This is a genomic window from Streptomyces sp. PSU-S4-23 (genome assembly GCF_055632315.1).
Map to the genome: position 1 here is coordinate 8379156 of NZ_JBVMUU010000002.1, position 55975 is coordinate 8435130.

At 73.0% G+C, this 55975-nt stretch carries 49 protein-coding genes and 1 pseudogene (2 of these 50 only partly in view); 24 read left to right on the top strand and 26 right to left on the bottom strand.

From position 1 onward, the window contains the following. Both ACZ79I_RS37855 and ACZ79I_RS37860 read left to right on the top strand, forming a co-directional pair. Positions 1-1461, top strand: partial view of an IS1182 family transposase gene (locus ACZ79I_RS37855; protein ID WP_471504790.1) — the 3' portion only. Its footprint begins 120 nt before the window's first position; 1461 of the gene's 1581 nt are visible here — the last part of the coding sequence; the start codon falls outside the window, past its left edge; it ends in the stop codon at positions 1459-1461. A 74-nt stretch (positions 1462-1535) separates the two neighbouring features. Then, the gene (locus ACZ79I_RS37860; protein ID WP_471504042.1) at positions 1536-2288 is read left to right on the top strand and encodes a class I SAM-dependent methyltransferase; all 753 of its coding nucleotides are present in this window, start codon (positions 1536-1538) and stop codon (positions 2286-2288) included. A gap of 213 nt (positions 2289-2501) precedes the next feature. On the opposite strand, the gene ACZ79I_RS37865 is transcribed toward ACZ79I_RS37860, so the two are convergent. From ACZ79I_RS37865 to ACZ79I_RS37885, 5 genes are all read right to left on the bottom strand, one after another. Continuing rightward, entirely contained in the window at positions 2502-3236 is a 735-nt protein-coding gene (locus ACZ79I_RS37865) for a GntR family transcriptional regulator (protein ID WP_471504044.1), read from the bottom strand. 144 nt (positions 3237-3380) lie between these two features. Next, positions 3381-4550, bottom strand: coding sequence for a serine hydrolase domain-containing protein (locus ACZ79I_RS37870; RefSeq protein WP_471504046.1), 1170 nt, complete (start codon positions 4548-4550; stop codon positions 3381-3383). A gap of 112 nt (positions 4551-4662) precedes the next feature. Next, entirely contained in the window at positions 4663-5067 is a 405-nt protein-coding gene (locus ACZ79I_RS37875; protein WP_471504048.1) for a nuclear transport factor 2 family protein, read from the bottom strand. 17 nt (positions 5068-5084) lie between these two features. Next, a complete protein-coding gene (locus ACZ79I_RS37880) occupies positions 5085-6050 on the bottom strand; it encodes an acetylxylan esterase (RefSeq protein ID WP_471504050.1) in 966 nt (321 codons plus the stop codon). A gap of 89 nt (positions 6051-6139) precedes the next feature. Further along, the gene (locus ACZ79I_RS37885) at positions 6140-6724 is read right to left on the bottom strand and encodes an Rv1733c family protein (RefSeq protein WP_471504052.1); all 585 of its coding nucleotides are present in this window, start codon (positions 6722-6724) and stop codon (positions 6140-6142) included. Between the two features lie 601 nt (positions 6725-7325). Between ACZ79I_RS37885 and ACZ79I_RS37890 the strand changes: the two genes are divergently transcribed. From ACZ79I_RS37890 to ACZ79I_RS37900, 3 genes are all read left to right on the top strand, one after another. Beyond that, entirely contained in the window at positions 7326-8102 is a 777-nt protein-coding gene (locus tag ACZ79I_RS37890; RefSeq protein ID WP_471504054.1) for a putative protein N(5)-glutamine methyltransferase, read from the top strand. 99 nt (positions 8103-8201) lie between these two features. After that, complete coding sequence (locus ACZ79I_RS37895; RefSeq protein WP_471504056.1) at positions 8202-10217, top strand: FAD-dependent oxidoreductase; 2016 nt, start codon at positions 8202-8204, stop codon at positions 10215-10217. A 29-nt stretch (positions 10218-10246) separates the two neighbouring features. Next, positions 10247-10810 carry a PadR family transcriptional regulator gene (locus tag ACZ79I_RS37900; RefSeq protein ID WP_471504058.1) on the top strand — a complete coding sequence of 188 codons (564 nt, stop codon included), beginning with the start codon at positions 10247-10249 and terminating at the stop codon, positions 10808-10810. Positions 10811-10860: 50 nt separating this feature from the next. On the opposite strand, the gene ACZ79I_RS37905 is transcribed toward ACZ79I_RS37900, so the two are convergent. Beyond that, positions 10861-11832: a fibronectin type III domain-containing protein gene (locus tag ACZ79I_RS37905; protein WP_471504060.1), complete on the bottom strand. Its 972-nt coding sequence runs from the start codon at positions 11830-11832 to the stop codon at positions 10861-10863. 363 nt (positions 11833-12195) lie between these two features. On the opposite strand from ACZ79I_RS37905, the gene ACZ79I_RS37910 reads away from it, so the two are divergent. Next, entirely contained in the window at positions 12196-12933 is a 738-nt protein-coding gene (locus ACZ79I_RS37910; protein WP_471504063.1) for a glycoside hydrolase family 75 protein, read from the top strand. 44 nt (positions 12934-12977) lie between these two features. On the opposite strand, the gene ACZ79I_RS37915 is transcribed toward ACZ79I_RS37910, so the two are convergent. The 4 genes from ACZ79I_RS37915 to trxA all read right to left on the bottom strand — a co-directional run bounded on the left by ACZ79I_RS37915 (position 12978) and on the right by trxA (position 15633). Beyond that, positions 12978-13394 carry a PTS-dependent dihydroxyacetone kinase phosphotransferase subunit DhaM gene (locus tag ACZ79I_RS37915; RefSeq protein WP_471504065.1) on the bottom strand — a complete coding sequence of 139 codons (417 nt, stop codon included), beginning with the start codon at positions 13392-13394 and terminating at the stop codon, positions 12978-12980. Further along, positions 13387-13986 carry a dihydroxyacetone kinase subunit DhaL gene (dhaL, locus tag ACZ79I_RS37920; protein WP_471505482.1) on the bottom strand — a complete coding sequence of 200 codons (600 nt, stop codon included), beginning with the start codon at positions 13984-13986 and terminating at the stop codon, positions 13387-13389. Before dhaL ends, ACZ79I_RS37915 begins: the two co-directional genes overlap by 8 nt. A 35-nt stretch (positions 13987-14021) precedes the next feature. Further along, on the bottom strand, positions 14022-15014 hold the full coding sequence (gene dhaK / locus ACZ79I_RS37925; RefSeq protein ID WP_471504068.1) for a dihydroxyacetone kinase subunit DhaK: 993 nt from the start codon (positions 15012-15014) through the stop codon (positions 14022-14024). Positions 15015-15309: 295 nt separating this feature from the next. Further along, positions 15310-15633, bottom strand: coding sequence for a thioredoxin (trxA, locus tag ACZ79I_RS37930; protein WP_471504070.1), 324 nt, complete (start codon positions 15631-15633; stop codon positions 15310-15312). 207 nt (positions 15634-15840) lie between these two features. On the opposite strand from trxA, the gene ACZ79I_RS37935 reads away from it, so the two are divergent. Together ACZ79I_RS37935 and ACZ79I_RS37940 are read left to right on the top strand one after the other, a co-directional pair. Continuing rightward, positions 15841-16215 (top strand): four-helix bundle copper-binding protein, encoded by a 375-nt coding sequence (locus tag ACZ79I_RS37935; RefSeq protein ID WP_471504072.1) that lies wholly within the window; start codon positions 15841-15843, stop codon positions 16213-16215. Positions 16216-16340: 125 nt separating this feature from the next. Next, positions 16341-17519, top strand: a complete 1179-nt coding sequence (locus ACZ79I_RS37940) for an acyl-CoA dehydrogenase family protein (protein ID WP_471504074.1) — start codon at positions 16341-16343, stop codon at positions 17517-17519. A 55-nt stretch (positions 17520-17574) separates the two neighbouring features. Here ACZ79I_RS37940 and ACZ79I_RS37945 read toward each other — a convergent pair whose 3' ends face one another. Then, positions 17575-18573, bottom strand: a complete 999-nt coding sequence (locus ACZ79I_RS37945) for a Gfo/Idh/MocA family protein (protein ID WP_471504076.1) — start codon at positions 18571-18573, stop codon at positions 17575-17577. Further along, positions 18570-18725, bottom strand: a pseudogene (locus tag ACZ79I_RS37950) (dehydrogenase); the annotation flags it as partial. The gene ACZ79I_RS37945 and the pseudogene ACZ79I_RS37950, both read right to left, overlap by 4 nt. Before the next feature lie 73 nt (positions 18726-18798). On the opposite strand from ACZ79I_RS37950, the gene ACZ79I_RS37955 reads away from it, so the two are divergent. From ACZ79I_RS37955 to ACZ79I_RS37965, 3 genes are all read left to right on the top strand, one after another. Continuing rightward, on the top strand, positions 18799-19551 hold the full coding sequence (locus ACZ79I_RS37955; RefSeq protein ID WP_471504078.1) for a YqjF family protein: 753 nt from the start codon (positions 18799-18801) through the stop codon (positions 19549-19551). An 87-nt stretch (positions 19552-19638) separates the two neighbouring features. After that, positions 19639-20484 (top strand): oxygenase MpaB family protein, encoded by an 846-nt coding sequence (locus ACZ79I_RS37960; RefSeq protein WP_471504080.1) that lies wholly within the window; start codon positions 19639-19641, stop codon positions 20482-20484. 96 nt (positions 20485-20580) lie between these two features. Further along, on the top strand, positions 20581-22152 hold the full coding sequence (locus ACZ79I_RS37965) for a phytoene desaturase family protein (RefSeq protein WP_471504082.1): 1572 nt from the start codon (positions 20581-20583) through the stop codon (positions 22150-22152). A gap of 67 nt (positions 22153-22219) precedes the next feature. On the opposite strand, the gene ACZ79I_RS37970 is transcribed toward ACZ79I_RS37965, so the two are convergent. Continuing rightward, complete coding sequence (locus tag ACZ79I_RS37970) at positions 22220-22447, bottom strand: hypothetical protein (protein ID WP_471504084.1); 228 nt, start codon at positions 22445-22447, stop codon at positions 22220-22222. A gap of 365 nt (positions 22448-22812) precedes the next feature. On the opposite strand from ACZ79I_RS37970, the gene ACZ79I_RS37975 reads away from it, so the two are divergent. The 3 genes from ACZ79I_RS37975 to ACZ79I_RS37985 all read left to right on the top strand — a co-directional run bounded on the left by ACZ79I_RS37975 (position 22813) and on the right by ACZ79I_RS37985 (position 27389). Next, the gene (locus ACZ79I_RS37975; protein ID WP_471504087.1) at positions 22813-23916 is read left to right on the top strand and encodes an NAD(P)H-dependent flavin oxidoreductase; all 1104 of its coding nucleotides are present in this window, start codon (positions 22813-22815) and stop codon (positions 23914-23916) included. Between the two features lie 2 nt (positions 23917-23918). Next, entirely contained in the window at positions 23919-25469 is a 1551-nt protein-coding gene (locus ACZ79I_RS37980; RefSeq protein WP_471504089.1) for an acyl-CoA synthetase, read from the top strand. 420 nt (positions 25470-25889) lie between these two features. Beyond that, on the top strand, positions 25890-27389 hold the full coding sequence (locus tag ACZ79I_RS37985; RefSeq protein WP_471504091.1) for an acyl-CoA synthetase: 1500 nt from the start codon (positions 25890-25892) through the stop codon (positions 27387-27389). A 6-nt stretch (positions 27390-27395) separates the two neighbouring features. Here ACZ79I_RS37985 and paaK read toward each other — a convergent pair whose 3' ends face one another. Next, positions 27396-28691, bottom strand: coding sequence for a phenylacetate--CoA ligase PaaK (gene paaK / locus ACZ79I_RS37990; protein WP_471504093.1), 1296 nt, complete (start codon positions 28689-28691; stop codon positions 27396-27398). Between the two features lie 158 nt (positions 28692-28849). On the opposite strand from paaK, the gene ACZ79I_RS37995 reads away from it, so the two are divergent. Next, entirely contained in the window at positions 28850-29686 is an 837-nt protein-coding gene (locus ACZ79I_RS37995; protein WP_471504095.1) for an alpha/beta fold hydrolase, read from the top strand. A gap of 18 nt (positions 29687-29704) precedes the next feature. On the opposite strand, the gene ACZ79I_RS38000 is transcribed toward ACZ79I_RS37995, so the two are convergent. The 7 genes from ACZ79I_RS38000 to ACZ79I_RS38030 all read right to left on the bottom strand — a co-directional run bounded on the left by ACZ79I_RS38000 (position 29705) and on the right by ACZ79I_RS38030 (position 38720). Beyond that, positions 29705-30301, bottom strand: coding sequence for a GTP-binding protein (locus ACZ79I_RS38000; protein WP_471504097.1), 597 nt, complete (start codon positions 30299-30301; stop codon positions 29705-29707). Then, the gene (locus tag ACZ79I_RS38005) at positions 30282-30656 is read right to left on the bottom strand and encodes a DUF742 domain-containing protein (protein WP_471504099.1); all 375 of its coding nucleotides are present in this window, start codon (positions 30654-30656) and stop codon (positions 30282-30284) included. The genes ACZ79I_RS38000 and ACZ79I_RS38005 overlap by 20 nt, the downstream gene beginning before the upstream one ends. Then, the gene (locus ACZ79I_RS38010) at positions 30649-31083 is read right to left on the bottom strand and encodes a roadblock/LC7 domain-containing protein (RefSeq protein ID WP_471504102.1); all 435 of its coding nucleotides are present in this window, start codon (positions 31081-31083) and stop codon (positions 30649-30651) included. The genes ACZ79I_RS38005 and ACZ79I_RS38010 overlap by 8 nt, the downstream gene beginning before the upstream one ends. A 14-nt stretch (positions 31084-31097) precedes the next feature. Then, positions 31098-33755: a sensor histidine kinase gene (locus ACZ79I_RS38015; RefSeq protein ID WP_471504104.1), complete on the bottom strand. Its 2658-nt coding sequence runs from the start codon at positions 33753-33755 to the stop codon at positions 31098-31100. A gap of 237 nt (positions 33756-33992) precedes the next feature. After that, positions 33993-35177 carry an FAD-dependent oxidoreductase gene (locus ACZ79I_RS38020; RefSeq protein ID WP_471504106.1) on the bottom strand — a complete coding sequence of 395 codons (1185 nt, stop codon included), beginning with the start codon at positions 35175-35177 and terminating at the stop codon, positions 33993-33995. A gap of 67 nt (positions 35178-35244) precedes the next feature. Continuing rightward, entirely contained in the window at positions 35245-36783 is a 1539-nt protein-coding gene (locus ACZ79I_RS38025; protein WP_471504108.1) for an amino acid adenylation domain-containing protein, read from the bottom strand. Then, complete coding sequence (locus tag ACZ79I_RS38030; protein ID WP_471504110.1) at positions 36780-38720, bottom strand: beta-ketoacyl synthase N-terminal-like domain-containing protein; 1941 nt, start codon at positions 38718-38720, stop codon at positions 36780-36782. Before ACZ79I_RS38030 ends, ACZ79I_RS38025 begins: the two co-directional genes overlap by 4 nt. 821 nt (positions 38721-39541) lie before the next feature. Here ACZ79I_RS38030 and ACZ79I_RS38035 point away from each other — a divergent pair. Continuing rightward, entirely contained in the window at positions 39542-40591 is a 1050-nt protein-coding gene (locus ACZ79I_RS38035) for a GAF domain-containing protein (RefSeq protein WP_471504112.1), read from the top strand. A 52-nt stretch (positions 40592-40643) separates the two neighbouring features. Here the strand turns inward: ACZ79I_RS38035 and ACZ79I_RS38040 are convergent, their stop codons facing one another. Next, positions 40644-42263 (bottom strand): acyl-CoA synthetase, encoded by a 1620-nt coding sequence (locus ACZ79I_RS38040; protein ID WP_471504114.1) that lies wholly within the window; start codon positions 42261-42263, stop codon positions 40644-40646. Positions 42264-42449: 186 nt separating this feature from the next. On the opposite strand from ACZ79I_RS38040, the gene ACZ79I_RS38045 reads away from it, so the two are divergent. From ACZ79I_RS38045 to ACZ79I_RS38075, 7 genes are all read left to right on the top strand, one after another. Beyond that, complete coding sequence (locus tag ACZ79I_RS38045; protein ID WP_471504117.1) at positions 42450-43250, top strand: crotonase/enoyl-CoA hydratase family protein; 801 nt, start codon at positions 42450-42452, stop codon at positions 43248-43250. Positions 43251-43300: 50 nt separating this feature from the next. Further along, positions 43301-44260, top strand: coding sequence for a Zn-ribbon domain-containing OB-fold protein (locus ACZ79I_RS38050; protein WP_471504119.1), 960 nt, complete (start codon positions 43301-43303; stop codon positions 44258-44260). Then, positions 44257-45327 carry a thiolase domain-containing protein gene (locus ACZ79I_RS38055; RefSeq protein ID WP_471504121.1) on the top strand — a complete coding sequence of 357 codons (1071 nt, stop codon included), beginning with the start codon at positions 44257-44259 and terminating at the stop codon, positions 45325-45327. The genes ACZ79I_RS38050 and ACZ79I_RS38055 overlap by 4 nt, the downstream gene beginning before the upstream one ends. Beyond that, positions 45324-46490 (top strand): thiolase domain-containing protein, encoded by a 1167-nt coding sequence (locus ACZ79I_RS38060; RefSeq protein ID WP_471504124.1) that lies wholly within the window; start codon positions 45324-45326, stop codon positions 46488-46490. Before ACZ79I_RS38055 ends, ACZ79I_RS38060 begins: the two co-directional genes overlap by 4 nt. An 83-nt stretch (positions 46491-46573) precedes the next feature. Beyond that, a complete protein-coding gene (locus ACZ79I_RS38065; protein WP_471504126.1) occupies positions 46574-46816 on the top strand; it encodes a DUF397 domain-containing protein in 243 nt (80 codons plus the stop codon). A gap of 134 nt (positions 46817-46950) precedes the next feature. Further along, positions 46951-47853, top strand: coding sequence for a universal stress protein (locus tag ACZ79I_RS38070; RefSeq protein WP_471504129.1), 903 nt, complete (start codon positions 46951-46953; stop codon positions 47851-47853). A 198-nt stretch (positions 47854-48051) separates the two neighbouring features. Next, positions 48052-48549, top strand: coding sequence for a hypothetical protein (locus ACZ79I_RS38075; protein WP_471504131.1), 498 nt, complete (start codon positions 48052-48054; stop codon positions 48547-48549). Positions 48550-48599: 50 nt separating this feature from the next. On the opposite strand, the gene ACZ79I_RS38080 is transcribed toward ACZ79I_RS38075, so the two are convergent. Both ACZ79I_RS38080 and ACZ79I_RS38085 read right to left on the bottom strand, forming a co-directional pair. Beyond that, on the bottom strand, positions 48600-50573 hold the full coding sequence (locus ACZ79I_RS38080) for an N-acetylmuramoyl-L-alanine amidase (protein ID WP_471504133.1): 1974 nt from the start codon (positions 50571-50573) through the stop codon (positions 48600-48602). Between the two features lie 286 nt (positions 50574-50859). Further along, positions 50860-52002, bottom strand: coding sequence for an aminoglycoside phosphotransferase family protein (locus ACZ79I_RS38085; RefSeq protein ID WP_471504135.1), 1143 nt, complete (start codon positions 52000-52002; stop codon positions 50860-50862). Positions 52003-52236: 234 nt separating this feature from the next. Between ACZ79I_RS38085 and ACZ79I_RS38090 the strand changes: the two genes are divergently transcribed. Next, positions 52237-53739 (top strand): DNA-binding protein NsdB, encoded by a 1503-nt coding sequence (locus ACZ79I_RS38090; protein ID WP_471504137.1) that lies wholly within the window; start codon positions 52237-52239, stop codon positions 53737-53739. Positions 53740-53818: 79 nt separating this feature from the next. On the opposite strand, the gene ACZ79I_RS38095 is transcribed toward ACZ79I_RS38090, so the two are convergent. Together ACZ79I_RS38095 and ACZ79I_RS38100 are read right to left on the bottom strand one after the other, a co-directional pair. Then, positions 53819-55246: a PP2C family protein-serine/threonine phosphatase gene (locus ACZ79I_RS38095; protein ID WP_471504139.1), complete on the bottom strand. Its 1428-nt coding sequence runs from the start codon at positions 55244-55246 to the stop codon at positions 53819-53821. Positions 55247-55430: 184 nt separating this feature from the next. Next, positions 55431-55975 carry the 3' portion of a Gfo/Idh/MocA family protein gene (locus ACZ79I_RS38100; protein WP_471504141.1) on the bottom strand. The gene runs 481 nt beyond the window's last position, so only the last 545 of its 1026 coding nucleotides appear in the window; its start codon lies beyond the right edge, outside the window; it ends in the stop codon at positions 55431-55433.

The following is a 55975-nucleotide window of genomic DNA, read 5'->3' on the forward strand; positions in this document are numbered from 1 at the left end:
GAGATGTTCGCGGACATGTACCCCTCGGCGAACGGGCGGCCGAGCATGCCGCCGCAGATCCTTGCCTCGGCGATCACGCTGCAGGCCCTGCATGGGCTGTCGGACTTCGAGACGGTTCAGGAACTGCGGTGTGACCTGCGGTGGAAGGCCGCGTGCGGGCTGGGCCTGCATGACATGGCGTTCGATGCGTCGCTGCTGGCCTACTTCCGCCGTCGGCTGTCTCGCTCGGTGCGCCCGAACCGCGTGTTCGAGGCCGTGCGGGAGGTGGTGAAGGCCACCGGGGTGCTCAAGGGCAAGCACCGGCGGGCTTTGGACTCGACCGTGCTGGACGACGCGGTCGCCACGCAGGACACCGTCACCCAGATCATCGCTGCCGTCCGCGCGGTGATCCGCGAGGTTCCCGGCGCGGCCGAGGTGACGGCCGTGCAGTGCACCGCCCACGACTACACCGATCCCGGCAAGCCCCGCATCGCCTGGAACGATCAGCAGGCCCGCGCTGATCTCGTCGATGCCCTGGTCGGTGACGCGCTCAGGCTGCTGGGGCATCTGCCCGAGCAGGAGCTGGGCGAGAAGGCGGCGAACGCGGTCGGCCTGCTGGCCCTGGTCGCCGGGCAGGATGTCGAGCCGGCCAAGGACTCCGACGGCCGTGACGGGCGCTGGCGCATCACCCGCGGCACCGCCTACGACCGGACGCTCTCCACCGTCGATCCCGAATCCCGGCACGTCCACAAAACCCGTACCCACCAGCAGGACGGGTACAAAGCCCACCTCGCGATCGAGCCGGAGACCGGGTTATACACCGCCGTCGCCCTCACGCCCGGAGCCGGGCCCGAGCACCACGAGGCGGCCGTCGGCCTGGAACTGCTTGCCGACGAGGACAGCCCACTGGACGTCTTCGGCGACACCGCCTACTCCACCGGCGACGCCCGCCACAGACACGATGGCGCAGGTCACCGACTGTTCCTCAAACCCGCCCCGCTACGGCCCGCCGTCCCCGGCGGCTTCACCCTTGATGACTTCGCCATCGACACCACCGCAGCCCTGGTGACCTGCCCCGCCGGGCACACCGTCCCGCTCTCGGCACCCGGCGGCCGGCACGACCAGCGCACCGCCTCCTTCAAGGACGTGTGCACCGGCTGCCCCCTGCGCGAGCGGTGCACCAAAGCCAAGGCCGGACGCGTGGTGACCATCCGCCCGCACCACGACCTCCAGACCGCCGCCCGCCACCAAGCCGCCACCGACCCCGACTGGCAAGCCGACTACCGCCGCTGGCGACCACCGGTCGAACGCGCCGTCGCCTGGCTCGTCCACCACGGCAACCGCCGCCTGCGCTACCGCGGCACCATCGCCAACAACGCCTGGCTCCACACCCGAGCAGCCGCCCTCAACCTCCGCCGACTGATCAACCTCGGACTCACCCACACCCGCGGCCACTGGCAACTCGCCCCAGCCACCCCATAGCGAACAGGGACTGCCCGCCCACGGCCGGACAGCCCCACACCCAAGATCTTCATGAGCCTTCTAGGCTGGCCGTGATGTTCTCCCCGCACGGTCCCACCGTCCGCGAGCTGGCCGTTCAGGCGCTGTCCTCGGTCGAGCGCGGCTACGACCTGCTCGCGCCCAAGTTCGACCTCACTCCCTTCCGGACGCCGGACGCCGTCCTGGACGCCGTGGCGGAGGCCCTGGCGGCCAGGGGGCCCTTCGACCGCGGGCTCGACCTGTGCTGCGGCACGGGCGCGGGCACGGACGTGCTGCGCACGGTGTGCCGGGAGAGCGTCACCGGGGTGGACTTCAGCGCGGGGATGCTCGCCGTGGGGCGGAAGCAGGTGCCGGCCGACGCGCCGCCGCGCGTCGACTGGGTGCGCGGCGACGCGCGCGCCCTGCCCTTCGGCGCCGCCTTCGACCTCGTGGTGAGCTTCGGGGCGTTCGGGCACTTCGTGCCGGGGGAACTGCCCGGTCTGTTCGCCCAGGTCCACTCCGTGCTGCGGCCCGGCGGACGGTTCGCGTTCCCCATCGGGGCCCCGCCGGGCCCGGCCTCGCCCTGGTACTGGGCGCTGCTCGGCTTCGACACCGCGATGCGGGTGCGCAACGCCCTGTGGCGGCCTCCGTTCGTCATGTACTACCGGACGTTCCGGTTCGCTGACGTACGGCGCGAGCTGACGTGCGCCGGCTTCACGGTGGAGCATCAGGCGCTGGAAGGCCTCGGCCGCCGGCCCGACGGCAGCCCGCGCTGTCGGCTGATCGTGGCCACGCACGAGAGCGGCGCGCCTCGGTCCCGGCCGGCCTGACCGCCTCGGCCCTGCCGCCGGCACCTCGGCACCCCCGGGACACCTCTCCGTCCACGACTCCATTTGTTTTTCCAACTCATCGGCCTCTAGTGAGTCCGCTTTTCAAGCTCTACTGTTCGGCTGCCCCTGCGCGGCCATGTGTGTGAGGAACCGCGATGAGCGCTGCACCCCGGGCCCCCGCGTCGTGCGGGGAGGAGGTCCGCGGCCGGGCGGTCATCCGGCGGCGGGCAGTGTGAACTCGTAGACCAGCGGGCACCGTTGGGCCTCCACCACCAGGTCGGTGATCTCCAGCGGCCGGTTCCACTGGTCGTGCACACGCCGGGTGACCCGCATGGACGGGGACATCGGGGTGATCGCGTCGCGGTGGTGCAGGGTCAGGCCGGCCGTGCGCATCCAGTCGTACGCCCGCCGCAGTTCGGCCGAGGCCCGCCCGTCGGCCCGGTCGCGGTAGCGGGCCAGCTCCGGCACCTCGGCGACGGCGACCGCGGAGAACGAGGTGACGGCCGTCCGCACGCCGCTTCCGTCCGCCGCGGCCGATGTGTAGCGGTGGACGAGGGTCGGCCGCCGCGGGGCGAGACCGAGCGCCCGGGCGTGCTCGGGTGAGGGCGCCTCCCAGGTGACGGTGGCCCGTCCGGCCTCGGTGCCGTGCGCCCCCACGGGAAAGGCCAGCGAGGGGACCTGTTCGGCCGTCGGGCCGGGCAGCATCGCGTGACTGCCGCGGCGGTCGGTGGCGACCAGACCGCCGCGGCGCAGGATCTGCAGGGCCTGGCGCACGGTCTCCCGGCTGACCCGGAAGTGCGCGGCGAGCTGTCTCTCCCCGGGCAGCCGTTCACCCGGCGGGATGGTGCCGTCGCGCAACTCGCCCAGCAGGTCGGTGGCGATCCGCCAGTACAGCGGCTCGTCGCGCGGGCGGGGGAGAGGGTGGCCGGGACGGGTGGTGCGGGCCATGTCCGCGCCTCCTGGTGACAGAACGTAGCCGTGCTGAATCGGTGCGCGACCACATCTAGCATTGGTCTAAACCAGCAGGGAAGGGAGGTCCGGGAGTTCGGCCGGATCCGGTCCGTGCCGTCCGCGTCCACGCCGCCCGGCGCCTTACCGCAGCGCGCCGTACACGGCGTCGACGAGGGTCATCTTCCTCGGGTCGTCCGCGACATGAGGGCCCATGCGGTTCATGACATAGCCGAGGGAGACACCCGCCTCGGGATCCGCGAGCCCGCAGGAGCCGCCGAAGCCGTCGTGTCCGAAAGCCCTCGGGTTCGGCCCGTACGAGCCGTGGGGGCCGCTGAGCCACAGCCCGAGCGCGATCTCCGTGTCCCGCCCGAACCGGTCGCCCAGCACCAGGTCGCGGCAGCCGCCCTGTCCCTCGCGGACCCGCTCGGCGGCCTGGGGGGACAGCACCCGGAGCCCGCCCCACGACCCCCGCAGGGCGAAGATCCCGTACAGCGCCGCCACGGCGCGGGCCGTGCCGTGACCGTTGAGCGCCGGGAGCTCCGCGGCCCGCCAGGCGGGGCTGTTGGCCTGGGCGGCACCGACGACGGGATTGGCCAGCGCGGCCTGGGCCGCGGGCGCCAACCGGGCGAAGGCGGCCACCCGTTCCCCGCGGTCGGCCACCGGCGGCTGCACCAGCTCGGCCGCCCGGTGGGCCTCCTTCTCGGGAAGCCCGACGGTGAAGTCGATGCCGAGCGGCCCGGTCACCTCCTCGCGCAGGAACGCGCCCGGCAGCATCCCCGAGACCCGCCGGACCACCTCGCCCACCAGGAAACCGTAGGTCAGCGCGTGGTACCCGCTCCGCGTCCCCGGCTCCCACCAGGGCTCCTGCGCCGCGAGCCGGGCGGCGGTCAGCTCCCAGTCGTAGAGCTGTTCCACCGTGTGCCGCTCCCGCAGCCCCGACAGGCCCGCGCGGTGCGACAGCAGATGCCGCACCGGTACCGACTCCTTGCCCGCGGCCGCGAACTCGGGCCAGTACGCGGCCACCGGCGCGTCGAGGTCGACCATGCCGCGGTCGGCCAGGATGTGCAGGCACAGGGCCGCCGGGCCCTTGGTCGTGGACCAGACGTTGACCACGGTGTCGCGCTCCCAGGGACGTGTGCGCGCCGCGTCGGCCCAGCCGCCCCACAGGTCCACCACCGTCTCGCCGTTCAGCGTGACGGCGACCGCCGCGCCCAGCTCCTCCCGTTCCCGGATGTTCTCCTCGAACGCCCTGCGCACCGCCGCGAAACGCGGGTCGCACCGGCCGTCGACGTGGGGCACGTGCTGGGGCATGGGTCCTCCGTGGTCCGTCGCGGGTAGACCCGGCCGGGACGGTCGGGTGTGATGAACGTACCGACTGGTCGGACTGGGGGGAAGCCGTGTCAGCCGGAGAACGGCAGCCGTGTCAGGTGAAGAACAGCGGACCGGCCGGCTCCCGGTGGCCGGTGACGGTGTGCCAGTAGTCCCGTGTCTCCACCGCCAGACCCTTCGCGTCGAAGCGGACGAACACGCAGCCCGCGAGGGTCGAGGGGGTGCCGTCCTCCTCGGTCAGCACCCGGAACTCCGCGACCGCCCGCCCCTGCGGGCCGGTGATCGGCTCGGAGAAACGGACGTCCAGCGTCCGCTCGCCGGCGAACGACCACCGCAGGTACGCGGCGAGCTCGTCCCGCCCCCGGTGCGGCGTGCGGAACGGCATCGACCGGTGGACGCAGTCCTCCGCGTACAGGGCGAGGATCGCGTCCACGTCGTGTGCCGCCCAGGCCCGCTGCCACACCGCTGTGAACCTGTGCGCCGCCTCGGACGTGCCCATCGTGTCCATACGGCGGCTCAGAAACGGGCCGGGAGCCAGCGCAGCTTGACCGCCTCCTGGTAGGGGCCGCCGCCCTCGTGGTCGTTGAAGTCGTACACCTCGATGGTCTTGTCCTCGTGCGCCCACGCGTTGAACGCGGCGAAGACCGTGGACGGCGGGCACGTCTGGTCCTCCAGCGCCGCCGAGAACAGGGCGGGCGCCCGGCCGCGCGCGGCGAAGTGCACACCGTCGAAGTACGACAGCGTCCGCATCACCCGCTCGGTGCGGCCGCGGTGCGTCCTGAGGTAGTTGCCGATCTCCCGGTACGGGTCGCGGTCGGTGAGCGTCGTCGCCCGGGGGAAGTCGCACAGGAACGGCACGTCCGGGGCGAGTGCCACCAGGTCCGGGACGAGACCGCCGACCGCGATCGTGAGGCCGCCGCCCTGGCTGGCGCCGACCACCGCGGTGCGGGACGCGTCCGTCAGCGGGTGCGCGCGGGCCGCCTCCACGGCCCGCACCCCGTCTGCGAACAGCCGCCGGTAGTAGTAGGTTTCGGGATCCTCGACCCCTCGTGTCATGAACCCGGGGAAGGCCGGTGCGCTGCCCACCGGGTCCGGCGTCTCGCCCCCGCCCCAGGCGCTGCCCTGTCCCCGCGTGTCCATCACGAAGTGCGCGCAGCCCGCCGAGGCCCACAGCAGGTGCATGTGCGGCAGGGCACGGCCGCCGCCGTAACCGAGGAACTCCACGACCGTGGGCAGCGGCCCGTCCGCGGACGCCGGCACGCTCAGCCAGCCCTTCACCGGATGGCCGCCGAATCCGGCGAACGTCACGTCGTACACCCGGAGCGTCTTCAGCCCCGTCTCCACGGGCTCGAAGCGGGCGCCCAGGTCGTGTTCGCGTGTGTCCTGCAGCGTCGTGGTCCAGAACGCGTCGAAGTCCGCGGGCTCGGTTGAGGCGCTGCGGTACTCGCGGAGTTCGTCGAGCGGCAGGTCGAACAAGGCCATCGAGGACCACCTTTGACGTCGGCAGTGCGATGATCACACCGTACGGTGGCCCCGTGGGAGTCGCCAGACCTCGTTTCCGCTGCTCCCGGTCACGCCGTGCGCCGGCCCCAGTCCGGTCCCGTACGGGCCCACTCGGCCTCCCACTCCGCCATGCGGTGCCGCTCGGCGACGCGGCCGATCACGGTGCGGCCCAGGAGGACGGCCCCGGCCGCACCGCCCGCGGCCCACACACCGGCCGCCAGGGCGTGCTGCCAGACCGCGGCGTCGGTCGGCGGCGGGGCGACGCCGCGCCCCTCGGCGTCCAGCCACACCTCCACCCGGTCGCCCCGCCGTGAGCCCGCCGGAACCTCGGCGAGCGTGGTCCGCGTGCCCTTGCCCGGCTCGGTCCAGCGCACCTTCACCGGGTACAGGGGCCGCCTGCCGCCCTCCGTCGAGGGCGCCGCGGCCGGGGCGTCCTCGGCCGGCACCGCGGGCACCGGATGGCGGCCGGCGCGCTGGGCCGTCTGCGTCGCGCGCGCGGTGTCGTACGCCCACCGGCCCACCGCCGTGCCGACGAGCGGTGCCCCGGCGAACAGCAGAACGACGACGATCAGGGCCGTCCACGCCTCGACGACGTCCGACCGGCGGCGCAGCGGATTGCGCCGCCAGCGCCAGCCGCGCATCCGGGTTCGCATCTCGACCTCCTTGCCACCGCGTCCCATCCCGCGGACGGGCGTCCGCCCCGGAGGGACCGCGCCGCGCCGGGACCGGGCCATGCCCGTCGTGCCGGACCGGACATGCTCTTCGGCCCCCCGGCCGGTGAATCGCTCGCCCCCCGAACCGTGGACGGCCGCTCGCGGACGACTGCGCATACGGTGCGGGCCGCTTCCGTCCTGAAGCAGCCTTTTCTGCTCATTGTCCTCTTCGGCGAAGTTCCCGGCCATTTGCCCGTGAAACCCTTCGGTCCGGTCCGCGCCCACGCGCGACCGCGGCGTCGTCCCGCCCCGTCGCGGCGGTCCCGCCGGACTGCTCGGCCGTCTTCACGGGAGCTCCCCCGGCCCTCTGGTCGCGGAACACGGCCTGGTGCCGGAGCGGCGGCCGCGGCGGCCCGCGTCCGGCCGCTCCTGCTAAGGTGACCGTCCCAGCCGCGGACCGTCCCGGCCTGGTCGTGGCCCAGGAGGTGAGACCCATTTCCACTGTGTCGGCTCGGGTGCTCTCACCTCGCATCAGTGCGGGTCACCGGCGGTAGGTGACCGCGAGGGCGCCCTTCGGTCAACCGAAAGGCATCTCGGCTCCATGCCACCACTGTCGCGCTCCCATGTCGTCCGCGCGCTCCGTTCCGCCGGCTGCGTCTTCGCCGAGGACGAGACGGAACTGATCCTCTCCACCGCCCGCACACCCGACGAGGCGGCCGTCATGGTCGACCGGCGCGCCGCGGGCCTGCCCCTCGAACACGTCCTGGGCTGGGCCGGGTTCCACGGACTGCGGGTCACCGTGGAACCCGGCGTCTTCGTGCCCCGCCGCCGCACCGAGTTCCTCGTCGACCAGGCCATCGCCCTCGGGCGGAACGCCTCGCTCGTCGTCGACCTGTGCTGCGGCTCGGGCGCGGTCGGCGCCGCCCTCGCCGCGGCCCTCGACGGGCCCGAACTGCACGCAGCGGACATCGACCCGGCCGCGGTGCGCTGCGCGCGCCGCAATGTCGCCGCGTACGGCGGCCGGGTGCACGAGGGCGACCTGTTCGCCGCACTCCCGGACGGACTGCGCGGCCGCGTCGACATCCTGGCCGCCAACGTCCCCTACGTCCCCACGGACGAGGTCGCGCTGCTGCCTGCCGAGGCCCGCGACCACGAACCCCTGCGCGCCCTGGACGGAGGTGCGGACGGGCTCGACGTGCTGCGCAGGGTCGCCGCCGGGGCGCCGCGGTGGCTGGCGCCCGGCGGCAGCCTGCTCGTGGAGGCGAGCGAACGCCAGGTTCCCGCGGCCGTGGAGGCGTTCACCCGCGGTGGGCTCGACGTCCGGCTCGTCGTCTCGACGGAGTTGTGGGCCCATGTCCTGATCGGCACCAGGCGGTAGCGGTCCGGCGGGACGACGGCACCCCGGTTATGCAACTAGTTGCATAACCGGGGTGCCGTCGTCTACAACAGAGGGACGACACGCCGTACGGAGGGCCCGATGAGCCACTACCCGCATCTGCTGAGCCCGCTCGACCTGGGCTTCACCACCCTGCCCAACCGCGTGCTCATGGGATCGATGCACGTCGGCCTGGAGGAGGCCGAGCACGGCTTCGAGCGCATGGCCGCGTTCTACGCCGAGCGGGCGCGTGGGGGAGTGGGCCTCATCGTCACCGGGGGCATCGCACCCAACGAGGCGGGTCGCCCGTACGAGGGCGGCGCCAAGCTCACCACCGAGGAGGAGGCCGAGCGGCACCGCGTCGTCACCGAGGCCGTGCACCGCGCGGGCGGCAGGATCGCGATGCAGATCCTCCACTTCGGCCGGTACGCCTACCACCAGGACCTCGTGGCGCCGAGCGCGCTCCAGGCCCCGATCAGCCCGTACGTCCCGCACGCGCTCACCGACGCCGAGGTCGAGCAGACGATCGACGACTACGCGCGCGCCGCCCGCCTGGCCCGGCAGGCGGGCTACGACGGGGTCGAGATCATGGGCTCCGAGGGCTACCTCATCAACGAGTTCATCGCCGCCGGGACCAACCGGCGCGAGGACCGCTGGGGCGGGTCGTACGAGAACCGGACGCGGTTCCCGCTGGAGATCGTCCGCCGGGTCCGCGAGGCCGTCGGCGAGGACTTCATCATCGTCTACCGGCTGTCCATGCTCGACCTGGTTCCCGGCGGGTCCTCCCTCGACGAGGTCGTCACGCTCGCCAAGGCGGTCGAGGCCGCCGGGGCGACCCTCATCAACACCGGTATCGGCTGGCACGAGGCCCGCATCCCGACCATCGCCACCTCCGTACCGCGCGGCGCATACACATGGGTGACCAAGAAGGTGATGGGTGCCGTCTCGATCCCGCTCGTGACCACCAACCGCATCAACACCCCCGAGGTCGCCGAGCGGCTGCTCGCCGAGGGCTGTGCCGACATGGTGTCCCTGGCCCGCCCGATGCTCGCCGACGCCGACTTCGTCGCCAAGGCCGCGGCGGGACGTCCCGAGACCATCAACACCTGCATCGGCTGCAACCAGGCGTGCCTCGACCACACCTTCAGCGGCAGGATCACCTCCTGCCTGGTCAACCCGCGCGCCTGCCACGAGACCGAGCTGGTCCTGTCCCCGGCCCGGCTGCGCAAGCGGGTGGCGGTGGTGGGCGCCGGACCCGCCGGGATGGCCTGCGCCCTCTCGGCCGCCGAGCGCGGCCACGACGTCACGCTCTACGACGCGGCGGGCGAGATCGGCGGCCAGCTCAACATCGCCCGCAGGGTCCCCGGCAAGCAGGAGTTCGACGAGACGCTCCGCTACTTCCGCACCCAGCTCGAACTGCGCGGTGTGGACGTCCGGTTGAACACCCGCGTCAGTGCCGGCGACCTGGCCGGCCACGACGAGGTCGTCGTCGCGACCGGGGTCGCCCCGCGCACCCCGGAGATCCCGGGCATCGACCATCCCAGCGTCGTCGGCTACCTCGACGTGCTGCGCGACGGCGTCCCCGTCGGGGAGCGCGTCGCGATCCTCGGCGCGGGCGGCATCGGCTTCGACGTCGCCGAGTACCTCACGGACGGCGGCGACAAGGCGAGCGAGGACCCGGCGACCTACTTCCGCCACTGGGGCGTCGACATGGACTACCGCGCCCCCGGCGGCCTCACCGCGCCCGAGCGGCCGGCCCCGCCGCGCACCGTCCACCTCCTGCAGCGCAAGACCTCCAAGGTCGGCGCGGGGCTCGGCAAGACCACCGGCTGGATCCACCGCACGGAGCTGAAGCACCGCGGCGTCACCATGGTTCCGGGGGTGGGCTACGACCGGATCGACGACGCCGGGCTCCACATCACCGTCGACGGCGCGAGCCGGGTCCTGGAGGTCGACACGATCGTGCTGTGCACCGGACAGGAGCCGTGCCGCGACCTCTACGAGGAACTGGTGGCCGCGGGCCGGACACCGCACCTCATCGGCGGCGCCGACGTGGCGGCGGAGCTGGACGCCAAGCGCGCGATCAAGCAGGGCACGGAACTGGCCGCGGCGCTGTAGGGCCGTGTGCCGCTCCCTAGGATGAGCTCATGTCACTCCCGCACGCGATCCTGACCGCCCTGCTGGAGAAGCCGTCGTCGGGACTCGAACTGACCCGTCGGTTCGACAGGTCGATCGGCTACTTCTGGTCGGCGACCCACCAGCAGATCTATCGCGAGCTGGGGCGGCTGGAGAGTGACGGCCTGATCCGCGCCCTCCCCACCGCACAGCCGGTCCGCGGGCAGAAGAAGTCGTACGAGGTCCTGCCCGCGGGCCGCGCCGAGCTCGCCCGCTGGACGTCCGCGCCCCAGGACCCCAAGCCGGTGCGCGACGTGCTGCTGCTGCGGCTGCGCGCCGCAGCCGTCGTCGGCACCGAGGGCATCGAGGCGGACCTGCACCGCCATCTCGCCCTCCACCAAGGCCAGTTGGCCGAGTACCTGGAGATCGAGAAACGTGACTTCGGGCCCGGCAGGGACTCCGCGCAGGACCGCATCCGGCATCTCGTGCTGCGGGCCGGCATCGACCTGGAGACCTTCTGGATCCAGTGGCTGACACACGCCCTGGGCGCGTTCGACGACCTGCCCGCCTCCGAAGAGCCTGACGTGCGGCGGTAGTCCGGCAGGCCGTGCGGGACACGCCACCGGCCGTCGTCACCGGCCCGCCGTCACCGGCCCGTCGTCACCGTCCGCTCGGGCGAGAAGCCGCCCCAGGTGCCGTCCGGCAGTTTCGCCCGGATCCGCACCCGGTGCGTGACCCCGGCCTCCCGGCCCACGTAGAAGCTGTAGGAGGCCGTGGTGCGCGGCGCCGTGCCGCCCCAGACGAGTGAGGTGGCCGGCTTCCCGTCGAGGTGGATCCCGTACTCCGTGATGACTCCGTCGGCGTCCGGGGGGACCCAGGACAGATCGAGGTAGTACGCCCCGTCGGCGCGGTGTGCCGTGGCACGGAAGCGGGTCGGGGCGGTGCCCCTGCCGTCGTCGGATCCGGGCGGCGTGGTCAGCCGCACGGTCCCGCTCGCCGGTGAGAGGTTGCCGGCCGCGTCGCGGGCCCGGACGGTGAACGCATAGCGGGTCCCCGCCCGCAGCCCGGTGATCACGGCCGTCGTCTGCCCGCCGCCCACGCTGTGGATCTTCGAGCCGCCCTGGTGGATGTCGTAGGAGACCACGCCCCGGTCGTCCGCCGACCGCCGCCAGGCCAGCCGGACCGCCCCGCTCCCGACGGCCCTGCCGCTCGCGCGTCCCGGCCGGGACGGGGGCCGTGTGTCGGCGGCGACGGCCGCCGGCGTGGTGGCACGGACCTCACGGCTCGCCGGGCCGAGGGCGCCGCCCGCGCCGCGGGCCCGCACGGTGAAGGTGTACGTCGTCGACGGCTCCAGCCGGGTGACGTCCACCATGTGCTCGTCGCCCGGCACCTCCTTCACCTTCGTGGTGCCGCGATAGACCTCGTACCGGGCGATCCCGGGATCGCCCGACAGCCGGGTCCACATCACGTGCACGCTTGTCGCGCTGCCGGCCACCGCCGTGACCCCCAGGGGCGCCTGGGGCGGCCGTCCGCCTCCCGCGTCGCCCTCGCCGCCCCAGGCGCAGGACGCCAGGAGCAGCAGCGAACCGCAGAGCACCGGCACCGGAACGCGTCGCACGGCCCGTCTCCCTCCACCGGATTGGTCTGTACCTTTATGGCATGACTGCTCCGATCGCGGCAAGAGTGCGGGCGATGAAAGGCGGTGTTCCCCCGGCGCACGCCGGGGCTACGTATGCTGGTGCCTGACACGGCGTGAACTTGCCTGCCACCCGCGGCAGTTCGTGCCCGACGGCGCGGTCCCGCTGTCGTCGCTGTTCCCGCGCCGGCGAGCGCGGTCGAGTGGCCGGGCAGGTCTCCCGGCCACTCGACCGCACCAAGGGGCTGTGCTCCGTCCGGTTCCCTCTTGGTGGACGAACCCCCGAACGTGGCACGTCTACGGGGTGGATGACCACCCGTCACCTCCGGAAGAGGGGCTCTCGTCGTGTTCGTTCCGCTGCTGCTGCCGGCCGCGGCCGGCGCCGCCCTGCTCGCCCCCGCCCTGCTCGCCCCCGCCCTGCTGCTGGCCGGCGCCCGGCCGCAGCAGCCCCCGGCCGCACACGAGGGCGCCGTGCGCGCCGCCGACCTGCTGGACGCGGTGCGCGACTGCGTCCAGGTGTCGCGCGGGCGCTACCGCAGCGACCAGGGCACCCCGGCGGACATCCCGGTCTGCGGGGCCCGCGGCGCCGTGTTCTGGAAGGCGGACATGGACACCGACTGCGACGGGCGGCCCGGCCCGGTGTGCAACCGGCGGACCGATCCGTCCTTCACCCCGGCCACCACGTACCAGCAGTCCGACGGACGGCATGTGAGCGCCGAGACCCTGCCGTACATCGTGGTGCCCGGTCCCAGCGCCATCTGGGACCACCGCAGATACGGCATCGGGGGCGGTTCCGTCGCCGCTGTGATCCTGCGGGGCCGCGTCCAGTACGCGGTCGTCGGCGACACGGGTCCCCGGGAGATCATCGGTGAGGCGTCGTACGCCACCGCCAGGGCCCTGGGCATCCGTCACGACCCGCGCACCGGCGGAGCCGACTCCGGGGTGACGTACATCGTCTTCAGGGACGCGCGCGTGTCCCGGCTCGAGGACCGCCGCGCGGCCAGGGAACGGGGGGAGGAGCTGGCGCGCAGGTTCCTGCGGGAGAACGGAGCCCGCGAGAGGAGCGGGCACGACGGGACATGACGCAGCCGCCGCCGGCCCGGGCCGGCGGCGGCTGCGTTCCGGGACTACTCCTTCCGGTACCCGTACGCCTCCTTGGCCGCCGCCTCCACCGCCGCCAGGTCCGCGCCCGCGGAGGCCGTGACCACCGCGGCGACCGCGCCCTCGACGAAGGGCGCGTCGACCAGCCGGGTGTTCTCCGGCAGTTCGTCCCCCTCCGCCAGCAGCGCCTTCACGGTGAGGACCGCACTGCCCAGGTCCATCAGCACGGCGACCCCGGCGCCCCGGTCCACGGAGGCGGCCGCGGCCGAGATCCGTTCGGCGCTCGTGCCGAACCCGCCGTCCTCCGTGCCGCCCGCCGCGGCGACGGGCGCGGTCGCCCCGCCGCCCGCCAGTGCCGTCGCCATGTCGGCGACCGACGCGGCGACCGCGGCGCTGTGCGAGACGAGCACGATGCCCACCGGCTTCTCGTCGGCGTCACTCACCGGCGGCCTCCACCAGTGCGGCGATCAGCAGGGCCGACGAGGTGGCGCCGGGATCCTGGTGCCCGATGCTGCGCTCACCGAGATAGCTCGCGCGGCCCTTGCGGGCCTGCAACGGCGTCGTCGCGACGGCGCCCTCCTCGGCGGCGGCCTTCGCGGCCTCGAACGAGGTGCCGAGCGCGTCCACCGCGGGCACCAGGGCGTCGATCATCGTCTTGTCGCCGGGCGAGGCCCCGCCCAGCGTCATGACCGCGTCCACGCCCGCCCCCAGCGCCTTCGCCAGCTGTTCCCCGGACACCTCGGCGGCGTCCCCGAGGGCCTTGCCGGTGCGGCGCAGCAGCGTGCCGTACAGCGGACCGGACGCTCCGCCGACCGTCGAGATCAGCTGCCGGGCCGCGAGCTGGAGAACCGCGCCGGGAGTGTCCGGCGCCTCCTTCTCCAGCGCGGTCACCACCGCGCGGAACCCGCGTTGCAGGTTGGTCCCGTGGTCGGCGTCGCCGATCGGCGAGTCGAGCGCGGTCAGCCGCTCGGCCTCGCGGTCGACGGACGCGGCGGCCGTCGCCATCCAGCGGCGGAAGAAGTCGGCGTCGAGCACTGAACCTCCTTGCATGGTATGGACGTTGACCTCACTCACCTGCCCCAGCGCAGCCCCGGCGTGCTGACCGGCGCGTCCCACAGGCGCAGTAGTTCCTCGTCGACCTGGCACAGGGTGACCGAGGCGCCCGCCATGTCGAGAGAGGTGACATAGTTGCCGACCAGGGTGCGGGCCACGGCGACGCCACGCTCGGTCAGCACCCGCTGCACCTCCGCGTTGTAGCCGTACAGCTCCAGCAGCGGGGTCGCGCCCATCCCGTTGACCAGGACCAGCACGGGGTTGCGCGGCTGCAGGTCGTCCAGCACGGCGTGCACCGAGAAGTCGGCGATCTCGCGGGAGGTCATCATCGGGCGGCGCTCGCGCCCCGGCTCGCCGTGGATGCCGATGCCCAACTCCAGTTCGCCGGGCGGCAGATCGAACGTCGGGGAGCCTTTCGCCGGAGTGGTGCAGGCGCTGAGGGCGACACCGAAGCTGCGGGAGTTGTCGTTGACCTGCCGGGCGATGGACTCCACGCGCTCCAGCGGCTGCCCCTCGTCCGCGGCCGCCCCCGCGATCTTCTCCACGAACAGGGTGGCGCCGGTGCCGCGCCGGCCCGCGGTGTAGAGGCTGTCGGTGACCGCCACGTCGTCGTTGACGAGGACCTTCGCGACCTGGATGCCCTCGTCCTCGGCGAGCTCGGCCGCCATGTCGAAGTTCAGCACGTCGCCGGTGTAGTTCTTCACGATGAACAGCACGCCCGCACCGCTGTCCACGGCCGCCGCCGCGCGCACCATCTGGTCGGGCACCGGGGAGGTGAACACCTCGCCGGGACAGGCGGCCGACAGCATGCCGGGGCCGACGAATCCTCCGTGCAGCGGCTCGTGCCCCGAGCCGCCGCCGGAGACCAGGGCGACCTTTCCGGCGACCGGGGCGTCACGCCGTACGATCACCCGGTTCTCCACGTCGACCGCAAGCTCGGGGTGGGCTGCCGCCATGCCCCGCAGCGCGTCCGCGACCACCGTTTCCGGGACGTTGATCAACATCCTCATGGGCTACCTCCTGGGAGCTTGACTGGCGAGCCTCTGGACCCGGCGTGGGTGGTGCCGGCCTCGCTGACGTGCCGTCAGGTGCGGGGGGACGGTGTCGTCGGTTCATTGTCGGAAAGTATCGGCGCTGAGGAGGCGATGGTCACGTGTGTCGACGTCCTCCGGTGCATACGGGTCACACGTCCGCCCGGTGGGACGCGGGAGTGCCGTCACCGACGGCGAAGGAGGGTGAGGGCAGAAGAAGGGTGAGGGCACACGGACGCCGACAGGGGCGTGGTGCGCCCCTGCCGGCGTCGGGTCAGGCGAGGTGGTCGGCGAGCTTGCGCTCGAGTGCGGCCTTGGACTTGGCGCCCACGACGGTCTTCACGACCTTGCCGCCCTTGAAGAGCTTCATCGTCGGGATGGACATGACCCGGTAGCGGGAGGCGGTTGCCCGGTTCTCGTCGATGTCGAGCTTGACGATGTCGATCTTGTCGCCGTGTTCCGCGGCGATCGCCTCCAGTACGGGGGCGACCTGGCGGCACGGGCCGCACCAGGCGGCCCAGAAGTCGACCAGGACAGGCTTGTCGCTGGCGAGGACATCGCGTTCGAAGGAATGGTCGGTGACGTTCTTGAGAGCCATACGGTGATTGTCTCCTGCGGCCGGGTGCCGTCGGACGGGGGCCGGAGGTGCCGCCCGGCCGGCGCGGGGCCTTGCCGGGGCCGGCGGCGGACGCTTGGTGTCAACTGGCGGTTGACGGCAGCAGTGGGTGTACCGGCCCCGCGGGGGGAACGGGCCGCGGGCCGGGACGCCGGGTTTGACGGGGTCGGCTCCGGCTACCCGGGCGAGGTGGCATCGACGACATCGCAACAGGAACTCATCCGCTTCCTGGAGGACCGCTTCGCCTGCGCACAGGCGTGTGTGCGGTGCGCGCGGGCGTGCGCGCTGCGGGCGAGTCTGGTGGATCCGGGCGGGAGCGAGGAACAGGAACACCTGCGCCGCAGGGGCATCATGATCGCGGAGGTCTGCGACGCGACCTGCCGCGTGCTGTCCGAACAGACCCGGCAGGACGAGGCCGGCATCCGCGGCCAGGTGGAGTGGTGCCGGGCCGTCTGTCTGGAGTGCGCTCACGTCTTCGACGCGGACCCCGGCGGCCGGGAAGCCGCGCAGGCCTGCCGGACGTGCGCCCGGGCCTGCACCGACCTGATCGACACCCTGGGCTGAGGGGACGGGCCGGCCGCCGGCCCGCGGGCGCGGCGGGCATTCCCCCCGCACCGGCATTCCCAATTTCTGAAACACGTTCTACGGTGTGCGCCGTCAGGACCTGCCCTGGGGAGCCTGGAGGCGCCGTGCATCTCGACTACACGCCCGAGCAGCAGCGGTTGCGCACCGAACTGCGTGGCTACTTCGCCGGCCTGGTGCCGGACAACGCCTACGCCCGCTACGCCGACCCGGCGGCGCAGAAGCGCTTCTACCGCGACACCATCCGCCGCCTCGGGGGTGACGGCTGGCTCGGCGTGGGCTGGCCGAAGGAGTACGGCGGTCGCGGCCTGACCCCCATGGAGCAGTTCATCTTCTTCGACGAGGCAGCCCAGGCAGGGGTGCCGCTGCCACTGATGGCCCTCAACACGGTCGGACCCACGCTCATGCAGTACGGCACGGACGAGCAGAAGGCGTACTTCCTGCCCAGGATCCTCTCCGGGGAGATCGACTTCGCGATCGGCTACAGCGAGCCGGACGCGGGCACGGACCTCGCGGCGCTCAGGACCCGGGCCGTCCGCGAGGGCGACGAGTACGTCGTCAACGGGCAGAAGATCTGGACCACCAACGGCGACACCGCCGACTGGGTGTGGCTCGCCGTGCGCACCGACCCGGAGGCACCGCCGCACAAGGGTATCACCATGCTGCTCGTGCCGACCTCCGACCCCGGCTACTCCTGCACCCTCATCAACACCCTCGCCTCCCACGACACCACCGCCAGCTACTACGAGAACATCCGCGTCCCCGTCTCCCGCCGCGTCGGCGAGGAGAACAAGGGCTGGCGGCTGATCACCAACCAGCTCAACCACGAACGCGTCACGCTCGCCGCGCACGGCACCATGGCCATCCGTGCCCTGCACGACGTGCAGCGCTGGGCCATGGAGACCAAGCTCGCCGACGGCCGCCGCGTGGTCGACCTGCCCTGGGTCCGGCGCGGCCTCGCCCGCACGCACACGCAGCTGGAGGCGATGAAGCTCCTCAACTGGCGGATGGTGAACGCGGTACAGGAGGGCACGCTCACCCCGCAGGATGCCTCCGCCGTCAAGGTCTACGGCTCCGAGGCCCGCCGCGACGCCTACGCCCGGCTCATGGAGATCGTCGCGGCCGCGGGGGCGCTGAAGGAGGGATCGGCGGGCGCCGTGCTCCACGGCGAGCTGGAACGCGGCTACCGCTCGGCCGTGATCTTCACCTTCGGCGGCGGGAACAACGAGATCCAGCGCGAGATCATCTCCTGGATCGGCCTGGGCATGCCCCGGGTGCGCAGGTGACCGTGCCGGCGTCGCCCGGGACCGGTGGGCGGGCGGCGCCGCCCACCGCCGTGGCTCAGCCGCGCGGCCGGGGAGCGAACCCGGCCTTCTCGTAGCACGCGTCGATGAGCCGCATCGTCGCCAGCGCGTCCTCCGCGTCCAGCGGCAGCGGCTCACCGCCGCGGACACGGGCCGCGAACGCGTCGAGCTGGAAGGCGTACGACGACCTGCGGCCCAGCTCCTCCGTCCGCTCGCCCGCCGGGGTGCGCACCACGACCCGGTCGTCCCGGTGCGGCAGGACGAAGTCCAAGGCCGTTGCCTCGCCCCGGGTACCGACGATCCGGCAGGTCGCCCGCCAGGCGTCGTGCACCATCGAGCAGCGCGCGACACCGGTGGCGCCGCCGGGGAAGACGAGCTCCGCGTCCAGCCACGCGTCGACGCCCGGCGCCCCGCCGCGTTCCCCGCCGCTCGCCGAGACCAGCCCGGGGGCGCCGCCCGCCCACGGGGCGAGCATCCGCTGGGCGTGCAGCCCGTAGCAGCCCAGGTCCATCAGGGCGCCGCCCGCCAGCTGCAGCGACCAGCGCGCGTCGCCGTCCGGCGGGGCGGGCATCGCCACCACCGTCTCCACGTGCCGCAGCTCGCCGAGTTCACCGGAGGCCAGCAGCTCGTGCAGGCGCCGGGTGACCGGGTGGAAGAGGTAGTGGAAGCCCTCCATGAAGACCGTGCCCGCCGCGACGGCCGCGTCGCGCACCTCGGCGGCCTCCTCGGCGTTGCTCGCGGACGGCTTCTCGCTCAGGACGTGCTTGCCCGCGGTCAGCGCCGCCAGGTTCCACGGGCCGTGCAGCCCGTTGGCGAGCGGGTTGTAGACGACCTCGACCTCGGGGTCGGCCACGAGATCGGCGTACGAGCCGACGACCCGCTCCACCCCGTGGGCGTCGGCGAAGGCCCGCGTGCGGCCCCGGTCGCGGGCGGCCACCGCCACCAGACGGTGGCCGCCCGCGCGGGCCGGGGAGACGAGCGCCCGGTCGCTGATGCGGGCCGCGCCCAGGATCCCGATCCGCAGGGGTCCGCTCATCCCTCGTCCACCTCGTCCATGCCGTGACGCACCTCGTCCATCCGCACCGGGCGGTGCTCCGCCGGCGACGGCGTGCAGGCTCCGGCGCCCCTGCCCGCTTCGACGGCGTCGGCCACCGTACACGGCGAGGGCCTGCGCCCCGCCACGGCGTCCGCCGGGACGCGCGCCGTGCCCGCGCTGCCGTCCGGCAGGCACGGGCACCGCAGGCTTTGCCATCCTGGCCTTGTGCAGACACCGGCCCCCATCACTCCGGACGCCCCGACGGCGCTACCCGCCCCGCTCCTCACCCAGCAGTGGCGCGACCTCTGCTTCCTCCACTGGGCCGTCGAACCGGACGCCGTGGCGGGGCTGTTGCCCGACGGGACCGTCCCCGACGTGTACGACGGGCTGACGTATGTCGGGCTCGTGGCCTTCCGCATGCATCGCGTGGGGTGGCTGCGGCTTCCCGGGGTGCCGTACCTCGGGTCCTTTCCGGAAACCAACGTGCGCCTCTACTCGGTCGACGGGCACGGCCGACGGGGTGTCGTGTTCCGGTCGATGGACGCCTCACGGCTGATACCGGTCGTCATGGGCCGTGTCGGCTTCCGGCTGCCCTACCTGTGGTCCCGGATGACGGTCCGCGCAGTCGGCGACACCGTCACCTACACCAGCTCCCGCCGGTGGCCCGGTCCGCGCGGCGCGCACTGCCGCATCGCCGTGCGCACGGGAGACCGCATCGAGGAGCCCACGGAGCTGGAGCATTTCCTCACCGCCCGCTGGGGCATGCACAACGCGTTCCTCGGCGGAGCGTCCTATCTGCCCAACCACCATCCCCGCTGGCCCCTGCACCGTGCCGAGCTGCTCTCCTGCGAGGAGGAGCTGATCGCGGCCGCCGGGCTGCCCACGCCGCGTGACGCCCCGGTCAGCGTGCTGTACTCCCCCGGAGTACCGGTCCGTCTCGGGGGCCCGTACCGCCCCGCGGGCATCCCCACTCCGTGAGTCCCGGGATGCCGCCGGGCCCGGCCCGCCGCCCGCGATGCCCACGAAGGGTTGATCGCGCGGAACGGGCGCGGCCACACTGACGGGATGCAGGCGGATCCGGGGCTCTTCGGGCCCTCCTCGGTGACCTGGCAGGCGCACGGCGACCCGATGATGTGGGTCGCCGGCATCCGTGCGCTCTATCTGCAGGCCCTGCACCCCCGCGCCGTCCGCGGCGTGGTGCAGAACTCCGACTTCCGCACGGACGCCTGGGGCCGGCTGATGCGCACGGCGAACTTCGTCGGCACCCTCACCTACGGCACCACGGAGGCGGCCGAGAAGGCGGGCGCCCGGGTCCGCAGGATCCACAGCATGCTGCGGGCGGCGGACCCGGACACCGGGGAGCGGTATCCGGTCGACGAGCCGGAGCTGCTGCTGTGGGTGCACTGCGCCGAGATCGACTCCTACCTTCACGTCCTGCGCCGCTCGGGATTCCCCCTCACCGACGCACAGGCCGACCGTTACATCCGAGAGAACCGGGCCGGCGCGGTCCTGGTCGGCCTGGATCCGGAGCGGGTGCCCGCGGACCGGGCCGCGCTGGCCGCCTACTTCGAGAAGGTCCGCCCCGAACTCGCCGCCGGACCCGAGGCGCTGGAGGTGGACGATTTCCTGCGCCGCCCGCCGGTGCACCCGCTGCTGCTGCCGGTGCGCGCCCTGCTGTGGCGGCACGTGGCGCGGCTGGCGTACGCGGCCCTGCCCCCGTACGCCCACGAGTTGTACGGCAGGCCCGCCCCGGGGCCCGCGACGGTGACCCGCCGGCTGCGCCTCGCCGGCTTCCTCCTGCGCCGCGTTCCCGCGCGTCTGCGGTGGAGTCTGCCGCCCCGGCACATCCTGCGCGCGATGGCCCGGCTCGGCCCCGGCGCGCGGCCGGCGCCGTACAAGGCCGGGGGATGAGCGGCGGCACGCGGGCAGCGGCTGCGGGCGGGTCCTGAATCGCCGCCGTACGGCCCGTCTCTGGCCGATCCGGATCATGGCGTGCTACGAAGAGGCATGCCTGCACTCGAGGGATACGACGCCGTGATCGTCGGCGGGGGTCACAACGGACTGGTGGCCGCCGCCTATCTGGCCAGGGCCGGGCGGTCCGTGCTGGTCCTGGAGCGGCTGGAGCACACGGGCGGCGCCGCCGTGTCCACGCGGCCGTTCGCCGGGGTCGACGCCCGCCTGTCGCGCTACGCGTACCTGGTGAGCCTGCTGCCCCGCAAGATCGTGCGGGACCTGGAACTGGACTTCCGGGTGCGGGCGCGCACCGTGTCCTCGTACACGCCCGTCGAGCGCGAGGGGCGTCCCGGCGGCCTCCTCGTGGGCGGCGGGGAGCGGCGCACCCGGGAGGCGTTCGCCCGTCTCACCGGATCCGACCGCGAGTACGAGTCCTGGCGGCGCTTCTACAGGATGACCGGGCGCCTCGCCCAGCGGGTGTTCCCCACCCTCACCGAGCCGCTGCCCACCCGCGACGAACTGCGCCGCCGCATCGACGACGAGGAGGCGTGGCGGGCACTGTTCGAGGAGCCGATCGGCGCCGCCGTCGAGACCCGCTTCGCGGACGACCTGGTGCGCGGGGTCGTCCTCACCGACGCGCTCATCGGCACGTTCGCGGACGCCCACGACACCTCGCTGCGGCAGAACCGCTGCTTCCTCTACCACGTGATCGGCGGCGGCACGGGCGCCTGGGACGTCCCCGTCGGCGGCATGGGCGCGCTCACCGACGCGCTGGCGGCGGCCGCCCGCACCGCGGGGGCGGTGATCACCACCGGGCGTGAGGTCGTACGGATCGAGACCGACGGGCGCTCTGCCGAGGTCACCTATCGCGGCCCGGACGGGGAGGGCACCGTCTCCGCACGGCACGTCCTGGTGAACGCCTCGCCGCAGGACCTGGCCCGGCTCACCGGCGACACCCCGCCTGCCCCGGCCGAGGGCGCCCAGCTCAAGGTGAACATGCTGCTCACCCGGCTGCCCGCGCTGCGCGACACCGCGGTCGATCCGCGCGAGGCGTTCTCCGGGACCTTCCACATCGCCGAGGGGTACGAGCAACTGGCCGCCGCCCACGCCCAGGCGGCCGCCGGAGTGCTGCCGTCCGCGCCCCCCTCCGAGATCTACTGCCACTCGCTCACCGACCCGACGATCCTCGGCCCCGATCTCGTCGAGCGGGGCTGCCAGACCCTCACCCTCTTCGGCCTCCACACCCCCGCGCGGCTCTTCGCGCACGACAACGACGGTGTGCGGGAGGAGTTGCTGAAGTCCACGCTGGCGCAGCTGAACGCCCACCTCGCCGAGCCGGTCGAGGACTGCCTGGCCACGGACGCGGACGGACGCCCCTGCATCGAGGCGAAGACGCCGCTGGACCTGGAGCGCGACCTGCGGCTGCCCGGCGGCAACATCTTCCACCGCGAGCTGGCCTGGCCCTACGCCCAGCAGGACACGGGCCGCTGGGGCGTGGAGACGCGCCACGCGAACGTGCTGCTGTGCGGGGCGGGCGCGGTGCGCGGCGGCGGGGTGAGCGGGGTGCCGGGGCACAACGCGGCGATGGCGGTCCTCGAAGACGGCGGTGCCGGTCAGCGCCGCTGACCGCGCCCGCCGCACCGCCGACGTCGGCGGCGACGGCGGTGCGGCGGCGGTCAGCTGTCCACGGCGGTCAGCGGCGGGCGAACGCGGGCGCGCGTTCCGGGCGGATGCCGACGCCGCCGATGGAGCCCGTCACCGAGCGCAGCGCCGGGATCCGCCGTACCAGCCGCAGCGGCAGCGGCAGCGGCAGCCGGTCCGCGCGCAGGGTGCCCGCCAGAGCGGGGCGCAGCAGCACGTCGTGTTCGGCACGCTGGGACCTCTGGGTCAGCGCGGTGGGCAGCCGGCGGCGTCGCTGCATCCGCGGCGCCGCAGGTGCGCGGGGAGCAGGCCCGCCCGCTCGGCCGGGCCGTACCGCAGCGTGGGGTGACCGGACCGTCCGGTGGCCCGCACCGATGCCCCCGTGAGCGGGGCGAGCGTGAGGGCGCCGTCCAGAACCGTGACCGCTCTGCACAGTTGACGGTGGGTCAGGCCGCCGTCCGGTCCGTGTGCCAGCGATGAGCCTCCTGCCGCGCCGCCTGAAAGTATCTTTCGGGAACGTCGTGCGGGGTGAAAGGTTCATGTCGGCGGGAGGGGGTGTCAAGCCGCCCGACCGGGGCCAAAAGAAATCTGACGGAGTATCAGAAACCTCTTCCCTCCTCCCGGCCGCTGCGGCATCCTGCGCCCATGCAGACGGAGCTGAGCAAGAAACTGGGAGTCGAGCACGCCCTCTTCGGCTTCACGCCGTTCCCCGCGGTCGCTGCGGCCATCAGCCGGGCCGGCGGGTTCGGCGTGCTCGGCGCGGTCCGCTATACGGCCCCCGACGACCTGAAGCGCGACCTCGACTGGGTCGAGGAGCACGTCGACGGCAGGCCCTACGGTCTGGACGTGGTCATGCCCGCCAAGAAGGTCGAAGGCGTCACCGAGGCCGACGTCGAGGCGATGATCCCGGAAAAGCACCGGCAGTTCGTCGCGGACACCCTCGCCAAGCACGGGGTGCCCGGACTCGCCGAGGGCGAGGCGTCCGGATGGCGGATCACCGGCTGGATGGAGCAGGTCGCCCGCAGCCAGCTGGACGTCGCCTTCGACTACCCGATCAAGATCCTCGCCAACGCGCTCGGCTCCCCGCCCGCCGATGTCGTCCAACGCGCGCACGACCAGGGCATCCTGGTCGCCGCGCTCGCCGGCAGCGCCCGGCACGCGCGCAAGCATCAGGAGGCGGGCATCGACATCGTCGTCGCCCAGGGATACGAGGCCGGCGGTCACACCGGGGAGATCGCCTCCATGGTGCTCACCCCCGACATCGTGGACGCCGTCGACCCGTTGCCCGTACTGGCCGCCGGCGGCATCGGCAGCGGGCAGCAGGTGGCGGCCGCGCTCGCGCTCGGCGCCCAGGGAGCCTGGCTCGGCTCGATCTGGCTGACCACCACGGAGGCCGAGCTCCCCTCGCCCCTGCTCGTCCGGAAGCTGCTCGCCGCCGAATCCGGCGACACGGTCCGCTCCCGCGCGCTGACCGGCAAACCGGCCCGGCAGCTGCGCACCGAGTGGACCGACGCCTGGGACGACCCGGACGGCCCCGGCGCGCTCCCCATGCCCCTGCAGGGCCTGCTCGTCGCCGACGCCGTCACACGCATCCAGAAGTACGAGGTCGAGCCGCTCCTCGGCACACCCGTCGGCCAGATCGTCGGCCGCATGACCAGTGAACGCAGCGTCCAGGCGGTCGTCGACGACCTCACCCGCGGCTTCGAGAGGGCCGTCGACCGCATCAACCGGATCGCCGGAAGGAGCTGACAGTGAGTCAGGCCGCCAACGGTTTCTGGTCCCAGGCCGCGGCAGATCCCGGGCGCACGGTCCTCGTCGCGCCCGACGGAGAGGAACTGACCGCCGGGCGGCTGCTCGCCGCGGCCAACCAGCTGGTCCACGGACTGCGCGCCGCGGGTCTCGAACGCGGCGACTCCTTCGCGGTGGTCCTTCCCAACGGCGTCGAGTTCCTCACCGCGTACCTGGCCGCCACCCAGGCCGGCCTCTACCTCGTCCCCGTCAACCACCACCTCGTCGGACCGGAGATCGCCTGGATCGTCTCCGACTCCGGCGCCAAGGTGCTCATCGCGCACGAGCGTTTCGCGGACGCCGCGCGCAACGCCGCCGACGAGGCGAAACTGCCGGCCGCGGCGCGGTACGCGGTGGGTACGGTCGAGGGGTTCCGGCCGTACGCCGAACTCCTCGACGGCCGGCCCGAGTCGGCGCCCGACGGGCGCACCCTCGGCTGGGTCATGAACTACACCTCGGGCACCACGGGCCGCCCGCGCGGCATCCGCCGCCCGCTGCCCGGCAAACCGCCGGAGGAGACGTACCTGGGCGGGTTCCTCGGCATCTTCGGCATCAGGCCGTACGACGACAACGTCCACCTCGTGTGCTCCCCGCTGTACCACACGGCCGTGCTGCAGTTCGCGGGCGCCTCGCTGCACATCGGGCACCGGCTGGTCCTGATGGACAAGTGGATGCCCGAGGAGATGCTCCGCCTGATCGACACCCACCGCTGCACGCACACGCACATGGTCCCGACCCAGTTCCACCGCCTGCTCGCCCTTCCCGAGGAGATCAGGGCGCGCTACGACGTCTCCTCCATGCGGCACGCCATCCACGGCGCGGCCCCCTGCCCCGACCATGTGAAGCGGGCGATGATCGAGTGGTGGGGGCAGAGCGTCGAGGAGTACTACGCCGCCAGCGAGGGCGGCGGTGCCTTCGCCACCGCCGAGGACTGGCTGAAGAAGCCCGGCACGGTCGGCAGGGCCTGGCCCATCAGCGAGCTCGCGATCTTCGACGACGAGGGCAACCGGCTGCCCCCCGGCGACCTCGGCACGGTCTACATGAAGATGAGCACGGGCGGCTTCTCGTACCACAAGGACGAGACCAAGACGCGCAAGAACCGCATCGGCGACTTCTTCACCGTCGGCGACCTCGGCTACCTCGACGAGGACGGCTACCTCTTCCTGCGCGACCGCAAGATCGACATGATCATCTCGGGCGGGGTCAACATCTACCCGGCCGAGATCGAGGCGGCGCTGCTCACCCACCCCGCCGTGGCCGACGCGGCCGCGTTCGGCATCCCGCACGACGACTGGGGCGAGGAGGTGAAGGCGGTCGTCGAGCCCGCCCCCGGCCACGAACCGGGCCCGGCACTCGCGTCGGACATCCTCGGCCACTGCGCGCGCCGGCTCGCCGGCTACAAGCGGCCCCGCAGCGTGGACTTCATCGAGACGATGCCCCGCGACCCCAACGGCAAGCTGTACAAGCGGCGCCTGCGTGAACCGTACTGGGAGGGACGCACCCGGCCCGTGTGAGGCGGCGCCAGGAGGTGGTGGTCCCGTCCGGGGCGGGGACGGGACCACCGTCGTGCCGTCTGCCGTGGACACGGGTCACCCGGAGCGCCGGCGAGGACGGGATGTCCCGCTCGCGGAAGCGCGCCGTCGGTGACCCCTCTCTCCTCGCAGATCTCCTCGCAGACATGCGGGTCACCGGGCAGCGGCCGTCGTCCCGGCCGACCGCCTGGATGTGCTCGGTCCCGTGGTGACCTCCGCGCACCCGCCGGCTCCCGGGTCCCACACCGGCTCGGCCCGGTTCCCCACGCCGAACGGTTCGGTGCCGCCGGGCACCGGCATGCGCTGCCCGTTGCGCGACGCTCTTGGCGGCGAAGACGTCTTGACCTGCGGGGCAGGGCGCCACGATCATCACGCCAGGAACCTGCGGACCAAGGAGCAGCCATGACGGCGGGACGAAGCGTCACAGTCGACGGCACGCTGCGGCGCAGCGCCCGCCGCACCCCGGAGCGCATCGCGGTCCACTACCGCGACCGGTCCTGGACCTACGCGGACCTCGACGACGCCGTCTCCCGCGCGGCCCGCGCACTGCGCGACGCCGGGCTCGCCCCCGGTGACCGGGTCGGCGCCTACGGCCACAACTCCGACGCGTATCTGATCGGCTTCCTCGCCTGCGCCCGCGCCGGGCTGGTGCACGTGCCCGTCAACCAGAACCTGACCGGCGACGACCTGGCGTACATCGTCGACCAGGCCGGCTGCGGACTGGTCCTGGCGGATCCGGACCTGGCGGGAAACCTCGCCGGGGGTGTGCGGGTGCTGCCGCTGCGCGACGCGGACGACTCGCTGCTCGCACGGCTCGCCACGACCGAGCCGTACGACGGCGAGGAGCCGCGCGGCGAGGACCTGGCGCAACTGCTCTACACCTCCGGCACGACCGCGCTGCCCAAGGGCGCGATGATGACGCACCGCGCGCTGGTGCACGAGTACCTCAGCGCGATCACGGCCCTCGACCTCAGCGCGGGCGACCGGCCCGTGCACTCCCTGCCGCTGTACCACTCGGCGCAGATGCACGTCTTCCTGCTGCCCTACCTCGCGGTCGGCGCGGAGAACATCATCCTGGACGCGCCCGACGGCGACCGGATCTTCGACCTGATCGAGGAGGGCCGCGCGGACAGCCTCTTCGCCCCGCCCACCGTGTGGATCGGCCTCGCCGGCCGCCCCGACTTCGCCACACGGGACCTGAGCGGGCTGCGCAAGGCGTACTACGGCGCCTCGATCATGCCCGTGCCCATCCTGGAGCGCCTCAAGGAGCGGCTGCCGAAGCTCGCCTTCCACAACTGCTTCGGACAGAGCGAGATCGGCCCCCTGGCCATGGTGCTGGGGCCCCACGAGCACAAGGGGCGTATGGACTCCTGCGGGCGTCCGGTGCTCTTCGTCGAGGCGAAACTCGTCGACGAGGAGGGCAAGGACGTGCCCGACGGGGAGCACGGCGAGATCGTCTACCGCTCACCGCAGCTGTGCGAGGGCTACTGGGACAAGCCCGAGGAGACCGCCGACGCCTTCCGCGACGGCTGGTTCCACTCCGGGGACCTGGCCGTGCGGGATGCCGACGGGTACTTCACGATCGTCGACCGGGTCAAGGACGTCATCAACTCCGGTGGCGTGCTGGTCGCCTCGCGACAGGTCGAGGACGCCCTGTACACCCACGAGGGGGTGGCCGAGGCCGCGGTGATCGGGCTGCCCGACGAGCGGTGGATCGAGGCGGTCACCGCGGTCGTCGTGCCGCGCGGCGGGGTGACCGAGGCCGAACTCCTCGCCCACGCACGCGAGAAGCTCGCCCACTTCAAGGCGCCCAAGCGGGTGCTGTTCGTGGACGAGCTGCCGCGCAACGCGAGCGGCAAGATCCTCAAGCGGGAGCTGCGGGACCGGTTCGCCGCGGACTGACGGGGGTCAGCGCGGACGCAGGTCCACGATCCGCCTGATCTTGCCCACCGACCGCTCCAGGGACTCCGGTTCGACGATCTCGACCCCGACCGAGACGCCGATCCCGTCCTTGACGGCCGCGGCGACGGCGAGTGCCGCCGCGGCCCGCTGCTCCGGCGTGGCGCCGGCCCTCGCCTCGGCCCGCACGGTCAGCGCGTCGAGCCGTCCCTCACGGGTGAGCCGGAGCTGGAAGTGCGGTGCCACGCCCGGCGTGCGCAGCACGATCTCCTCGATCTGCGTGGGGAAGAGGTTCACGCCGCGCAGGATGACCATGTCGTCGCTGCGCCCGGTGACCTTCTCCATCCGCCGGAAGACGCGGGCCGTGCCGGGCAGCAGGCGGCTCAGGTCCCGCGTCCGGTACCGGATCACGGGCATGGCCTCCTTGGTGAGGGAGGTGAAGACCAGCTCGCCCTCCTCGCCGTCGGGCAGGACCTCGCCGGTGATCGGGTCGACGACCTCGGGGTAGAAGTGGTCCTCCCACACGTGCAGGCCGTCCTTGGTCTCGACGCACTCCTGTGCCACGCCCGGACCGATGACCTCCGACAGGCCGTAGATGTCCACCGCGTCGATCGCGAACCGCTCCTCGATCTCGCGCCGCATCTCCCCGGTCCACGGCTCCGCGCCGAAGATCCCGACGCGCAGGGAGGTGCCCCGTGGGTCGACGCCCTGGCGCTCGAACTCGTCGAGCAGCGTCAGCATGTACGACGGCGTCACCATGATGATCTCGGGCTTCAGGTCCTGGATCAGCTGCACCTGCCGTGCCGTCATGCCGCCGGAGGCCGGGATCACCGTGCAGCCCAGTCGTTCGGCGCCGTAGTGCGCGCCGAGACCGCCGGTGAACAGGCCGTAGCCGTAGGCCACATGCACCGTGTCACCGGGCCGGCCGCCGGCCGCGCGGATCGAGCGGGCCACCATGTCCGACCACATGGACAGGTCGTTGTCCGTGTAGCCGACGACGGTGGGGCGCCCCGTGGTGCCGCTGGAGGCGTGGAGCCGCCGTATCCGCTCCCTCGGCACGGCGAACATTCCGTACGGGTAGTTCTCCCGCAGGTCCGCCTTCGCCGTGAAGGGGAACCGGGCGAGATCGGCGAGCGTCCGGCAGTCGTCCGGGTGGACCCCGGCCCTGTCGAAGGACGCGCGGTAGAAGGGCACGTTCGCGTACGCGTGCCGCAGCGAGGCCCGCAGCCGTTCCAGCTGCAGGGCCCGCAGGCCCTCCGCGTCCAGTCGTTCCCCCGCGTCCAGCAGATCCCGCGCATCCGCCATCGAGGCGTCTCCCTAGCCGATCACACCATTACGGACGACCGATCATTCGGTCGCTTTGCTGGAGATCAGTAATCCAGCCCGCCCGGCCGTAAGCAAGAGGTCGGCGGCCACTTTCTGATCGTTGCGGCCGGGCGGCCCGAGCCACGAGGATCAGGTGCATGCCGAGCTTCGACGCGCCCGACGGAACCCGACTCGCCTACCACCCGCACGGAACGGGGCAGCCACTGGTCGTGCTGCCGGGAGGCCCCATGCGCGCCTCCGCCTATCTGGGGGACCTGGGCGGGCTCGGCGCCCGGCGGCGGCTCGTCCTCCTCGATCTGCGCGGGACCGGGGAGTCCGCGGCACCGGCCGATCCCGCCACCTACCGGTGCGACCGGCTGGTGGACGACGTGGAGGCGCTCCGCGCGCACCTGGGGCTGGAGCGCATGGACCTGCTCGCCCACTCGGCGGGCGGCAGCCTCGCCCTGCTGTACGCGGCGCGGTACCCGCGGCGCGTCGCGCGGCTGGCCCTGATCACCGCCACGCCGTGGGCCCTGGGGATGCCCGCCACTGCCGAAGACCGGCTCGCGGCGGCCCGGCTGCGGAAGAACGAGCCATGGTTCGAGGCGGCGTTCCCGCCGTTCGAGGCGTGGCTGACGGGGAACGGCGACTTCGACCCCGCCTTCGTCCCCTTCTTCTACGGGCGCTGGGACGCGGCGGCACGGGCCCACGCGGAGGCCGAGGAGGAGCAGACCAACGACGCGGCGGCCGACGTCTACGGCACGGAGGGCGCGTACGATCCGCCCGCGACCCGGGCGGCGCTCGCGGAACTGGCCGCGCCCGTCCTGGTGTACGCGGGCGAACTCGACGGCGGCCCCCGCCCCGAACTCGCCCGCCGTGTCACCGGGATCGCCCCGCACTCCGAGTTCACCGTCCAGCCGGGCGCGGGCCACTACCCCTGGCTGGACGACCCCGCGCGGTTCACCGGCCGGGTGGGTGACTTCCTCGCCGGGTGAGCGGCCGCGCCGGTGCGGTCAGCGTCCGGTCAGGGAGGTCAGGCGCGCGGCCGCCTGCGCCCGGGCCGCCTCCAGCACCGCGAGCAGCACCTCCTTGCTGGAGCCGCGGTCGCGTACGTCGCACAGGATGACCGGCGTCGACGCGTCGAGGTCCAGCGCCGCCCGCACCTGCTCCGCCGTGCACTCCCGCTGCCCGTTGAAGCAGTTGACCCCGACCGCGAACGGGATCTCGCGTGCCTCGAAGAAGTCGATCGAGGCGAACGAGGCGTCCAGCCGGCGCGTGTCCGCGAGGACGATGGCCGCCAGCGCGCCCGTCGCCAGGTCGTCCCACATGAACCAGAACCGGTCCTGACCGGGGGTGCCGAACAGGTACAGCACCAACTCCGGCGCGATGGTGATCCGGCCGAAGTCCATGGCGACCGTCGTCGACGACTTGCCCTCCACACCGGTCAGGTCGTCGACACCGACGCTCACCTCGGTCATGCGCTCCTCGGTCTCCAGCGGGGGCACCTCGCTCACCGAGCCCACCATGGTGGTCTTGCCGACGCCGAAGCCTCCCGCTATGAGGATCTTCAGCGCGGTCGGCATGACCGGCTCAGAGCTGACGGATACCATCCATCACCCTTTCGATGAGTTCCACACTCGGCTGGTCCTCCTGCCCGGGCGGCGATTGGACGAGAATCAGCGAGGCGTTGAGCAGATCTCCGCAGAGGATCTTCACCACGCTCACCGGCAGATCCAGTTGTGCGGCGATCTCGGCGACCGCCACCGCGCGATTTCGGCACAGTTCGAGGATCTGGGCCGACTCCGGCTCCAGACGGTCCCGGTCGACGTCATGTGCGGATCGCGAGACGACCAGGGTGATCAGCGTGAACGTGTGCCGGCTGTGGCGGGTGCGCCCGCCCGTGATGGCGTACGGCCGTAAGTGGCGCCCGGCCTCCGAATCGTCGAGCCATCGCGGTTCAGGCATCCCGTGTGTATCCGCCGGGGGACGGGGTCTGCACGCGTGGCGCGGCGCTCATGTACTGCCCGACCTGCTTGACGAGCGTGCCCATCTCGAAAGCCATCATGCCGACATCCACTTCCTCCGTGGCGATCGCGGCCAGCCGGGCGCCTCTGCCCGCAGCCGTGACGAACAGGAACGCTCTGTCCATCTGAATGACCGTCTGCTGGACCTCCCCGCCGTGGAAGTGGCGCGCGGCGCCCCGGGCGAGGCTGTGCATACCCGAACCCACCGCGGAGAGGTGCTCGGCGTCGTCCCGGCGCAGGTCCTTCGACTTGCCGATGAGGAGGCCGTCTCCCGACAGCACGATGGCGCAGCGGATCTCCGGGATCCGTTCCACCAGGCCGTCGAGGAGCCAGTCCAGCTGCGGACCGGGTTGTACCTGCTCAGTCATTGTCCAACGTTCCCTCACAGTCGGTGGGCACCGGGGTCCCCCGGATCCGCCGGCCGGCCGTCCGCTCCGGCCGGCCCGTCCGCCTCGGACATCCGGGCCCGCTTCAGCCCCTGCTGAATGGCGATCATCGCGCGTGCCGACGCGTCCGGGGAGATGACGTCGTTGTCCCCCTCGCCCTCGGGCCGGCCTGATGTGTGTGCCGCCTCTTTGCGCAGCTGCTGCGCGAGGCTGGCTCCCCGGGTCCGCTGGGGCAGCACCCGGGGGGTGGCCGGCGGGCGTGCCCCGGCGGCCGGCGGTGCCTGCCCGGCCGGCGCGGGGTGCGCGACGCCGGGTTCCCGGCCGGGCGGCGGTCCCGCGTGCCCGGCCCGGGGGCCGGCGTGCCCGGCCGGCGGTACGGCCCGGCCCGGTTGCACGCCGGGAACCGAGAGCCGCGGAGCGGCGTGCGCCCCGGGGGCCGGAGCCTCCTGGGCCGCGGACCACGGGGCCGGGCCGGGAGGCGGTACGGGGTGTTCCGGCACCCGCGGCAACAGACCCGCACCCCCGTACTCGGGAAAGCCGCTGTGGTCGGGAAGGCGCGTGTGCGTGACGACGACCCCGTCGGCGCCGCCCGGGACGGCCGCGCCACCGGCCACCCCCACGGCCGCGCCGGCCGGCGTCCTCTCCCCACCGCCCAGGGCGGCCTGCCGGGACTCGGCCCCCAGTGCGTGGCCGGTCGCGGCGGCCGCCGACCTGAGCTGGTCGATGACCGGCGACTCGTACTCCTCCAGCAGGGCCGAGGGCAGCAGCACGACGACGAGCGTGCCGCCGTAGACGGACTCCCGCAGCTCCACCTTGATCTTGTGCCGCTCGGCGAGCCGGGCGACCACGAAGTGGCCGAGGCGCGGGTCCTCGCCCAGGGACGTCATGTCCAGCTTCGGCGGCTGGGCGAGCAGCTCGTTGGCTGACGCGATCTTCTCGGGCGGCATGCCGAGACCGTGGTCCTCGACATGGATGGCCAGGCCCTTGGCCACCTTCGTCGCGCTCACGGACACCTGGGTGTCCGGCGGGGAGAAGCTCGTGCCGTTCTCGATCAGCTCGGCGAGCAGATGCGTGACGTCCGCGACGGCACGGCCCGCGAGGGCGACGCGCCGGTCCGCGGGCAGATTCCTGACCTTGACGCGGGTGTACTGCTCGGTCTCGGCGACCGCGCTGCGCATGACATCGGTGACGGAGAGCGGCGTGGTCATGCGGCGGCTGGGCGGGGAACCGCTGAGGATCACCAGGTTCTCCGCGTGGCGCCGCACACGGGTGGCGAGGTGGTCGACCTTGAAGATGTCCTTCAGCAGGTCGGAGTCCTCGTGCTTGCGCTCCAGATCGTCCAGGAGCGAGATGAGACGGTGGATCAGGATCTGGGTCCGGCGGATGAGCTGGGCGAAGACCTTCTCCGTGCCCTCGCGTCCCCGGGACTGGCGCAGTGCCGTGTCAGCCGCCATGCGGCCCAGCCGGTCGATGGCGTCGGCCAGCCGCTCCAGCTCGTCCGTGGTGTGATGACCCCGCGGGGCCAGGCTGCCCGGGTCGAGCCGCTCGCCCTGTTCGATCCGGGTGAGCAGTTGGGGCAGCGTGCGGGAGATTTCCTCGGTGTGCGACTGCAGTTCGGAGAGCCGGCCGAGCGTGGAGCGGCGGGCCCGCAGCGCCAGCACCGCACCACCGGCCAGCGCGGCCAGCGTGGCGGCGGTGCCCAGCAGCGTGCCCAGCAGCAGGCCGTCGGCCCGGTCCGAGGCGTCGTCCGCCAGCCCTTGCACGGAGTCCCCGCCCAGCGACCGCAGTTCACCGAGGACGCCGTCGGCGGCGTCCGGCCACGACGAGGCGTCTGGGGGCAGGGCGGTGTCCTTGGCCCCGGTCACCGAGTCGCCGACCCTCGCCAGCGTCGTCCACTGCCCGCCCCCGGTGATCCGCGCGTATGCGGCGGCCGCGCCGGCGGGCAGGTCACGCGTGGCCAGACTCGCGGCGAACTCGCGCTGGAGCGCCAGGTACTGCGCGAACCGGGCGCGGGTGGCCGCGGGCATACGGCCGGAGGGCAGCACGCCGGACAGCAGCGCGTCCTGGCGCGAGAGCATCTCCGTGATCTGCACCAGGGACGTCGTGGCGGCACCGCCGTGCGCGAGGGATCCGTCGTCGCTGCGGACGGCGGCGGTGACGAGCGAGACGCCCTGGGTGATGGTGTCGGTGAAGTACTGGAAGGCGTCGGCGGCGGACAGGGTGCGGCCGTCGACGGCGTCCCTGCGGTCGGAGAGCGCGGACAGCGCGTCGTCGAGCGACGTGGCCCGGCGCTGGAGGGCCGGGGTGTCCCGGCCCGGTGATCCGCGGTAGGCGGCGAGTGCGGTGTCGGTCTTCCTGCGGGCTGCGTCGAGGTCCGTACGGGCGGCGCCGCTGCGGCTCGCCTGCCAGACGGCGGTGAGGCGGCGCTCGTTCTGCAGGGCGGACAGCACGGCCTGGGCCGGCCGGGCGACCGAGGAGTCGTGGTCCGCGTCGGCCTGCGACTGGATCTGCTCGTCGACGAGACCGGCCGCCGTGTAGCCCCACAGCCCGGTGAGGCAGACCGCGGGGACGACGAAGGGCAGGACGAACGAGAACCGGAGAGATCTGCGCGGGGCGGACCGATGACGTGTGCGCCGGTCGCGGGTGCCTGGCATCTGATTCCTCGTACGGCAGCGGACACTGGTTCGGTCGAGACGGTGCAATGTGCCGGAATCGCGTCCGGCCGGGGGAGGTGACGCACCATCATCGAAGTCGGAACAGCCTGCACCGTATCAGGATCATGGCGCAGCGTCAGCAATCGATAACAGCAACTGGACTTTGCGCAGCGGTAGTTGAAAGACCGACCGCCCGGGCCGACCGTGGTCGTCGCCCGGGCGGCTGTGGAAAGGACGTCAGAGCAGAGCGAGAAGTCTGGGTGTGTACAGGGCTTCCGCCCCCTCGATTCCCGCCACCATGTCGAAGTAGATCGAGGTCAGCTCCGGATCCGCCTGCACGGCCCGCAGCAGGGACAGCCGCTGCTCGTGCGGTGCGAGCCGGGCGACGGCGAGCGTGGCCTCGTAGCCCGGGGTCAGCGCCGCGTCCCGCTCGTCTGCGAACTGCCCGAGTGCCGCGTCCAGTTCGGCCGGGGAGCCGTCCAGCCGGCCCTCCAGACGGCGTACGAGCGCGTCGACCTGGAGGAAGGTGTCACTGATGCCGCGCGCGGTGATGGAGTCCTTGTGGTGTCCCGCGTCGCCCACCAGGACCCAGCCGGGTCCCGCCGCCCGCCGGAAGAAGTTCTGCTGGTCGCCGGTGCCGCGCAGCCGGTCCACCGGCTCCTTGCCGTCCAGCCGCTCGTACAGGGCGGGAGCGGTGGTGCGGATCTGCTCGCGGTAGGCGCGGTGCGCGTCGATGCGGACCTCCTCGAAGCGGGACTGCGGGAAGTAGGCGAGGACGAGGGTGGCCGCGTCGTTGGTCGCCACGGCCGCCACCCAGCCGCCCGGGCGCTCGTACAGCTCCAGCGTCGCCGGCACGCCCTCCCAGTACGTGTAGTAGGCGCAGGTCAGCCGGGGGTCCTCCACGGTGAACGGAGCCTGGGCCAGCCGGGCGACGGTCGAGCGCATACCGTCCGCGCCGATCACCAGGCGGGCGCGTTCGGTGAAGGAACGGCCGCCGTGCGTGCCCTCCACGCCGGCGATCCGTCCGCTCTCGTCGCGCACCAGTCCGGTCACCCGGCAGTGGTGGCGCACCTCGACGCCCGCGGCGGCCGCCGCCCCGACCAGGATGGGGTCCAGGACGTGGCGGCGTGGGGCGTACCCCGCGTGCTGCCCCTCCACGCCCCGGGCGCACCCCTGGAGGCGGATGTCGGCGACTTCGTACAGCGCGTGTTCCAGGGGCGGACATCCCGAGGCGCGCACCGCGTCCAGCAGTCCCCAGCGTGCGAGCGCGGCGACGCCGGGCTGGTGGATGAGATGGGTGGAGAGCGTGTCGGTGCCGGGCGGGGCCTTGTCGAGCAGGAGCACCCGGTGCCCCGCGCGGGCGAGCAGCATGGCGGTGGTCGCACCGGCGCACCGAGCGCCTACCACGATGGCGTCGAACATGTGGGTTGCCTCACAACAGACGTCTGGGGATGGGGCATTGTGGTGCCGTGGCCCGGGCATGCGCGGCTCAGCGGGCGCGTTCGAGTTCGCCGAGCAGGGCCCGCCGGTCGATCTTGCCATTGGTGTTCAGCGGCAGTTGGTCCAGGACCGCGATCCGGCGGGGCAGCATGTACGGCGGCAGCCGGTCGCCCAGCGCCGCGTACAGCGCGTCGGATGTGCAGCCGGCGCCGCCGACCGCGGCCTGGAGCTCCGGTTCGCCGTCCGCGGCGGGCACCGCGACGACGATCGCGTCCCGCACCCCCGGCTGCCGCCGCAGCATGGCCTCGATCTCCCCGAGTTCGATCCGGTGCCCGCGTATCTTCACCTGGTGGTCGGTCCGTCCGAGGTGCACGAGGTGTCCGTCGCGCACGGCGACCCGGTCCCCGGTGCGGTACCAGTGCCGGTCGCCCGGCGGTTCGTCGCCGCCGGGCCCCCCGTCGGGCGCGCGGAAGCGCCCCGCGTTGTTCGCCGGGTCCAGGTAGCCCGGGAAGCGCAGCGGTCCGCGCACATACAGTTCGCCGCTGTCGGCGGGCCGGCCGCGCTCGTCGAGCAGCAGCAGGTCGAGGACCGGGTAGCCGGTGCCGATGGGAGCGGTCCCATTCGGGGTGTCGGGCCACTCGTCCGGATCGTCGGGGAACCGGTACGCCGTGCAGGAGATGGTGAGTTCGGTGGGTCCGTAGAGCACCTCGAGACGGCTGCCGGGTGCCGCGGCCCGCCATTCCCGGGCCGCGTCCAGGCTCAGCGGTTCACCGCCGAAGACGCTCCACCGCAGTGTGGGCATGCTGCCGGGCCGCAGGGTGCCGAGGCGGGAGGCGAAGGAGATCAGGGACGGCACCGAGAACCAGTGGGTGAGGCGCAGGGCGTTGACGGTCTTCACGGGGGACAGGAGCTGGCTGCGCTGGGGCACCACGAGGGTGCCCCCGCCCGACCACGCGACGAACAGGTCGTGCACGGAGCCGTCGAAGGTCAGCTCGAAGGACTGCGACAGCCGGCTGCCCGGTGCGACGCCGTAGCGCGGGGCGACCTGGCCGAGGTAGGCGCAGAGGTTGCGGTGCAGGATGGGCACGCCCTTGGGCATGCCGGTTGACCCGGATGTGAAGATGATGTACGCGATGTCGTCCGGACCGGCCTCGCCCCAGGAGGGATCGGGAGCGGGTCCGGCGGCCAGGGCGGCCAGTTCCCCGGGGCCCACCGTGAGGACGGGCACCCCCGGGTCGGCTCCCGCCCCGGCGGCGTCGGCCAGGACGACCTCCACCTCCGCGGTCTTGACGATGTCGGCCGTGCGGGCCTGCGGATGCTCGGGGTTGAGGGGAACGACGGCCGCGCCGGCCCGCAGCACGGCGAGGTAGCCGGCGTATGCGGTCACCGAGCGGTTCGCCAGCAGGCCCACGCGGCGCGGGGGGCCGCCCCCGGCCGCCGTGATCAGACGGGCGGCGAGCCGCTCCGCCAGGTCGCGCAGTGCGCTGTAGGTGAGCCGGTCCTCGCCCACCTCCAGTGCCACGGCGTCGTCGCCGTACGCGTCGGCGGAGCGGGCGAACCAGGCGTACGCGGTCTGCGGTTCGCTCATCGGGCGGCCGCCTCCAGGGAGCGTGTCCACCGGCGCAGCTCGCCCACCGTGCGCAGCCTGCCGATCTCCTCCGGGTCGACGTCCCGACTGGACCGCTTGGTCAGCTCGACCACGATCCGCAGCTTCGCCAGCGAGTCGATGCCGATGTCGGTGAGGCTGGAGGCGTCGTCGAAACCGGTGCGGGCGTGTTCGCGCAGCACCCACGACGCCAGGTCGCCCCCGTCGTCGCGCCGTTCGCCGGGCCAGTACCGCTTGGTCTGCCAGGGGTAGGCCGGCAGCGGCACGAAGCGGCCGGGGGCGCCGAACAGCGCTTCCCAGTCCACGTCCTCACCCCGGCGGTAGCGGTGGACGACGGCCGACAGCGGTCTGCCGTCCACCGCCGGTGACCCGGTGAGGGCCGCCGCCAGCTCCTCGTGGCTCGCCCCGACGACCGCCAGCCGGTGCGCGTGGTGCTGCCGGCGCGTGGCCGCGCTGAAGCAGATGTCGCGGACGCGGTACGCGGCTCCCGGGCCGTCGGGGGCGAGGTAGGCGGCGTACGACCGGGCGAGCGCCTCCAGTGCGCCGGGGCTGCGCGCGGAGAGCAGCAGAAGGTACGGGGTGCCGCTCGCGTCCTGCTCGACGGGCGTCCCGACCGGATCGGGACGGCGGATCACCACATGCGCGTTGAGGGCGGAGGAGCCCTGCCCGGAGACCCCGGCGACGGCCGGCCGGCCGTCGCCTCGCAGGTCGACGAGGGTGCCGGGCACGACCAGCGGCAGCTCGTCCCAGGCCACCTCGGGGTTCGGCGTGGCCAGGTGCAGACTGGCGGGCACCTGCCCGTGCTCCAGGCACAGTACGGCCTTGACGAGTCCTGCCATGCCGCCCGCGGCCTCCGCGTGGCCGATGTTCGTCTTGACCGAGCCGACGAGCAGGGGCCGGTCCGCCGGGCGTCCCGCGCCCAGGACCCGGCCCAGCGCGGTCAGTTCCAGAGGGTCGAGCGCGGGCGACCCGGAACCGTGCGCCTCGACGTAGTCGACGTCCGCGGGGTCGATCCCGGCGTCCTCGTACGCCCAGCGCAGCACCTCGATCTGGCCCTGCAGGGAGGGGTTGAGCACGGAGTCGCTCGTGCGGCCGTCGTTGCCGACGGCGCTGCCCTGGACGACGGCCCGGACGCGGTCCCCGTCGGCCAGCGCGTCCGCGAGGCGTTTGAGGACGACCACCGCCACCGCGTCGCCGGGGGCGTGGCCGTCGGCGCCGGCGTCCCCGAACCGGCTGCGCCCGTCCGCGGACATGCCGCCCGCCTGGCTCATCACCAGACCTTCGTCGGGGCGGAGTGTGAGGTTCACCCCGGCGGCCAGGGCGAGAGGGCTCTCCCGGGCCCGCAGGCTCTGCACGGCCTGGTGGACGGCGACCAGGGAGGACGAACACGCGGTGTCCACGACGACGCTGGGCCCGCGGAAGTCGAAGGCGTGGGAGATCCTGGCGGGCAGCAGCGAGCGGAAGTTGTTGAGCTGGGAGGCGGTGGCGGCGTCCGGGCCCCGGCGCAGCGCCAGTTCCAGGTAGTCGGCACGGGCGTTGCCCACGAAGACCCCGGTCCGGCTGCCCGCCAGCAGATCGGGCCGCTGCCCCGCGTCCTCCAGCGCCTCCCAGGCCGTCAGCAGCAGCAGCCGCTGCTGTGGGTCCAGTTCCACCGCCTCGGTGGCGGACATCCCGAAGAACTCGGCGTCGAAATCGGCGATCTTCTCCACATAACCCGCGCGGCGGCTGGCCATGCGGCCCGGACCGGGGACGGGGGAGTACAGGGCGTCCACGTCGTAACGTTCGGGAGGCGTCTCGCTGGTGGCGTCCACGCCGTCTCTGAGGAGGGCCCACAGCTCGTCGGTGCCCGATGCGCCGGGGAGCCGGCAGGCCATGCCGATCACCGCCACCGCCCGGGCGTCCACGTCCGACCTGTTCATGACGTCAACTCCTTCGATGCTTTGCCACTGTCCGTACGAGATGGCGCAGTTGACCTTGCCGCACGACCTGGTGAGGGGGGTTGCGGCAGCACGGCATTACTGAGGGCGCGCCTCGGCCGCCGCATGGCCTCCGCGGCGCCGCCGTACCGCCGGGCCCCGGTTCCCGGGCGGAAGGGGACGGTTCGCCGTGAGCCCGGACACCGTCGTGCCGGGTTCATCCGTCAGACGGACGAGTCTCCTGCCCCGGTCGGCGGGCCCTCGCCCGCGCAGCGGCACCAGGCGGTCGGGAGCAGCGTGGATCTTGGCGCGAAACCGCGTACGGCGCCCTGGCTGAAACGGCCCCACCGCTTCCGCCCGCGGCGGGAAGCCCGCAGCTCGAACCGTACTTGCCCCACCCCGCTGTGCCCTCTCTCGCAGATGCATCGCACAAACTCATTACGCTGGAGCCACATCGGTACGACGGGTCCCACCCACCCCCACCATCAGGTGCTCGAACCAACGTTCGATCATCGGACATGGTGCCAGGTTGAACGCGCCGACGTCGAAAACCAGCCCACCGGACGATTGTCGTACGCGAAATCGTTTCCGCTTGCTCGCCCCCCGAGGAATGGCGAGAAGTGATCGCCGCAGGTTGAAACGTGGAAATATTTGGACAGAATCCAGGATTGGCCCTCTGTGCGGGGTCGCCGGGCGCAACGGGGGTAGGGAAGCACGGGGCCAACTGCCATGGCCGCAAGGGGCGTTGGGGTTGGGACAAGTGATGCGGAAAATACCCGGAGGGGCGATCCACGGAGCCGAGGATTCTGATTTCATCGGGTTTCATGGATGCCCTCTCATCTGACCAAGCCCGGCTCGCGGGCGAGCAGCGGAAGCTGCGACTGCAAGTTCTCGGCCTCAATACCGTCGAGGCGGAGGCGACCTTCGACCGTGTCGCACGACTCGCGGCCGGCTTCACCCAGTCACCGTTGGCCATGGTCAACTTCATCAACGACGAGCGGCAGATGTTCCGCGGCATGTACGTGCCCACGGCCTCCCCCGACGACCAGGTGAACCCCGACGGCGGCGGTGTCCCCTTCGACCTGAGCAACCTGACCCGGGAGGCCCCCGGCGACTACGGCTTCTGTCCCCATGTGGTGGCCCAGGGATCCCAACTGGCCCTGGACGACGTCTTCGACTACCCGCGCTTCAAGGGGAACCCCCTCGTCAACGACCTCGGCGTGCGCTCCTACCTCGGTACGCCGCTGCGCGACAACACGGGCATGGTCCTGGGCACCGTGTGCGTCGCCGACTTCAAGCCCCGCGCCTGGGACCGCGCCCTGCGGCAGGGCATGCAGGAACTCTCCGAGACGCTGCTGTCCGACTTCAAGCTGCGCGACAGCCTGCTGGCCCAGCAGCAGGAGCTGTTCGCCGTCTTCGACGGCGCGCCCTTCCCCATCATGCTCACCGAGGGCCCCGACCACCTGCTGCGCTACGCCAACGGCAAGCAGGGAGCCGCCTTCGGCATGGTGCCGCAGTTCAGCCCGGGCCGCCTCGTGCTGCCGGGCCTGGAGTCCATGGGCGTCTTCAACGCGATGGACGACGCCTTCCACACCGGGCAGCCCATCACGCTGTCACGGGCGTCGGTCACCACGTACGACAGCCCCTCGCCGCAGGACTTCGCCTTCCTGTGCACACCGGTGCGGACGTCGCCCGGCGCGCCGATCAGCGGGGTGCTCACCGTGGCGATGAACACCAACGGCCAGCCTTACCCCGGCTCCGAGCAGCAGGCGTTCGCGGCCAACGTCCAGGAGCGGTTCGAGCGGCTGGGCGCGGGCGGACTGCCGGGCGGGATGCCGGGACGGCGGATGGACGGCGGCGGATACCCGCACTGACCCACGGGTGCCCGCCGCGTGGGTCCGGACCGTGCTCCCCCTGAGCGCTCCGTCAGCGGTCCGCCGCCACCGCAACCTCCTTGGCCCAGCGGTAGTCCGCCTTGCCGCTGGGTGAACGCCGGATGGTGTCCGCGACGACCAGCTGGCGGGGGATCTTGTAGCCCGCCAGACGCGCCCGGCAGTGGGTCTGGATGTCCTCCAGCGACGGCCGTGCCGCGCCCTCGCGCAGCTGTACCACGGCCGCCACATGGTGGCCCCACGTCGCGTCGGGCACCCCGGCGACCAGGGCGTCGTACACGTCCGGATGCGACTTGAGGGCCTGTTCGACCTCCTCCGGGTACACCTTCTCGCCGCCGGTGTTGATGCACTGCGAGCCGCGGCCCAGGACCGTGACGACGCCCTCCTCGTCGACCGTCGCCATGTCACCGAGCAGCACCCACCGCTCGCCGTTGCGCTGGAAGAACGTCCCGGCGGTCTTCCCCGGGTCGTTGTAGTAGCCGAGGGGCACGTGCCCGCGCTGGGCGACGCGTCCGGGCTCGCCCACCGCGACCGGCTCGTGGGTGACCGGATCCACCACCTGGGTACGGGAGTTGACGCGGATGCGGAAGCCCCTGTCCGGGCCCGAGTCGGCGGTCGCGGTGCCGTTGAAGCCCGACTCCGACGAGCCGAAGTTGTTCAGCAGCATGGTGTGGGGGACGAGCGCCTGGAACTGTGCGCGCACGGTCTCCGACATGATCGCCCCGGACGACGACACGCTGAACAGGGACGAGCAGTCCGTCCCCTTCATCGGCCCGTTCAGCGCGTCGATCAGCGGCCGGAGCATCGCGTCGCCCACCAGCGCCATGCTGGTGACCTTCTCCTTCTCGACGGTGCGCAGCACCGCCTCCGGGTCGAACTTGCGGTGGAGCACGACCCGCTGGCCGAAGTTGAAGCCGATGAACGCCGTGAGCGTGGAGGTGCCGTGCATCAGCGGGGGAGTGGGGAAGAACGTGATGCCCTCCCCTCCGGCCGCGACCCGCTCCGCCAGCTCCTCGGGCTTCTTGACCGGCTCCCCGGTCGGGGCGCCGCCGCCGAGCCCGGCGAAGAACAGGTCCTCCTGGCGCCACATGACGCCCTTCGGCATCCCGGTCGTGCCGCCCGTGTAGATGACGAACTGGTCGTCCGCCGAGCGGGCCGGGAATCCGCGCCCCGGCGACCCCGCGGCCTCGGCCTCGGCGAAGTCCACGGCGGGCAGCGCGGCGGCGTCCGGCGCGGGGGTCCGCACCCGCACCACGTGCCGCAGCTTCCCCGCCCGGGGCAGGACCGCGGCCACCCGGTCGGTGAACTCCGCGTCGAAGACCAGTGCCACCAGATCGGCGTCCCGGTAGAGGTAGGCCAGTTCTTCCTCGACGTACCGGTAGTTCACGTTGACGGGGACGATCCGGGCCTTCAGGCAGCCCAGCACCGTCTGCAGGTACTCGACCCCGTTGTAGAGGTGCAGCCCCAGGTGCTCGCCGGGCCGTATGCCGGCGTCGAGCAGATGATGTCCGATGCGGTTGGCGGCCTCGTCCAGCTCCGCGTAGGTGAGACGGCGCTCCGCGCCCGTGCCGGGGTGGTCGACGTACACGAGCGCCTCGCGGTCCGGCACCACGTCGACGACCGACTCGAACAGGTCGGCAAGGTTGTACTCCACCGCTCCTCCTGACCCCTGGCATCGCTCGGCGACGAAACGCGCATCCCTCGGATGCCGGTCATCAGAGCAAAGCCCGACGCAACTGTGAAGGGTTGCGGCGAAGAAATCTGACTGGCTGTCAGAAACCTCTTGTCCTGGCCCGGCCCCTCCTGCAACCTGTTCTCGTTCCGGAGACGGGAGGAAACGATGGGCGGGACCGAACACCTCACCGTGCAGCGGGAAGGCGCCACACTGGTACTCACACTCAACAGACCCGAGGCCAGGAACGCGCTCTCGCTGCCGATGCTGGTGGGGCTGTACGACGGCTGGACCGAGGCCGACGCGGACGACACGGTCCGCTCGATCGTCCTCACCGGAGCCGGCGGCTCCTTCTGCGCCGGAATGGACCTCAAGGCCCTGGCGGGCACGGGCATGGAGGGGCAGCAGTACCGCGAACGCCTCACGGCGGACCCGGACCTGCACTGGAAGGCGATGCTGCGCCACCACCGCCCGCGCAAACCGGTGATCGCGGCAGTCGAGGGCCCCTGCGTGGCGGGCGGCACCGAGATCCTCCAGGGCACCGACATCCGGGTCGCGGCCGAGTCCGCGACCTTCGGCCTCTTCGAGGTCCGGCGCGGACTGTTCCCGATCGGCGGCTCGACGGTCCGCCTCCAGCGGCAGATCCCGCGCACCCACGCCCTGGAGATGCTGCTCACGGGGCGCCCGTACTCGGCGCGCGAGGCCGCCGGCGTCGGACTCGTCGGCCATGTCGTGCCCGACGGCACCGCCCTCGCCAAGGCCCTGGAGATCGCCGGACAGATCAACGCCTGCGGGCCGCTGGCCGTCGAGGCCGTCAAGGCGTCCGTGTACGAGACCGCCGAGATGACGGAGAGCGACGGGCTCGCCGCCGAACTCAAGCGCGGCTGGCCGATCTTCGACACCGCGGACGCCAAGGAGGGCGCCCGTGCCTTCGCGGAGAAACGCCGGCCCGTCTACAAGCGCGCCTGACCCCGCGCGGGAGCAGTACGCGCGCCCGACCTCCGAAGGAGTCATCCGGGATGCCCGAAGTCCTCAAAGCCCCCCTCGTCGTCGAGTTCCCCTTCACCCGCTCCCTGGGCCCCGTGCAGCGCGCCTTCCTCACCGGCCTGCGGGAACGCGTCGTCCTCGGCGCACGCACCGGTGACGGCCGCACGCTCGTCCCGCCGGCCGAGTACGACCCCGTCACCGCCGCCGAGCTGCGCGACCTCGTCGAGGTCGCCCCCACCGGCACGGTCACCAGCTGGGCCTGGAACCACGAGCCGCGCCGCGGCCAACCCCTCGGCACCCCCTTCGCCTGGGTGCTGGTCCGCCTGGACGGCGCCGACACCGCCCTCCTGCACGCCCTGGACGTCCCCGGCCCCGATGCCGTCCGCACCGGCATGCGCGTCCGCATCCGATGGGCCGGGCGGCGCTCCGGCGCCATCACGGACATCGCCTGCTTCGAACCGTACGACGGCGCACCGGAGGAACCCGGAGAACCGGCCGGACCGGCCGTGCACAGCGGCGAGTTCGAGGACCCGGTGAACGGCATCGTGGCGTCCGCCCGCCTCGACTACACCTACACGCCGGGCCGCGCCCAGTCCGCGTACATCGACGCCCTCGCCGAGCGGCGCACCGTCGGCGAACGCTGCCCGTCCTGCCGCAAGGTGTACGTCCCGCCCCGGGGCGCCTGCCCCACCTGCGGCGTGGCCACGACGGAGCAGACCGAGGTGGGCCCGCGCGGCACGGTGACGACCTACTGCATCGTCAACATCAAGGCGAAGAACCTCGACATCGAGGTGCCCTACGTCTACGCGCACATCGCCCTCGACGGCGCCGACCTCGCCCTGCACGGCCGCATCGGCGGCATCCCCTACGACCAGGTGCGCATGGGCCTGCGCGTCGAGCCGGTGTGGACACCCGGCGCCCGCCACCCCGACCACTACCGGCCCACCGGCGAGCCGGACGCCGACTACGACACCTACAAGGAGCTGCTGTGACGCGCGAAGAAGCCCCGGGGCCCCGCGAGATCGCCGTCGTCGCCTTCGCGCAGACCGACCACCGCCGCACCAGCGACGAACTCTCCGAAGTCGAGATGCTCATGCCGGTCCTGCACGACGTCCTGGAGCGGACCGGCCTGAAGACCGGCGACATCGGATTCACCTGCTCCGGTTCCAGCGACTACCTCGCCGGCCGCGCCTTCTCCTTCACCCTCGCCCTCGACGGGGTGGGCGCCTGGCCGCCGATCTCCGAGTCGCACGTCGAGATGGACGGCGCGTGGGCGCTGTACGAGGCGTGGACGAAGCTGCTCACCGGCGACGCCGACACGGCGCTGGTGTACGCGTACGGCAAGTCGTCGCCCGGCTCCGTACGGGACGTCCTGAGCCGGCAGCTGGACCCCTACTACATGGCGCCGCTGTGGCCGGACTCCGTGGCGCTCGCCGCCCTCCAGGCGCAGGCGCTCATGGACGCGGGCGGGACCGACGAGCCGGCGCTGGCGGCCGTCGCCGCGCGCAGCCGCCGGGCCGCGACCGCCAACCCGCACGCGCAACTGAAGGGTTCCGTACCGCAGGGCGAGTACGTCGTCCGGCCGCTGCGCCGCGGCGACTGCCCCCCGGTCGGCGACGGGGCCGCCGCCGTGATCCTCGCGGCGGGGGAGCGGGCCCGTGAGCTGTGCGACCGGCCCGCCTGGATCCGCGGCATCGACCACCGCATCGAGCCGCACGGGCTCGGGGTGCGCGACCTGACGGACTCGCCGTCCGCGCGCCGGGCCGCCGAGAACGCCGGTGCCTTCGAACGGCCCGTCGACACGGCGGAGCTGCACGCGCCGTTCACCGCGCAGGAGGTGATCCTCCGCAGGGCGCTGCGACTCGGCGACAGCGTCGCGGTCAACCCCTCCGGGGGAGCCCTGGCCGCCAACCCGGTCATGGCCGCCGGACTGATCCGCATCGGTGAGGCCGCCGCCCGCATCCACCGCGGCGAGTCCGACCGCGCGCTCGCCCACGCCACATCCGGCCCGTGTCTGCAGCAGAACCTGGTCGCCGTCCTCGAAGGAGACCCGCGATGAGCAAGGAGCCCGTGGCCGTCACCGGGATCGGCCAGACCAAGCACGTGGCGGCACGCCGGGACGTGTCCATGGCGGGGCTGGTCCGGGAGGCCGCCGCGCGGGCCCTGGACGACGCCGAGCTGACGTGGGCCGACATCGACGCCGTGGTCATCGGCAAGGCCCCCGACTTCTTCGAGGGCGTCATGATGCCGGAGCTGTACCTCGCCGACGCGCTCGGTGCCGTCGGCAAACCCGTGCTCAGGGTGCACACGGCCGGTTCGGTCGGCGGCTCCACCGCGCTCGTCGCGGCCAATCTGGTGGCCGCCCGCGTCCACGGCACCGTGCTGACCCTCGCATACGAGAAACAGTCCGAGTCCAACGCCATGTGGGGCCTGTCGCTGCCGATCCCCTTCCAGCAGCCGCTGCTCGCCGGGGCCGGGGGCTTCTTCGCGCCGCACGTGCGCGCGTACATGCGGCGCAGCGGCGCTCCCGACACCGTCGGCTCCCTCGTCGCGTACAAGGACCGGCGCAACGCGCTGAAGAACCCCTACGCGCACCTCCACGAGCACGACATCACCCTGGAGAAGGTGCAGTCCTCCCCCATGCTGTGGGACCCGATCCGTTACTCGGAGACCTGCCCGTCCTCCGACGGCGCGTGCGCCATGGTGCTCACCGACCGGGCGGGGGCGGCCCGTTCGCCCCGGCCGCCCGCGTGGATGCTCGGCGGCGCGATGCGCAGCGAGCCGACCCTGTTCGCCGGCAAGGACTTCGTGTCGCCACAGGCCGGCAAGGACTGCGCCGCCGACGTCTACCGGCAGGCGGGGATCGCCGACCCGCGCCGGGACATCGACGCGGTGGAGATGTACGTGCCGTTCTCCTGGTACGAGCCCATGTGGCTGGAGAACCTCGGCTTCGCCGAGGAGGGCGAGGGCTGGAAGCTCACCGAGTCCGGTGTGACCGAACTCGACGGGGACCTTCCCGTCAACATGTCCGGCGGGGTGCTCTCCACGAACCCGATCGGCGCCTCCGGCATGATCCGCTTCGCCGAGGCCGCCCTGCAGGTGCGCGGTCAGGCCGGAGAACACCAGGTGGACGGGGCCCGGCGGGTACTCGGGCACGCCTATGGCGGAGGGGCGCAGTTCTTCTCGATGTGGCTGGTGGGCGACCGGCCGCCCGCCTCTTGAGGGCATCCCCCTCGCGTGACCTGTCGGCGGCGGAGCGCGATCGCTAGGCTGGCCGCGGACGACGAGTCGGGAGGAGCACGGACGTGGCCGAGAGCACCACCCAGTGGCAGCCGCTCGCGGGCTGGGACAAGCCGGAGCTGGATCTGAGCAACGCCGACTGGCGCTCCAGCAGCCGAGGGCTCGGAGATGTCCAGATCGCCTTCGTCGAAGGCTTCATCGCGATGCGCAACAGCGGCCGCCCCGAGGGCCCTTCCCTGATCTTCACGCCCGCGGAGTGGGGCGCGTTCGTGTCGGGGGCGCGGGAAGGGGAGTTCGATCTGACCTGAACCCTCGCCCGGCGGGCCGGTTCCCGCCTCCCCGGAATTTCCGGACACGCGGCGATGGAACGCGTCCCGGGGCCGCCGTCTGCGTCAGGCTGGCCCCGGAACCATCAGCGCAGCGTGACGGAGGCGAGGATTCCATGAGCACCCTGCCGGTCATCGCGGCCGTCGACGGATCGGACGACAGCCTGCGCGCCCTGGACTGGGCGCTGACGGCGGCACGGCTGCGCGAGGCCCCGCTGCGCGTGGTGCATGTGGAGCACCACGCGCCCTGGGCGCAACCCGACGGCCCCGTCGCCGGACCGCCTGACCCGGTGCTCGACCAGGTCCGGGAGCATCTGCGGGGCCGCAGCGGCCTGCCGGCCCTGGAGTACGCAGCCCCGCAGGGCGCCCCGGCCGCCCTCCTGCCGGAACTGGGCGCCACCGCCCAGCTCGTGGTGCTCGGCTCGCGCGGCCGCGGAGGCTTCACCGGCCTGCTGCTGGGCTCCATCGGCATGGCGACCGCACGCGACGCCGCCTGCCCGGTGGTCGTGGTGCCCCGCCCGGGACGGGAGGTGCCCGAGGGGCGGCCCGTCCCGCCGGGCCCGCGCGTCGTCGTCGGCCTGCACGTCGACGGCCCCACCGAGGCCGTTCTGGCCTTCGCCTTCGGGGAGGCGGCACGCCGCGATGCCCGGCTCCAGGTGATCACCGCATATCCCTGGCCGGTGCAGTCCTGGGCGGCACCGGGCCCGCTCGTCCCCGTACCCGTCGACCAGGACGCCCTGGAGGACGAGACACGGTCCCTCGCCGAGGGCTTCCTCGCCCCCCACCGCGAGAGGCACCCGGGTGTCCGAGCCGATCTCTCGCTCCTGCCGGGCGACGCGGCCGGACATCTCGTCGCGGCCTCCAAGGACGCGGAACTGGTCGCCGTGGGCCGCCACCGGCGGCGGTTCCTCGCCCCCGCCCGCATGATGGGCTCGGTGACCCAGGCCGTGCTGCTGCACGCGGCCAGCCCGGTCGCGGTGATCCCGCCGGCGGCCGGTCCCCGCGACACCGGCGGCTGACGGCACGGCCCGGCCGCCGCACGGGCCGGCCACAGGCCAGGCGTCGGGCGGCCACAGGCCAGGCGTCGGGCGGTCCCCGGCCCCGTCGCGGACGGCCCGGGGGCCGCCCGGCGGACGGTCCCCGGATCCCCCCGCGGACTGCTGCCACGCGGGCGGGCCCAGGGCCCCGCGGTACGCCGCGGCACGTACCATTGCCGCATGTCCTTCCTCCGCCGCCGCAGCGCCACCCCCGCCGGGCCCGACTTCGACGTACTGGCCATGGACCCGGGGGACTGGCCGGGCAATCTCGGTGCCGGTCTGCTGCCCGCCGCCGACGGCAGCTGCCAGGGCGTCTTCCTGCGCTACGACCTGTTCGGCGGCCGCGGCCCCGCGATGATCATCGGCAATCTGCCGGAGGGCTCCCCGGCCCGTGACGTCGCCGAGGGCGAGATCCCCTTCGAGGTGGCCCAGCTCCTCCTCGCGCTGGAGAACGACGAGGAGGTCGCCGTCGTCGGGTCCGAGGACATCCCGGTGATGCAGGGCGACAACCTCCTGATCGTGCGCCGCCTCAAGCTCTCAGAGGGCCGCATCTCCTGCGTCCAGTTCGATCGCAGCGACAACGTCCTGGTGACCATCGCCGCCTGGGACCGCCCGATCACCGACGACCTGTACGCGCTGCTCAAGCCGCTGCCCGCGGAGCTGTTCCAGCAGGGCTGACGCGGCCGGGGGCCGGGACCCTCCCCTCGGTCCCGGCCCCCCGCGGCGTTCTACGAGGCCGACGGCACCATTTGCACGTCCGCCGCCCGCACGAACGCCACCCGGTGGCCGAACTGGATCTCGTAGTACAGGTCCTTGCCCACCACGACCTTGTGCGAGTCCGTGGTGAAGGTGACCGCGTAGTAGTACTCGCCGGGCACCGCGCCGCCGACGGCGTACTCCTGGCCCGCCGGGAGCCTGTACGGCAGCGGTGACACCGACTGCGCGGGCACTCCCTGCGGGTACGCCTCCTTCTCCGGGTACGCGCGGCCGTACACCGGCACGTCCGTGAGGCCGGCCCTGGGCGTCACCACGGGCCCGGAGGCGTTCACCGCGGTCGGCTGCCCCTCCGGGTTCCTGAACCACGCCTTCTGCCCCAGGTACCAGATCGCCGTCCAGTCCCCGTCCCGTCCGGCGACCGCGTACCGCTGGCCGGTGGACACGCGCGAGCCCACGTCGTTCACATCGATCGTCGAGTCGCCCCCGCCCGGACGCAGACCGATGTCCTTGATCAGCGGGGAGGACTCGCTCGGCGCGCTGTACAGGCGCACCTCGCCCGAGCCGTGCGCCGCACAGGGCTCGCCCGCGGCCGTGCAGCCCGTGTACTCCGGCTGGTTCGCGGAGTAGTCCGGCAGGATCGTCACCAGGCCGCCCCGGGCACCGGCCGTGGCCCGGAACGGGTGGCCGAGCAGCTCGAAGTAGTGCCGCCAGTCCCAATACGGGCCCGGGTCCGTGTGCATGCCCGGGACCGACGAGGAGACCGGGCCCGGGACGTTCTCGTGGCCCAGGATGTGCTGGCGGTCCAGCGGAATGCCGTACTTCGCCGCGAGGTACGCCACCAGCCGCGCCGACGAGCGGTACATCGCCTCCGTGTACCAGGCGTCCGGCGAGGTGAGGAAGCCCTCGTGCTCCAGGCCGATCGACGTGGCGTTGATGTACCAGTTGCCCGCGTGCCAGGCCACGTCCTTGGCCTTCACATGCTGGGCGATGTGCCCGTCCGTGGAGCGCAGGGTGTAGTTCCAGGACACATAGGTGGGGTCCTGGACCAGGTTGAGGACGCCGTCCCACTGGCCCTCGGTGTCATGGATGACGATGTACTTGATGCCCTGCGACGCGGGACGGTCCCCCAGGTCGTGGTTGCCGTAGTCGCCCTCACCGAACTCCTCGTAGGGTGCGGGGATCCACTCGCAGGACACGCTGCGCGGGCACTCGGTGCCGTCGGAGCGGGTCGCGCGCAACCCGGCCCGCCGCAGCTGCGCCGGGGCGGGCGCGAGGTCCCGGTCCGCGGCCAGTGTCACCCGCTGCCCGGTGTCCGTGGTGCGCCGCTCGCCCTGGCGCATGACCGTGAAGACGTCGTCGGCGTACGCGGCCGCCGTCCCGCTGTCGTCCGCGCGGGAGAACTCCGCGACCGCCCCGTACCAGTCGGCCGGGTCACCGCTCAGCGGCCGGCCGAGATGCCGTTGCGCGGCGGCGAGCAGGGCGGCACCGCCCGCGATGTTGTCGGCCGGATCGGCGCGCAGCCGCTCGGCCGGGATGCCGGTCAGTGCCGCGGCTTCGGGCAGCGTCCTCAGCCGGGCCGGCAGCTCGGCGGCCGCGGGCACCTTCGGGGCCGGCAGCAGCGGGGGGCGGGCCTGGTCGCCGCGAGCGTCCTCGGGAGGGCCGTCGGGGTGGGCCGCCCCGGTGAGGGCGGTGCGGGCATCCGTGAGGTGCATCGGGCCGTAACCGCCCGAGACGCTCGGGGCGCCCTCGTGCGCGTCCCAGCGGGACTGCAGATAGGAGACGCCGAGCAGCACGCTCTGCGGCACGTGGTACCGGGCGGCCGCGGCCGCGAACGCGCTCTGCAGGGCCGTCGAGGGGTCCTGGGCGGGGGCCGGGGCGGCGCCGAGCAGGGGCAGCAACAGCGCGGCCGAGGCGACGGCCCCCGCGGCTGTGGCGAGGCGTCTGCGCCCGGCGGGGGCGTGGGGGTCGGTGGCGGATCCTCGCAATGCAGCCTCCTGGGGCGGTCGCGCGATCTGGGGCGCGCGGGGCCGGACGTGCGTCAGTGGTACCGGCTCGCCGACGATCCGTCAATCATGCCCAGGAGTGGGTCATTTCCCATGTCAGCAGCGGTTGCGAGGAGTTTCCGCGCGGCGGTGAGGCGGCCTGCGGGGCATCAGTGGTGTCGACCAATGGCGGGGACGGGGGCGTCCCCGCGGGGCGGTGGAGCCTCCCGGCACGCAGAAGGCCCGCGGCGCCCCGCTGTCGCGAGCGCACCGCGGGCCGCCGCCCCCTTCACCGTGTGCCGACCGCCGCCCGAACGGCCCGCCGGGCCAGCTGGCAGTCGTCGTGCAGCCGCCTCAGCAGCAGGCGCTGCTCCTCGCCGGACGGCGCGGCACCGGGGTGGGCCGCTCCCGGTGCCGTCGGGGCCGGGTCCTGCAGGGAACGCTGCACGGCCGTCTCGTAGGCACGGATCTCGCGGGTGAGGACCAGCATCAGGTTCACCAGGAAGGCGTCGCGCGAGGCCGGCCCCGCCGACTGAGCGATCTGGCTGATCTGACGCCGGGCCGCGGGCGCGTCGCCGAGGACCGCCCACAGAGTGGCCAGGTCGTACCCGGGCAGGTACCAGCCCGCGTGCTCCCAGTCCACCAGGACCGGACCCGCCGGTGAGAGCAGGATGTTCGACAACAGGGCGTCACCGTGGCAGAACTGGCCCATGCCCTGGCGGCCCGCCGCCTGCGCGATGCCGTGCAACAGCTTCTGCAGATCGCCCATGTCCCTGTCCGTGAGCAGCCCCAACTCGTGGAAGCGCGCGATCCGCTCCGCGTAGTCCAGCGGTGCGTCGAACGTCCCCGCCGGGGGGCGCCACGCGTTCAGCCGGCAGACCGCGCCCAGCGCCGCCCGGATGTCCGCGCGCGGTGGTGCCTCCACCGGATGCCGCTGCAGCGCCGCCACCCGACCCGGCATCCGCTCGATCACCAGCGTGCCGTTGTCCGGGTCCGCGGCGATCAGCCGGGGCACCCGCACCGGCGGCCGGTGCCGGACGAACGACCGGTAGGCCGCTATTTCGTGACGGACGCGCTCGGACCAGACGGGGGAGCGGTCCAGTAAGCACTTGGCGACGGCCGTGCTGCGACCCGTCGTGCCGACGAGGATCACGGATCGGCCGCTACGGCGCAGCACCTGCACCGGCGTGAACTCCGGGCAGATGCGGTGCACCGAAGCGATCGCCGTGCGCAGCTGTGCGCCCTGTGCGCCGGACAAGTCGATTCTCCCGCTGAGCGGTTGGGCCGTACCGATCCCCGGAACGCGCCGGTTCCTGCCGGCGTCCAGCACGCCGGACGGTGGTCGCGCAGGGTCGAGACAGGGGCCGCCGGCACCCGGGCGGGGGCGCAGCGGCCGAGGCGGGGCGGACACGGAGGACGATGCTGTGTACATGGGTGAGACAGATCCCTTCGTGTGCCTGCGAATTCCGCGCCGCCCGTCCCGGCCGCCGCCGGTGCACCCTGGGGAATGCGCGTGGGGGCGGCCGGGTCGGGGTGGCGCGTTCCTACCCGACACCCGATGCCCGGTGGCACACCATCTGGCGCACCCTGGCGAACCCTGGCGAATAGTCCCGGAGCAACTGACGGAGGGTTACTGTCAACTCAGCCGAGAACCTGGGGGCTTGATGTGAGCGGACAACCCAACACCCGCCTGGCGGACCTGTTCGGCCTGGCCGGCTGGTCGAAGGGCGAACTCGCGAGGATGGTCAACCGGCAGGCGGCGGCCATGGGCCACCCCCAGCTGGCGACCGACACCTCGCGGGTGCGGCGTTGGATCGACATGGGAGAGATCCCGCGCGATCCGGTGCCGCGGGTGCTGGCGGCGCTGTTCACCGAGCGACTCGGCCGTGTCGTGACCATCGAGGACCTCGGTCTGGTCCGGCACGGGCGCGCGGGGAGACGGCGTGACGAGGGGAATGCGGAGCACCCCGACGGAGTGCCGTGGGCGCCCGAGCGGACAGCTGCGGTCCTCACCGAATTCACGGGAATGGACCTCATGCTCAACCGACGCGGCTTGGTGGGCGCGGGCGCCGCGCTCGCCGCAGGATCCGCACTCAGCAGCGCCATGCACGACTGGCTGCACACCGATCCGGCCCTCGTGGCCGACGCCCCCCGCCTCGACGATCCCCTGCACGCCGACCTCGCCGGGTTCGACCGCTATGAGGCCGCCCCCATCGGGTCGCAGGAGATCGAGGAACTGGAGCGCTCGGTCGAGGTGTTCCGGGCCTGGGACGCGGCCCGCGGCGGCGGGCTGCAGCGCAAGGCTGTCGTGGGACAGCTCAACGAAGTGGGAGGAATGCTCGCCTACCGGCACCCCGACCATCTGCAGCGGCGGCTGTGGGGTGTCGCCGCCAACCTCGCCGTCCTCGCCGGCTGGATGTCGCACGACGTCGGCCTGGAACCCACGGCGCAGAAGTACTTCGTCATCGCCGCCCACGCGGCCCGGGAGGGCGGGGACCGGCCCCGCGCCGGGGAGGCGCTGTCGCGCGCGGCCCGTCAGATGGTCCACCTCGGCCGGCCCGACGACGCGCTCGACCTGATGCAGCTCGCCAAGTCCGGTTCCGGCGAACAGGTCCTGCCGCGGACCCAGGCCATGCTCTGCACCATCGAGGCGTGGGCGCAGGCGTCGATGGGCAAGGGACAGGCCATGCGGCGCACCCTCGGCGAGGCGGAGGACCTGTTCGTCTCCGACAAGTCGGACGTGCCGCCGCCGAGTTGGATGCAGATGTTCGACGAAGCGGATCTGCACGGCATGCAGGCCCTGGCCTACCGGACCCTCGCCGAGCACGAGCCGAGCGCGGCGGTCATCGCGCAGCTGCACGCCAAGGAGGCGCTGGAGCTGCGGGGCACGGGCCGGGACCGGTCGAAGATCTTCGACCACATCTCCCTCGCGTCCGCGTGCTTCATCGCCGACGACCCGGAACAGGCCGACCGGTACGCGCGTCTGGCCCTGACGTCGATGGGGGCGAACTCCTCCCACCGCACCTGGGACCGGCTGCGTGAGATGTACCGGCTCACCGCGCAGTACTCGGGCTTCCCGAAGATCCAGGATCTGCGCGAGGAGATCAAACTGGCGCTTCCCAAGGGCCCGTCGAGGCCCAGGGGCGGCGGCAACACCGCGCAGACCTGAGGAGGATCCGCGCGGACGTCCCAAGCCCTTCGGAAGCGAAGCGCGTCGGTGGACGAAGCACGTCGGCGGACGATGCTCGTCAGGAGACGATCCTGACGACGAGCAAGCAGGCGCTCTCCTCGCGTCGGCTCGTGCCGAACTCCTCCTCGACGATCCGTACGCAGTCCTCGGCCGTGCGGGCCGCGCAAAGGCGCGGGGCCAGTCCGAGCAGCCGCCGGACGGCCGTCGTGCCGTCGCGCCGTGGGAGGAGCCCGCCGGTGTGGAGGAGCAGCAGATCGCCCTCCGCGAGGGTCTCTTCGGCCTGGCCGTAGACGGCGTGCGGGGTGGCTGCGAGCGCCATGCCGTCCGGTTGCTCCAGTACGCTCCCCGTCCCGCCGCGGAACAGCAGTGGGGCGGGGTGTCCTGCCTGCGCCCAGCTGAGGGTGCGCGTGCCGGGGCGGTAGCGGCAGCAGAGGGCGGTGCCCGGGGACGAGTGGACCGGGGCGTCGGACAGCTGGTTGAGCCAGCCCATCAGCCGGCCCGGCTCGGTGCCCGCCACGGCCATGCCGCGCAGGGCACCGATGACCGTCGCCACGCCGGACGTCACGGCGGAGCCGTGGCCGGCGAGGTCGCCGGCGCCGAACAACACGGCCCCGTCGGGCAGTTCGAAGGCGTCGTACCAGTCGCCGCCGGGCGCGCTCGTGGTCGCCGGCAGCCGACAGGCGGCGACGTCCGGTGTCCCGGGTGCCTGTCGCGGGAGCCGCAGGGGGCCGTGCCACGGCGGCAGCACGGCCTCCTGCGGCTCGACCGCGAGCCGGTGCCCGGTCCGCGCGTGGTGCCGGTGGTCCCGCAGCGAGTCACGGGTCTCGCGTACGGTCCGCCGGCAGCGGCGCAGCTCGCTGACGTCCCGCAGCACGGTCCACATCGAGGCGGTGCTGCCGTCGGCGCCGAGCACGGGCTCGCCCATCATGTGCACGGTGCGCACCTCGGTGTCGGGGCGCAGGATCCGGAACTCCCCGTCGATGGGCCTGCCCTCGACCAGACAGTCCGTGACCATGGCCGCCAGCAGCGGCCGGTCCTCCTCGTGGACGAGCGCGGGCAGCTCGTCGAGGGTGAGCGCGGGGGCCGAGGGGGCGCGGCCGAGGATCTGGTACAGCTCCGCCGACCAGGTCGCCTCGTCGGTCAGCAGGTTCCACTCCGCGCTGCCGACCCGGCTGAGCAGCGAGCCGGGCCGGGGTGAGGGGGGGACGGCCGGGTCCGAGCCGGTGCCGGCCGCCCCGGCGGCCGCGGGCGGCGGGCCGTCGCGGAGCTGGGCCAAGTGCTCGTCCAGATCGTCGAGCTGATGCAGTGCCAGGTCGCACAGCGCGCGCTGCCACCGGCTCTCGGGGTCCCCGCCGTCCTCGGGTGCCCCCCGTCGTACGGCGTCGACGTCGCCGCGCAGCCGCCGGGTCTGCGAGATGAGCGCGTCGACCGTACCGCGCTGGGGCGGTTGGGCGGCGGGGCGGTCCGCAGAGAGAGGGGGCGGCATGACGCACTCCGATGCGGGACGGGTCGACCACGGCTGACGGAAGGACCATGACGACTGTTGCACAGCCCGCGACGCTCTGTAAGGGATTTGGCGACACACGATACGGTGGTGCTTCTGGCATATGCCACAGGCTTCGGGTCTCACGTCCGGGGCGAGTGCGCCCGGCCACGGGCTCCGGTGGAGGTCAGCGGTCGCGGCCCCCGTACAGCGGCGGGCGCGGGGCGAGTGAGACGGTCTCCCGCCGGCCGCTCTCCTGGGCCCGGACCCCGGCCCCGGCGACGGCGGAGGCGGCGTAGCCGTCCCACGCGGTGGGCCCGCAGACCCGGCCTCGCCGGGTCGCGTCGACCCATGCCCGCACCTCGCGGTCGTAGGCGTCCGCGAACCGTACGAGGTAGTCCTGGGCGACCTCCTCGCCCGCACCGTCCGCGGTCGTGACGACCATCGTGCGCTCGTCCCCGATCCGGGCGCTGCCGTGCTCGCAGACCGCCTCGCAGCGCACCTGGTAGCCGAAGCCGGAGTTGACGAAGATCTCCACGTCGACGATCGCGCCGCCGGACGTCTCGAACAGCACGAGTTGCGGATCGAGCAGGCCGGCGGGGGCGTTCGGGGACGGCCCGGGCCGCAGCACGGTCACCGCGGTGAGCTCCTGCCCCAGCAGCCAGCGCGTCGCGTCGATCTCGTGCGAGACGGAGCTGTCGATCAGCATGGGGGTGGTGAAGCCGGGCGGCG

Excerpts from the sequence above, each read along its gene's own strand:
- dhaK (WP_471504068.1), bottom strand. The coding sequence starts at position 15,014 with ATGAGGATGTTGATCAACGTCCCGGAAACGGTGGTCGCGGACGCGCTG.
- ACZ79I_RS37885 (WP_471504052.1), bottom strand. The coding sequence starts at position 6,724 with ATGCGAACCCGGATGCGCGGCTGGCGCTGGCGGCGCAATCCGCTGCGC.
- ACZ79I_RS37870 (WP_471504046.1), bottom strand. The coding sequence starts at position 4,550 with ATGCCCCAGCACGTGCCCCACGTCGACGGCCGGTGCGACCCGCGTTTC.
- ACZ79I_RS38035 (WP_471504112.1), top strand. The coding sequence starts at position 39,542 with ATGGATGCCCTCTCATCTGACCAAGCCCGGCTCGCGGGCGAGCAGCGG.
- ACZ79I_RS37965 (WP_471504082.1), top strand. The coding sequence starts at position 20,581 with ATGCCTGCACTCGAGGGATACGACGCCGTGATCGTCGGCGGGGGTCAC.
- ACZ79I_RS38095 (WP_471504139.1), bottom strand. The coding sequence starts at position 55,246 with ATGCCGCCCCCTCTCTCTGCGGACCGCCCCGCCGCCCAACCGCCCCAG.
- ACZ79I_RS37900 (WP_471504058.1), top strand. The coding sequence starts at position 10,247 with ATGTCACTCCCGCACGCGATCCTGACCGCCCTGCTGGAGAAGCCGTCG.
- trxA (WP_471504070.1), bottom strand. The coding sequence starts at position 15,633 with ATGGCTCTCAAGAACGTCACCGACCATTCCTTCGAACGCGATGTCCTC.
- ACZ79I_RS38070 (WP_471504129.1), top strand. The coding sequence starts at position 46,951 with ATGAGCACCCTGCCGGTCATCGCGGCCGTCGACGGATCGGACGACAGC.
- ACZ79I_RS37975 (WP_471504087.1), top strand. The coding sequence starts at position 22,813 with ATGCAGACGGAGCTGAGCAAGAAACTGGGAGTCGAGCACGCCCTCTTC.
- ACZ79I_RS37890 (WP_471504054.1), top strand. The coding sequence starts at position 7,326 with ATGCCACCACTGTCGCGCTCCCATGTCGTCCGCGCGCTCCGTTCCGCC.
- ACZ79I_RS38050 (WP_471504119.1), top strand. The coding sequence starts at position 43,301 with ATGCCCGAAGTCCTCAAAGCCCCCCTCGTCGTCGAGTTCCCCTTCACC.
- ACZ79I_RS38060 (WP_471504124.1), top strand. The coding sequence starts at position 45,324 with ATGAGCAAGGAGCCCGTGGCCGTCACCGGGATCGGCCAGACCAAGCAC.
- ACZ79I_RS37880 (WP_471504050.1), bottom strand. The coding sequence starts at position 6,050 with ATGGCCTTGTTCGACCTGCCGCTCGACGAACTCCGCGAGTACCGCAGC.
- ACZ79I_RS38010 (WP_471504102.1), bottom strand. The coding sequence starts at position 31,083 with ATGACTGAGCAGGTACAACCCGGTCCGCAGCTGGACTGGCTCCTCGAC.
- ACZ79I_RS37970 (WP_471504084.1), bottom strand. The coding sequence starts at position 22,447 with ATGCAGCGACGCCGCCGGCTGCCCACCGCGCTGACCCAGAGGTCCCAG.
- ACZ79I_RS38020 (WP_471504106.1), bottom strand. The coding sequence starts at position 35,177 with ATGTTCGACGCCATCGTGGTAGGCGCTCGGTGCGCCGGTGCGACCACC.
- ACZ79I_RS37865 (WP_471504044.1), bottom strand. The coding sequence starts at position 3,236 with ATGGCCCGCACCACCCGTCCCGGCCACCCTCTCCCCCGCCCGCGCGAC.
- ACZ79I_RS38025 (WP_471504108.1), bottom strand. The coding sequence starts at position 36,783 with ATGAGCGAACCGCAGACCGCGTACGCCTGGTTCGCCCGCTCCGCCGAC.
- ACZ79I_RS37985 (WP_471504091.1), top strand. The coding sequence starts at position 25,890 with ATGACGGCGGGACGAAGCGTCACAGTCGACGGCACGCTGCGGCGCAGC.
- ACZ79I_RS37875 (WP_471504048.1), bottom strand. The coding sequence starts at position 5,067 with ATGGGCACGTCCGAGGCGGCGCACAGGTTCACAGCGGTGTGGCAGCGG.
- ACZ79I_RS38000 (WP_471504097.1), bottom strand. The coding sequence starts at position 30,301 with ATGGTATCCGTCAGCTCTGAGCCGGTCATGCCGACCGCGCTGAAGATC.
- ACZ79I_RS38005 (WP_471504099.1), bottom strand. The coding sequence starts at position 30,656 with ATGCCTGAACCGCGATGGCTCGACGATTCGGAGGCCGGGCGCCACTTA.
- ACZ79I_RS37895 (WP_471504056.1), top strand. The coding sequence starts at position 8,202 with ATGAGCCACTACCCGCATCTGCTGAGCCCGCTCGACCTGGGCTTCACC.
- ACZ79I_RS38085 (WP_471504135.1), bottom strand. The coding sequence starts at position 52,002 with ATGTACACAGCATCGTCCTCCGTGTCCGCCCCGCCTCGGCCGCTGCGC.
- ACZ79I_RS37960 (WP_471504080.1), top strand. The coding sequence starts at position 19,639 with ATGCAGGCGGATCCGGGGCTCTTCGGGCCCTCCTCGGTGACCTGGCAG.
- ACZ79I_RS37995 (WP_471504095.1), top strand. The coding sequence starts at position 28,850 with ATGCCGAGCTTCGACGCGCCCGACGGAACCCGACTCGCCTACCACCCG.
- ACZ79I_RS38030 (WP_471504110.1), bottom strand. The coding sequence starts at position 38,720 with ATGAACAGGTCGGACGTGGACGCCCGGGCGGTGGCGGTGATCGGCATG.
- ACZ79I_RS37945 (WP_471504076.1), bottom strand. The coding sequence starts at position 18,573 with ATGAGCGGACCCCTGCGGATCGGGATCCTGGGCGCGGCCCGCATCAGC.
- paaK (WP_471504093.1), bottom strand. The coding sequence starts at position 28,691 with ATGGCGGATGCGCGGGATCTGCTGGACGCGGGGGAACGACTGGACGCG.
- ACZ79I_RS38075 (WP_471504131.1), top strand. The coding sequence starts at position 48,052 with ATGTCCTTCCTCCGCCGCCGCAGCGCCACCCCCGCCGGGCCCGACTTC.
- ACZ79I_RS38045 (WP_471504117.1), top strand. The coding sequence starts at position 42,450 with ATGGGCGGGACCGAACACCTCACCGTGCAGCGGGAAGGCGCCACACTG.
- ACZ79I_RS38015 (WP_471504104.1), bottom strand. The coding sequence starts at position 33,755 with ATGCCAGGCACCCGCGACCGGCGCACACGTCATCGGTCCGCCCCGCGC.
- ACZ79I_RS37860 (WP_471504042.1), top strand. The coding sequence starts at position 1,536 with ATGTTCTCCCCGCACGGTCCCACCGTCCGCGAGCTGGCCGTTCAGGCG.